This is a genomic window from Kribbella sp. NPDC002412 (assembly GCF_053592935.1).
The window spans coordinates 54,690-100,793 of sequence record NZ_JBSFBL010000032.1; the positions used below are offsets into that span (position 1 = coordinate 54,690).

A 46,104-nucleotide genomic window follows, 5' to 3' on the forward strand; every position below is an offset into this window, starting at 1 on the left:
CCTTGATTGGGACTACCTCGGAATGATCGTGCAGCCAGTGGTGATCACGTCCGGGGCGCTGTTTCGCTGCTGGCTCGGCGATGAAGACGTCCTGCAGTTGAGCGAGATTCAACGGGGCGAGGTAGCCATCCGACCTGGGACTGAACCCGACCTCGTGAGATGCCTCGTCGTGACTGAGTCGGGATTGTCGGAGCTGATCAACGATGCGCGGCGGACGATGGACCTCTATATCGACTAGGGGCGAGCGTCCAGCGGCGCAAGGCGTCAACTTTGATCGCTAAGTGAAACCAGCCTGCGCTCAGTGACAACGACGGCGTCACTCGAAGCCGAGGATAGCTGATCCAGAATGTATCGCGGCCGATGCTCGCCCGTCGCCTCGTCGAGAGTTCGGAATTCTGAAATCACGACATCATAGATCTCATTCATTTCTGCATGGTCGAACTGACGCGAGGCGCGATCAGTCACGAATCCCGTGTAGGTATTTCCGGTCTCCTCATCTCTCAAGCCGAATTGCTTGGCATCTACATCGGCACGATAGAGTCTCATTCTTCCGCGAATTTCGAACTGATCGTCGGCTATAAGATTATTGAGGATCGTATTGAGAGTCCCCAGCCGGTCGGCGCTCAGTTGACGCTCAGTGTAGGGCAGAACGGCACTCGCGCTACTCACAGCTATATCGCCACCAGTGCTCGCCAGAGTTCTAACAAAGTTCCGGAAGCTTCTAGCGCCACGCGGTCGCAAACGGACGAGATCCTCGAACAGCGGCTCACGCTCCAACCCGGTGTCTAGTAGCTTGAGAAGCTGTTCAGCGATTCGCGAGAATGCTGATCCGCCAAAAAGGTCATCACCGACAGTCGGCGCTAGTTCGACGACGAAGCTGGCTGCAGACAGGGCGACAACATTAGTGTCAGTCTCAGTCGCGACCTCAACAGGTATTCGACCAGCCTGCGGAGGGTTATCAGTCAGTAGCGACAGACCTATGTTCTCGATAACGGATTGTGTCGCGATTAGTAGTTCGCCGATCTTTTTCGTCGGAGCTTCGGTGCGCAGGTAGTCAGGGAGTCTGACGTGGACACGGAGCCTCCCCCTGCTTTCCTGAATCGCCAAACGTCGAAGGCTATCGCCGTCTAGCGCAGGTTTAACGGTAGGCGTGGAAATTCCTAGGCGGTAATCTTCGTCAGGCAACCATTCGTCGCGCAGTTCGGATGCGTTCCATGTTTCGATGCGGTCACCCGAATCTGCCTGATGGGGCAGAGTTGCGATGTAAACGACACCTTCAGAACGAGTGAAGGCTTCTCGCAGTGTGATGGCGCCGCTCTTTACCATTCTTAGGCGGGCCGCCGAGATTGGAGTGTAGATCCATAGATCCTCGGTCGGGCGCGCTTCAGCCCATGCGGCGATATACTGGTGATCAGCCAATGTTTTCGCCGAAAAGACTCGCGGGCCGTCGTAGTAGACGAAGGTCTCGTCGAGCTCAAGGTCACCAAGAATGGTGTTCACCGGAAGCCAAGTCATGTGACAGTCCGGAATCTAGTCCAGACAGCGTGGGGTATGCGCAGCCACCACGTGTGATGGGAGTCCCCAGCGTTTGGCGCCGGTGTCGCCATCATGACCCCAGTCCCGTCTGTGTTACCTAGCGCGATTTCCTTCGACCGTAGCGGACCGATCGAGCTCCTCAGCCGCTTGATGTCGTCTAGGTTGCTGCAGACACTAAGGCCCGACGCCCTGCAATCATCCTGCCAGTAGCGTCGCATCCGGCCCAGGTTGGCCAGCTCGACGTGACTCAAGAAGTCGTCAGGGCTCGGGGGATTCGAGCCGACCAGCCGATACATGTCGCCCTCCGCCGCCGCGGCTTCCGCCGGTGGGCATGCGTCTGGAAAATGTGGCGGCCACTCTGTCACGACTCTCGTCCCCCTCATGGATCGACTATCGCATCGGGCATCGACAATAATGCCGATACGGCGACCGTCTGTGACGAGCTAATCGTAAGCGGTGGCTGTTTCGTTACAACGCGCGAGCGCCGCTGAGCAGGACACACACAGCTGACGCCGGCCGCCCGGCTCGCTCAGTGGCTACGAAGCGCGAGCGCGATGAGGAATTGCATCGAAATCCGGTCCCCTGGGGCTTCATTCCTCCGTGGTCGTCAGCAAGGAGATCCAAGAGTCGCCGGCCGGGTACGTGAGGCCTAGCCCGCAGCTGCGGATGAACGCGATCACGTTTTCACTGGGCCGCGTCGGCAGAAGGAGGCATCCCTTCGCACCCGGGATGAAGCGGAGGTAATCCAAGAGCTGGCCAACCCCCAGGCGGACGGTACTGCGATCGGCGCCGCTCTTGGCCTCATAGAGGACGTTGGTGTTTCTGCAATAGCTGTCAGTCACGAGTGTGCCGGACTCACCGGGGATCGGTATCCGTATTCGTTCCACCTCGTGGCCGGCCTCGCGGAGCGACTCTTCGAAGCGATTGACTAGTAGTGCTTCTTGCCGTCGAGCGACGGCACCCGTTCGAGGGGCAGTCTCGTATTCGACGACTGTGTTGTTCTCGGAGTCAACGAAGATGATGCCGCGTTCCGCGCTGCTGTCTCCCGGCTGCTGGGTGGGACGTGATGCCGCCGGCCGGACGGGTCCCGAAGTCGCCGAATCGTGCTCGTCAGGTGTGATGCTGAGGAGTCTGAAAACGATGACTTTCCGCGGGTCGCCGTTCCTATCTGGTGCGGTCTCGATCCGGAACGGATTCGCGGCGTCCAGGCGAAAGGCTCCGACGTACCGTTGAACCTTGCCGCCCGGCCTGTCTCGTCCGTCGACCGTCTCGAAGAAGCGAATGATCCGGCCCGTCTCGGGCTGCTGCTGGATCGCCTTGTTGCCGAAGGCGAACGTTTGGTCGCCCTGCTGACCTTGTCCCGTGTAGTAGTAGACCTCAGGTTCAGTCTCGTCCCAGCCGTCGAAGTTGTAGCCGTTCAGGATGCTGACAGTTGGGTCGCTGTAGATCAGGATGTTGTCTGACTTGGTCGGGGTCAGGATGCCGCCCTGGGGGCCTCCCCCGTAGACGGCGTCCACCTCTGTCCGGGTTGTCTCCGCACCGATCGGCAGGGACCACTTGGGACCAGTGGGCACGGTGACGACGAACCCGAGCGCGGTCAGCCGTGCGACGACAGTCGCGGCTCCACCACTGAACTGCCTCGCCTTCAGCGGGACGCCGGTTTGGTAACCGTGTGCTGCTCCGACGATCGCTTTCGAGTCGTACAGGCGGCGATCGTGCAGCACGAAGTAGCCGCTCGCGTGGCGGAAGCCGTACTTGATCAGGAACGCCTCTCGGCCGATCGCGTCGAACTCAGACAGTGCGCTGAGGACGGCCTGTCGGTCTGTGAGGTCAGCAAGCGCCATAGCCGGACGGTAGCCCATCCCGCCGACAGCCTCGCAACGCCAGTTTCCGGCGCAGCAGATCCACATCAGTGGGGGGTGATCGGGCAGGCCTGAGTGAAGCCATCGACAGGGCCCGCAGCGACATGAAACGGCGGAGCGGCCCACGTCATGTAGGCGTGGGCCGCTCCGCGCTGTCTCAGGCGATCTTCCGCGGGCGCCCGGGACCGGTCTTAGTCCGGGCCAGGCCGATGGCGAGCGCCGCGGCCCGTTCACCGAGGGGCGCCAGCGCCGGGTCCTGCTTCGCCAGGTGACGGAGGACCTTCTCGATGGCCGGTTCGTAGTTGGACCGGGTCGCACCGCCGGTGCCGGCCTTCCACTCCCCGGACTTCACGTCGTAAGAGGTCGCTGCGAGGGTCCCCTCGAAGAACTCGTGGACGTAGATCTCCTCGCCGGCGTCGTTCGTCGCCTTCCGAAGCGACTTCCGGTCCCACGGGAGCTTGGCAAGGCCATCCACGACGGCCCGCGAGCTGAGCCCCTGAGCGCGTCCGGCGGCGATGACATTCGCGATGACGTGGAGTCCGGCGGCAGACGAGTGAACGTACTGCTTCTTGAAGTCGGCGGCGGTGAGCGTGCCAGTGCTCATCTGCTTCCAGCCCGGCATGCGCTTGTAGGCGTAGTCCAGGGTGGAGATGATTTCCTGTCCGACGCGGTCGATGGCGGCGTCCTCGGTCAGCCCTTCAGCGATAGCCCGGGCGTCGACGATCTCCTTCAGGTGGTTCTCCCGCTGTTCCGGCGAGCGGTCGCGAACCCCGACGCCGGCCATGGAGGCCGCGGCCGACCGCACCGCGGCCGCGGGGTAGAGGTCCTCGAAGGTGCGTCCCTTCTTCAACGCCATCTTCTTCGAGGCGGTGGTCGACAGGTAGGACACGCGGTCCGACAGCAGGCTGGAGTTGCGGGTGACGTACAGGCCGAGGCGGTTCTGTACCGTGCTGCGGTCCATGACGGCGATGAGGTTCGGGGAGATCGGCTTGGTCGACCCCATCCGCACGAAGATGGTGCCCAGTACGTCGGCGTCGTCCTCGAGCAGGACGGTCATCTCGATCGAGGTCTTCTCCAGGTAGCCGCGGATCTCAGCCTCCGGGCCTTCGGTGGCGTCCTTCACCTGGGGCCACAGACTGGTCGCCATCGCGATCCGGTGCTGGCCGTCCTCGATGATCGGGTTCGGCGAATTCTCGTCGACCGTGATCATGACGAGCGACACGTATTCGGAGATCTCGCGCACCACCTCGATCTTGCAACCCTCCTTGTCGAGGGCGACGGTCAGGGTGCCCAGGTAGGGCCGATCCGTACTCTTGATCCCCGCGAAGATCTTCCTCCAGTGCGACTCGATGATGTCCCGGTTGCCGGGGAGGTCCGTGTTGTCGAGGTCGTAGTCGTGGCGGTTCAGCAGCCGGTTGAACGTGAACCGCTCCGCGATCTCAGCGAACGGCACCGGGAAAGTGATCTTCTGCATCACACCGGCGTACGAGAGGAAGCCCAGCTTCCTGAACTTGATCCCGGCCGGGATGTCGAGCTCCCGCAGCTCGTCCACGTCCGACTTTGAGGCGCTGACGATGTCCGTCATGGCGTTACCCTTCAAGTAGTGCGAACAACATGTTCGCGCGATGCGGCCCGGCGAGTGCTTTTCCACGAGTCTCACGCCGGGCCGCGCTGTCTCTATGAAGGTAGCACGGCAAATATTCGGGAGAAAATAGGCCTGGCCTATTTTCTCCCACCGGCGTGTCGCCGGCGCAGCGCGGCCCACCGTGGTGCGGGGATGCGCGCGGCGCATCCCCCTGCCCTATACGGAGGTCCTGGACTGGCGGCCCGCGCGGAACTGGTGCGGAAGAATCGGCCATGCGAACCTTCCACGCAGATCAGAGCGTGAGGCTCTGCCCTCTGTAAATCTGTCGGCGTATGCCTACGCAGGTTCGAACCCTGCACCCGCCACGAAGTCGATAGGCGACCTGTGTCCGCGGAGAGCGCGGACCTGGTCGCCTTCGTCGTGTTGTGCGGCTGCGCTTCGCTTGCCGCCAGCGGGGGCTCCGCCACCCGCACCCCCAGGGCCTTCGCTCCGCTCGGCCCGCGGTGGCTGGGTTGGGTGGGCTACTGCCGGTGCGCCTTCGCTTCGCTCGGCTGCGGTGGCTGGGGTGGGGTGGACTGCTGCCGGTGCGCCTTCGCTTCGCTCGGCTGCGGTGGCTGGGGTTGGGTGGACTGCTGCCGGTGGGCCTTCGCTTCGCTCGGCTGCGGTGGCTGGGGTGGGATTGCAGGCGCGGGGGGCCTTCGCTTCGCTCGGCTGTCCGGCGCCTGTCGTTCCTATGCCTTGCCACGTAGTAGGACGGTGCCCGGCTCGGAGTCGAACCCACACTCGAAGAGGCTGCAGGCGGCCGCGGTTGTGAAGCTGGCCGCCTTACCCCCGGCGAACCTGTTGCCGTCCGACACGACGTCCACAGTCCACGGCTGCGCCGTGCCGTCGCACACGAGGTTGGAGACGCCGCTGCCACGAACGGTGAACCGCCCGGCCCGCTGCGTAAGGTCGACCTGCACGAACGCGAAGGTTGCACCGGCGCAGGACGCGGTACCGCTCACCACCGCCGATCCCGTCTGGCTGTTGAAGCTTCCGACCGGGTTCACGCTGATGATGTCGATCGCGGGTCGTGGCGGGAGCACGTCGATCGTGAGATTGAGCGTCCCACCGTTTCCTGTGCCGTCGAGCTGCGAGTCGAAGATCAGCAGTGTGTACGTCGTACCGGCCGTCGCCGTCCATGTCAGCACGCCGGGCGCACAGGCCAGCAGAGTCCAATTCCCCGGACTGCCGGTCGCCAGGATCGTGCCGACCGAGTACGTGGACGGGTTCACATCGACCGCAAGATCGCCGTCCGCGGTCGCGGTGAACTCGTACCAGACGCTGGCATCGGTCTCGGGCAGGAAGCAGCCTGCACGGATGTCGGTGTCGTCGCTGTCGGTGGTCGCCTCGGTGGTGTCGAGGCTGTCAGTGAACGGGATGGCTCCGACCACGGTGCGGCCGCCGTAGGTATCGTTGCCCGGCGGAGCCGCGAGCGCGCTGCCCGCGGATGTGATCAGAGTGCCAAGCACGAGCGCGGCGACAGCCGCGCTCCGAAAATGCTTCATGTCTCCCCCTGAAGGATGCTCGCGGACGCAAGCCGGCGCCCGCAGCTGGACGCTGTCCCAGGCGGCCGTCGCCCGGCAGACCCCGCTCCCTCCCCGGCCCGGAGCGGCGCCGGCATCGTCACCCAGCAGGCCTCCGTCCACCGGGGCACCCCTCTACCGGCAATGATGCACCGCGAAACCGAATCTGGTCCGCTCGGTACGACGGAGATCGCCTTCCCTGTGCCGGGCGCAGCTCTGCTCCGTGGGGCGGGGCGGTGTCGAGAGGCCGGACGACCGCTCACCGGGTGACAGCGGTCTCCTGCTCTACGCGGGAGAGTTTTTCCGGGTTGCGGATGATGTAGAGGCCGGTGATTAGGCCTTCGTCGATTCGGAGGGCTACTACGTCGTCGATTTCGCCGTTGATGCGGATGATGAGGCCGGGGTAGCCGTTGATCTGGACGGGTTCGACGGTCACGTCGGCGGGGAGGTTGGGGAGGCCGGCGGAGAGGAGGCGGGCTACCTTGTCGGCGCCGACGACCGGGTGCGGGACGGCCTGCTTCACGCCGCCGCCGTCGCCCAGGAGTACGACGTCCGGCGCCAGCAGGTCGAGGAGGCTCTGGAGGTCGCCGGTCTCGATCGCCCGCTGGAAGGCTTGGAGGGCGTCGCGGGACTGGGCCTGGGTGACGGAGCCGCGGGGACGGCGGGCGGCGACGTGGGAGCGGGCCCGGTGGGCGATCTGGCGTACGGCGTCCTGCGTCTTGTCGACCGCTTCGGCGATCTCGTCGTACTCGAGGGCGAACACCTCGCGCAGCAGGAAGACGGCGCGCTCGGTCGGGGTGAGGGTCTCCAGGACGAGGAGCATCGCCATCGAGACGCTGTCAGCAAGCTCGACGTCCTCGGCCACGTCGGGGGCGGTCAGGAGGGGTTCGGGCAGCCACGGGCCGACGTACGACTCCTTGCGACGGCCCAGCGTGCGCAGGCGGGTCAGCGCCTGTCGGGTGGTGATCCGGACCAGGTACGCGCGCTGGTTCCGCACGGTGTCCAGGTCGACGTCCACCCAGCGCAGCCAGGTCTCCTGCAGCACGTCCTCCGCGTCGGCGGCCGAGCCCAGGAGCTCGTAGGCGACGGTGAACAGCAGGTTGCGGTGGGTGACGAAGGCCTCCGTGGCGGGATCCATCCGCTCGCTCATAGGTCCATCCTCTCTGTCACCCACGGGACGCCGGACCGGCCTGTTCTGTGACATCCGGTCGCGGTGGCTCATGTCACAGTCACAGCATCCGGTCTGCCGGCATCTCGTGGTCGAAACATCCACGAGACGAGGACGACGACATGAGATTCAACCTGATGGACAACGCCTTCGCGATGAAGCTCGGCAAGCGGTTAGCCGGCGTCAGCCTCCTGCTCGAGCAGTCGACGCTGCCGAAGTCCACGCAGGAGCTGGTCAGCCTGCGGGCCAGCCAGATCAACGGCTGCGGCTTCTGCGCCGACATGCACACCAAGGAGGCGACGGCCGCCGGCGAGACCGCCGTACGGCTGAACCTGGTCGCCACCTGGCGCGAGTCGACGGTGTTCACCGACGCCGAGCGGGCAGCGCTGGCGCTGGCGGAGGAGGGCACCCGGATGGCGGACGCGGCCCCGGGCGTGTCCGACGAGACCTGGGACGAGGTCCGCAAGCACTACGACGACGACCAGCTCGCTGCGCTCGTCACGCTGGTCGGCCTGATCAACGCGGCCAACCGGATGCAGGTGATCGTGAAGAACCCGGGCGGCTCGTACCAGGCCGGCATGCTGGCCGCGCTGACCGGAAGCTGACCGGCAGCTGACCGCACCCGCCTGCCCGGCCTGCCGGAATACCGGTGGGCCGGGCTGTGGTTTGCTCTGATGACCGGAGAAGGCCGAGAGGAGCAGGTGCGTTGAAACCGACCGAGTTCGTGAAGGTGAACACTCAGTTCTGGGGGGATCACCTCAAGAGTGTGAGTGACCACCTGCCGACCAGCCACGGCGCCGAACTGCCGGGCCAGCTGCTCTACCCACGCATCATGCTGCTCACCGAGACCCCGGACTGGAACATCCTCGAGCTGGTCGGTGTCAGCCGCGAGTACCGCTCCTTGGAGGTGCGCCGGCAGAAGGCGAACAGCGTCGAGGAGTACTTCGGCCTCGCCGACGGCACCCCGGTCCTGACGCTCCCCGGCGAGAACATCGTCAAGGACGCGACCGTCGCCACCGAGACCGGCCGCCGCGAGCTGGTCGACTGGTTCCCGGGCGTGGAGAAGATCCTCGGCACCGAGTACGTCGGCCCCGGCGACCAGCTGCTGAAGTTCGCGCCCGGCAACTACTCCACCTTCGACCGGGTCCTGTTCGTGCACTCGGCCGGTACGGCGACCCGCGCGCACTGGACGTTCTTCGCGCTGGCGATCCACCGCTCCGAGCCGGCCGGCAAGTACCTGGACTTCCTGCGCAACTTCGCCGCCGCCGCGGCCCACCTGGACCCGGTCGGCACCGTGAGCGCGCCGAAGGGCGACGAGGGCCTGAAGAGCGAGGCGTTCACCAGCACCTACCTCGCCCACGGCCTGCCGAACGCGACCGCGGAGGAGTTCCTGGCCGAGCACGAGAACATCCTGCTCGCCGCCTTCGACGCGACCCGCCTGATCGCCCGGCCGTCCCTCGAGAGCCCGGACGGTGTCGTCACCCCCGACTTCATCCTGGAGCGGTCCGACGGGACCCACATCGTCGGCGACCTCGGCCTGCCGCTCCGCGAGCCCGGCAAGAAGCACCGCCGCGCGGCCACGATCAGCGAGAGCGCCGCCCAGCTCGCGAAGTACGCCGACTACTTCAAGACTCCCGAGAACCGGACCTTCGTCCAGACGAAGTACGGCGTCGAGGTCGACGAGCCCCGCAAGCTCCTGATCACCGGGTCCCACCAGCCGGTCACGGCCGCCGACCTCGCGGAAGCAGCCGCCGAAATCATCGACTACGACACCATCCTGCGTCTGTACCTGGCCGCGAAGTCCTGAACCCGTGTCCTAGACCGGCAGGATGCAGACCGGCTTCGGCCAGGTGACCGGGGCGCCGTCTTCGATCAGGGTGCCGTCGGTGGCGTCGATGACGAAGGTGGCGATCGTGTCTGAGCGTTCGTTGGCTGCGTGGAGGCGGGTCCCGTCGTTGCTGAAGGCAAGGTGACGGGGCCAGTCTCCGCCGGAGCCGATGGTTTGGACGAGCTCGACGGAGAGGCCGTCGGCGGTGATGGCGAAGACCGCGACGGTGTTGTCGCCGCGGTTGGAGCCGTAGAGGTTGCGGCCGTCGGCGGAGATCAGCAGCTCGGCCGGGAAGTTCTCGCCCGGTGAGTCGGCCGGCCGGGTGGACGCGGTCTGGACGTTCTGCAGCTTGCCGTCGGTGTAGCTGCAGACGGTCAGCGTCGAGTCGAGCTCGTTGATCACGTACGCCGCGCCCGCGGTCGGGTGGAACACCAGGTGCCGCGGTCCCGCGCCCGGGTGGATGTGCAGCCGGTCGACCTCCTCCAGTCGCCCGTCCTCGGTCAGCGTGGAGGTGTAGACGGTGTCCGACCCCAGGTCGACATCGAAGGTGTAGGTCCCGGACGGGTCGAACGCGATCTGGTGTGCGTGCGGCCCCTCCTGGCGGTCCTTGTTCGGCCCGGTGCCCTCGCGCTGCAGCACCTGCGTGGCCTCGCCGAGCGAGCCGTCCGCCGCGATCGGGTGGATCGCGACCGAGCCGGAGGTGTAGTTCGCCGACAGCAGGTACCGGCCGGACGGGTCGATGTCCAGGTGGCACGGGTGGTCGCCGCCGGTCGGCTGGTCGTTCAGCAGCTCCAGCGCGCCGTCCGGCTGGATCGCGAACGCGCTGACCCGGCCGTTCTCGGTCTCGTTCGTGACGTAGAGGAACCGTCCGTCCGCGGACCTGACCAGGAAGGACGGATCGGTGGTCGTCGCCACCAGCCCGATCCCGTCCAGCGGGCCGAGCCCGATACCTTCGCCGCCACCCGGCTGACTCGTGTAGCTCCCGACATAGATCCGCTCAGAAGTCATGGCCCTACCCTGCCAGGTCGCGGTATCGGCGGCATCCCGTGTCCAAATCCTCAACGCAGCCTTAAACCGTGAGGCGCGCCTGCAGTGACTGCTGTGCGTCGAGTACTTCCATCCGCTTAGCCTAAGCGGATGGACACGGAGGCGTTCTTACGGCGGATCGGCATCAGCGAGTACGGCGGACCGCCCACGCTGGACGGGTTGTCGCGGCTGCACGAGGCCTTCGTGGACACCGTTCCGTACGAGACAGTGCAGTACCAGTTCGGCGAGGGCGGACCGCTGGAGCCGGAGGACGCCGCAAAGCGGATCATCGCGCGCGAGACGGGTGGCTACTGCTTTCAGCTCAACGGCACGTTCGCCCTGCTGCTGACCGAGCTCGGCTACCGGGTGGAGATGCACCGCGGCGGCGTGGAGACCCCGAACCGCCCCGGTGACGTCGATGCGAGCCACATGGTGCTCACCGTCACCGGCCTGGCCGAGGACCCGGAGCGGACTTGGCTGGCCGACGCCGGGCTCGGCGCCGGACTGGTGACGCCGCTGCCGCTCGAGGTGGGCAGCAGCGCCTACCAGGAACCGTTCCCGCTGCGGTTGCGCGCCTCCGAGAAGGTCGACGGCTGGCGGCTGGACCACGACCCGCGCAGCGGACTGATCGGCATGGACTTCGAGTCGGCCACGGTTGGGCTGGACGCCTTCGCTGCTCAGCACGCCAAGCTGTCGGCCGAGCCCGACTCCCCGTTCGTCCGGCTGGCGTCCGCCTTCCGCCGGAAACCGACCAGTGCCGTCGTCATGCGGTCGGTCGGTCTGACCGAGACGTTCGCCGACCGGGTGGACTCGACGATCATCGAGAGCCCGGCCGACTACTTCGCCGTACTGGCCGACGTGTTCTATCTGCCGCTTCCGCACTACGACGCGGGCCGCCGCGACCAGCTCTGGCGCCGGGTCTGGGCGCAGTACCAGGACTTCCTCGCCGCGCAGCAGTCAGGTGGCCAGGGCGAACAGGGTGCTGGGGAGGACTGAGAGGACGGCGGCGGTCGCCGCGCACAGCGAGATCATCGCGACGGCCGGCGACTCGATGTCGACCGAGAACGGGTCCTCGGCGGGCAGCCGGAAGAGCTCGGCGACCCAGCGGAGGTAGACGGCCAGGCCGATCATCACGTTGACCGCCATCACGATCGCGAGCCAGCCGAGGTGCGCGTCGATGACGGCCTGGAACGCGGCGAACTTGGTGAACAACCCGGCCAGGCCCGGCGGCAGACCGGCCAGCACGACCAGGAAGAAGATCAGCGCGACCGCGAGCCCCGGCTCGGAACGCACCATGCCGCGGTAGTCCGACAACAGCCCGCCCGGCCGGTGCCGCTGCACCACGGCGACCGATCCGAACGCGCCGAGCGTCACCACGACGTACGCCGCCAAGTACCCGACGACAGCCTGGGCGTCGCCGACCGCCAGCGGCGCGAGCAGGAAGCCGACCTGACCGATCGACGACCACGCCAGTAGCCGCACCGCCTCGACCTGGCGCAGCGCGGCCAGGTTGCCGACCGTCATCGTCACGGCGGCCAGTACGGCGACCACCGCCCGCAGATCCGATCCGTCCGGCGCGACCCCGGACGTCACCAGCACGAGCAGACCGGCGACACCGGCCGACTTCGACACCACCGCGAGGAACGCGGTCACCTCGACCGGCGCACCGACGTACGTGTCCGGAAGCCAGCCGTGGAACGGCACCGCGGCGATCTTGAACGCGAACCCGACGATCACGAACAGCCCGGCCGCGAAGGCGACCCGCTGCAGGTCCGGGTCGAGCCCGGACAACCGGTTCGCGATCGTGGTCACGTACAGCGAGCCGGTCACGCCGTACAGGTAGGAGATGCCGAACAGCATCACCGCGGTCGACAGCACCGACACCAGGAACGCCTTCAGCGCGCCTTCGGACCCGCGGCGGTCCCGGCGCAGCGCGACCATCGCGAAGCTCGGCAGCGACACGACCTCGAGGGCGATCACGACGGTGGCGAGATCACGCGCCCCGGCGAGGACGGTGGCGCCGGAGAGCGCGCTGAGCAGCAGGAAGTGGTACTCCCCGATCGGGATGTCCGCCGCCAGCAGCCGGTACGTCGACAGTCCGACGACCCCGAGTCCGCCGATCAGCAGCACCGCCCACAATCCCGCGGTCATCGGCTCGAACACCAGGCTGCACTCGGCCGGGCCCTCGACCGCCGACCGGCAGAACGCCGGCTTGAAGTCGTCTCGCTGCGCCCACACGAAGACCAGCCCGAACAGGATGACCGCCCCGGTCAGCAGCGTGACGAGCGTGTGCCGCAGCTGCGCCGACGCACTACGCCAGAACGCGTCGATCAGCAGCACGGCGACTGCACCGACCGCCAGGGCCAGCGGAACAGCGATCGCCTGCCAGTCGGTCCACGTAAGAGTCACAGGCTCCCCCATTGGTGCAGAAGGAGGCCGGGCCAGACGCCGAGCAGGACGGTCAGGACGATCAGCGGCGACCAGGCGATCAGTTCGATTCGGCTCAGGTCGACCGCGAACGCCGTGGCCGGGTGCTCGGCGGGGTCACCCTGGCAGAGGTTGCGGACCAGCCGGAGGAAGTACGCCGCGGTCAGCACGGTCCCGAGTCCGGCGATCACCATGAACACCAGGTAGGTTGCCCGCGGCAACACGTCGGCCGGGTCGTAGGCGCCGAGCAGGACGAGCATCTCGCCCCAGAACCCGGCCAGCCCGGGCAACCCGAGCGAGGCCAGGCAGGCGAACGTCAGCAGCGCACCGATCCGCGGCAGCCGGGCGTACAGCGCCCGTCCGATCGCCCGCAGGTCGCTGGTGTCGTGCCGGTCCTTGATCGCGCCGGCCAGGAAGAACAGCAGGCCGGTGATGATCCCGTGCGCGATGTTCGCGAACAGCGCCCCGCGCAGACCGGCCGGCGACAGCGTCGCGATCCCCAGCCCGATGAAACCCATGTGGCCGACGCTCGAGTACGCGATCAGCCGCTTCACGTCGGTCTGGGCCAGACACGCCAGCGACCCCGCGACGATCGCCACGGTCGAGAACCCGGCCAGGTACGGCGCGATCGTCACGGTCGCATCCGGCAGCACCGGGACCAGGATCCGGATCATGCCGTACGTGCCGAGCTTCAGCAGCACCCCGGCGAGCAGGACCGATCCGACCGTCGGAGCCTTCGCGTGCGCGTCCGGCAACCAGATGTGCAGCGGCCAGAGCGGCACCTTGACCGCCAGGCCGACCGCGATCAGCACGGCCGCGGCCAGCGGGACACCATGCCCGCCGAGCACCGGCGAGTTGGTCAGCCGGACGATGTCGAACGTCCCGGCCTGCCGGTAGACGAGCAGGAACCCGAGCAGCATCAGCGCCGAACCGAGCACGGTCATCAGCACGAACGTCGTCGCGGCCCGCTTGCGCCCGGCGCGGTCGTGCTCGTCACCCCAGATGTCGATGACCAGCCACATCGGGATCAGCACGATCTCGAAGCAGATGAAGAACAGCACCAGGTCCATCGCGGAGAAGGTGCCGATCACACCGGCCTCGATCACCAGCAGCAGCGCGATCAGCGACCGGGTCCGGCCGATCCGTGGCGTGATCCGCAACGAGTACAGGCAGCACAGGAAGGTCAGCAGCGCAGTCAGCACGATCAGCGGCATCGAGATCGAGTCCACCGCGACGTGGAAGCGCACCCCGAGCGCGGGAATCCACGGCACGTCGGTGACCGCCTGCAGCGGTCGGCCGTCATCGCCGAGCATCTCGTCCTGCAATGGCGTGTACGCGAACCAGCCTTCGGTCCGCGGCCAGAGCAGCAGCGACCCAACCAGCACGAGTCCGGAGATCACCGATCCATAGAGAGCGGCCAGCCGATCCCCGACCGCGGCCGGAACCGCCCACACCGCAAGGGCTGCGAGCAACGGCAGCGCCAGGATCCCCAGCAAGATCGCGTTCACGAGCCGATCACCCCAGCAAGCACAGCCAACGCAACGACACCGACGACAGCGGCCGTCAGGTAGGTCTGCACGTTTCCCGTCTGCAACAGCCGGAAGCCCTGCGACATCAGCGTCCCCGTTCGTCCGGTCGCCCGGACGTAGGCACCGATCACGTCCCGATCCCCCGCCACGGTCAGCCGCGCCAGCCACCGCGCCGGTACGGCGAACAGCCGGTGGTACAGCGGGTCGACACCGAACTCACGCTCCAGCACCACAGGCCGCGGATCCGCACCGCGGGACCACAGCGAGTACGCCGGGAGCCCGCCGAGCACGACCAGCGCTGTCGTCACCAGCGCGACGATCCAGTTCAGGTGGACGCCGTCGACGTACCCGAGAACGACCGAGGCGACCGCGAGCAGCACGAGCGGCGCCAGCATGATCCAGGGCGCGTCACGGAGCTTGGAGGTGTCGGGCTCCTCGAGATCGGCCATCGGGTCGTCGTCCTCGAAGGCGCCGAGCGCGCCGGCCAGCGCGGGCGTCCGGAAGAACACCCACAGCCACAACCGCACGCAGTAGAACGCGGTCAACGCCGCGGTCACGCACACCGAGACCAGCACGACCCATCCAACGACCGAACCGTCCTGCGCGTGATGCCAGGCCGCCTCGACCACCGCGTCCTTCGAGAAGAACCCGGCGAACCCGGGTACGCCGGCCAGCGCGGCGAGACCGACCGTCATCGTGGCGAACGTGACCGGCAGCGCCTTCCGCAGCCGGCCCTTCCTCGTGTAGCGACGCAGTACGACGAACGCCGCGCTGCCGACCTGGTGGAGCAGGACGCCGGCGCAGAGGAACAGCAGGCCCTTGAACGCGGCGTGGGTGACCAGGTGGAACAGCGCTGCGTGCCGGCCGTCCGCCGTACCCAAGGAGAGTGCGGAGAACATGATCGCCAGCTGGCTCACGGTCGACCAGGCGAGCACGCGCTTCACCTCGACCGCGGCCATCGCGCACAGCGCGGCGAACAGCATGGTCACCGAGGCGACGATCGCCAGCACGGTCATCGTGGTCTCGGAGGCCGAGAACAGGTCGTACAGGCGGGCGATCAGGAAGACGCCGGCGGCAACCATCGTCGCGGCGTGGATCAGCGCGCTGACCGGGCTCGGGCCGGGCATCGCGTCCGGAAGCCAGGTCTGCAACGGCACCTGGGCCGACTTGCCGACCACGCCGACCAGGAGCAGCAGCGTCCCGGTGGTCAGCACGTTCGGCGACAGCTGCCCGGGGTCGAGCTCGGAGATCCGGAACGTGCCGGCGCCGACACCGAGGACGAAGATGCCGAACAGGAAACCGACGTCGCCGAGCCGGGTCATCAGGAACGCCTTGACCGCGCCGGAGCGGGCGTCCCGGCGCTCCCAGTAGTGACCGATCAGCAGGTACGAGCAGGCGCCCATCACCTCCCACCCGATCAGCAGCAGGAACAGGCTGTCGGCGACGACGACCGTCACCATCGCCGCGGTGAACAGGGTGACGAGGGCGTGGTACGACGCCGGACGCTCGTGCAGGTAGCCGAGCGAGTACACCTGGACGCAGGACGCGATCACTCCGACGACCGCGAGCAGGAGCACGGTCAGGTCGTCGGTGCGTACGGCGAAGCCGATGGTGAGGTCGCCGATCGACGAGTTCAGGAAGCCGGTCTGGTCGGGGGCGGCGCCGTACAGCAGGCCGGCCATCAACACGACGAGCAGTGAGAATCCGACGCCGACCACGCGCCACAGGGTCGCGATCACGAGGCCGCGCCCTTCTCCTGCTCGACCAGATCCTCCTGCTCGGCCAGGTTGTCCCGCTCGACCAGGTCGCGGGCCGCGTCGGCGTCGACATGGCCGTGGCCGCGGAACAGCAGCAGCACGATCGCCAGGCCGAGCCCGATCTCGGCCGCGGCCAGCGTGATCACGAAGACCGCGAGCGTCTGGCCGGTCGCGAGACCGTCGAGCCGCCAGGCGTCGAACGCGACCAGGTTGAGGTTGACCGCGTTCAGCATCAGCTCGAACGACATCAGCAGGGTGATCGCGTTCCGCCGGGCGAGGACGCCGTACACACCGATGCAGAACAGCAGCACCGCCAGCAGCAGCGGAAGAACCAACGGCACGTCAGTCCTCCTTCTTGCGCTGGGACAGGGCGATCGCGCCGATCAACGCGGCCAGCAGGAGTACGGACAGCACTTCGAACGGAAGCACCCAGGTTTTGAACACCGCCGTACCGACGGCCTCGGCGGAGCCGTCCGGCACCGGGCCGATCTCCTCGTTGCCAAAGGCAATCACCACGCCGGTGCCGAGGAGCAGCGCCAGCACGCCGGCCACCACGGCGGCGAACGGGCTGCGGCTGGTGGTCAGGCTGGGCAGCGGGTTCGTCGGCGCCTTGGTCAGCATCAGCGCGAACAGGACGAGTACGACGATCGCCCCGACGTACACCAGGATCTGCACCAGCGCGACGAACTCGGCCCGCAGTGCGCCGAAGCAGCCCGCGATCGCGCCGAGGGCGACGACCAGCCAGAGCGCGGCGTGCACGATCCGGCGGGAGGTGACGACGATGACCGAGGCGATGAGGGCGACTGCGCCGGCAACACAGAAAAGTGCGGTCGTCACGCCTCACCCTCCGGGGCGGGCGTGACGGTCGGGCCGGGGTCGATCGGCTGCGGCGCCGGGACGGTCCACATCCAGTCGCGGAGCCGGTCCTTCTCGTGCGTCAGGTTCCGGATGTCGGTCTCGGCGTACTCGAACTCGGGCGACCAGAACAGCGCGTCGAACGGGCAGGCCTCGATGCAGATCCCGCAGTACATGCACAGGCTGAAGTCGATCGCGAACCGGTCCAGCACGTTCCGGCTGCGCTCCCGGGCCTGCTCACCGACCGACGGCGCGGTCTCGGTGTGCGAGTCGATGTAGATGCACCAGCTCGGGCACTCCCGGGCGCACAGCATGCAGGACGTGCAGTTCTCCTCCAGCAGCGCGATCACGCCCCGGGTCCGCGGCGGCAGCTCCGGCTGCACATCGGGGTACTGCTCGGTGACGGAACGGCGGGCCAGTGTCTTGGCAGTGACCTTCAGCCCCTCGATCAACCCCTTGCCAGGTACACCCACGCCTCCTCCTCCCGTCAGTAGAGACCCTGCTAGCAGGACACTAGTCGGTTCCGGCCCGATCCGGTGCGACCGAGGTCAGAGTTCCCGCTCCAGGCGAGCGGCAACCTGCCGGTACCGGCTGACCGGTACCAGGTGAACGCCGCTGAAGGCACCGGAGTCACGGATCTTCAGGACCAGCTCACACGCGTGGTCGACACCGGCATCCCGGTCCCGCTCGACCGCCTCGATCAGGGCGGCCGGGATGCTGAGCTGCTGCAGGGCCGCCAGGTTGTGGGCCATCTTGGTGCTCGCGAGCACCATGACTCCGGCGTACACGGGGATGTTCAGGTCGACGCTGTCCCGCCACCGCAGCAGCTCGTCCAGGTCGTAACTGACCTGCACGTAGAGGAAGTCAGCCTCGGCCTTCCACCGCGGCACCGGCCTCAGCCGGGTCGCGGCGCCGACCTGGAACGGGTTGCAGCCCGGGTACGACGTGTCCCGCGCCTGCTCGATCATCGTCCGGACGGTCAGCTGGCTGGTCCGGGCGCCCTCGGCCGGGTCGTCCCCGTGCACGAAGAGGAACTGCTCCACGCCGTACGCCGCCGCCGTCAGCAGATCCCGCCGGAAACCGAGCAGATTCCGGTCCCGCGAGTTCAGGCAGGCGATCCCCCGCGACCCCATCGCCTGCACCTCGTTCGCCACCGCCACACTCGACACCGTGGCGCGCCCGATGTGGTTGTCCGGGATCAGGAACGCGTCCGCGATCGGACTCATCACCCCGATCTGATGCCGAACCCGCTTCAAATCCGGCCGCGTAGGCGGCTCCACCTCACAAACCAACTCGAACATCACCCGACCCTACTGAACCCCCGCGCCCGGAAGGTGATGTCTCACCCACGCGTCCCAGTCGCCGACCCGTGCGAGTGGCTCCGAACTGGGGGCTTGGACAGGAACTGGCGGGGGAGAACCTGTTATTTCCTGTGCAAGCCCACGAGAAGCTGCTCAGACAGACCCCAGTACCTAGAGCTCGGTCAGGCGGGCTTCGAGGAAGGCTTGTTCGGCTTGGTTTGTGGTGAGGGATAGGGCTGCTTGGTAGGCGGTGCGGGCCTCGGCGGGGCGGTTCAGGCGGACCAGGAGGTCGGCTCGGATGGCGTGGAAGAGGTAGTAGGCGCCTAGGTCGAGGTCTTCGATCGCGGTGAGGGCTTCGGCGGGACCGTGGACTTCGGCGAGGGCTACGGCTCGGTTGAGGGCAACGACCGGGGTGGGGTCGAGGGTTAGGAGGTGGTCGTAGAGCTGGAGGATCTGCGGCCAGTCGGTGTCCGCGGCGGCCGGAGCGTCGGTGTGTACGGCGTTGATCGCGGCCTGCAGCTGGTACGGACCAGGCTGGTTGCGGCGTAGGCAGCGCCGTACCAGCTCGTGGCCTTCAGCGATCAACGACCGGTCCCACAGCCGGCGGTCCTGGTCGGACAGGCGAATGAGAGAGCCGTCGGCGGCGACTCGGGCGGGGCGGCGGGAAGCTTGCAGGAGCATCAGGGCGAGCAGGCCGACGGCCTCCGGTTCGTCGGGCATGAGCTCGACCAGGAGGCGGCCGAGGCGGATCGCCTCGGTGCACAGGTCGTCGCGGACGAGGGTTTCGCCGGACGAGGCGGCGTACCCCTCGTTGAAGATCAGGTAGACGACGGCCAGGACGCCGCGGACGCGTTCGGGGAGGTCGGCCTCGTACGGGACGCGGTACGGGATGCCGGCCGCGCGGATCTTCGCCTTGGCCCGGACCAGGCGCTGCGCCATCGTCGGCTCCGGCACCAGGAAAGCGTGGGCGATCTCGGCCGTGGTCAGGCCGCCGAGCATCCGCAGAGTGAGGGCGACCCTGACGTTGAGGGCGAGCGCCGGGTGGCAGCAGGTGAAGATCAGCCGGAGGCGGTCGTCGTGCACAGCGCCCTCCTCCACGAACTCGGCCTCGGCATGCAGCAGCGCCGCCTGGGCGTGCTTGTCCTCCCGCACCGACTCACGCCGCAGCCGGTCGATCGCGCGGTTGCGGGCGGTGGTGATGATCCACCCGGCCGGACTCGGCGGTACGCCGTTCGCCGGCCACTTCTCCACCGCCGCCGCGAACGCGTCCTGGACCGCGTCCTCCGCGATCTCCAGGTCGCCGAACACGCGCGTGAGTACGGCGACCGCCCGCCCGTGCTCGGCCCGGAACACCCCCGCGATGTCGACCGTCACGTCACGAACGGCCGAACCTCGACGGACAAGTTCTTCAGCACCTTCGCCAGCCGCCGCCCCCAGGTCAGCGCGGCATCCAGGTCCTCGACCTCGATCACCGTGAACCCGCCCAGATGTTCCTTCCCCTCGGTGAACGGCCCATCGGTCACCAGCACCTCGTCCCCCGACGCCTTCAGCACCGTCGCGGTCTCCGGCGGATGCAACCCGGCCGCGAACACCCACACGCCCGCTGCCTGCATCTCCTCGTTCAACGCACCCAACTCACGCATCACCGGCTCGAGAAACTCCGGCTCCGGCGCCGGCCCGTCCGGCTGATAAATGCTGAGCAAGTACTGGTTCATACCCACCTCCGACGAGAGTCCTTGCACTCCCTACACGAACACCCCCACCCCACATCGACAGGCAACAACACAGTAGTTACCAACCACCAACCCCGGTAGCAGCTCCACGCCTGCGCGGACCTCCCCCCGCCGGCCCGTCCCCCTTGAGCTGCACTCCGCCGGCTCCCCGATCCACAGCCGCCCAGAGCAGGCAGCCGAAGACAGCCACCGCGCAGCGGCGTCCCTTCCCCGCCCCAACCCGACGACAGCTGTCCGCCCATCACAGCAACCGGTGCCACGGTCCGCGGCACCGCGGCAGGCGGGCCGACAGGTCAGCCACCGCGCAGCGGGTGCTTTGCTCGCGCCTGCTCAGCGCGTACGCGGGCCGGCCGGAGGACGGCCGCCAGCCCGGCGAGCATCGCCCGTCCACAGCTGACCGACGACCACAGCAACCGGTGCCACGGTTCGCGCTGCCGCCGCAGGCGGCCGATAGACAGCCGCCGCGCAGCGGTGTCCTTTGGTCACCCCGCATCAACAGGCAGTCGCACGGTGATTTCCAGGCCACCGCCTTGCCGAGGTTTCGCTTCGACGGTTCCGTTGTGGGCTTCGGCGACGGAGCGGACGATCGAGAGACCGAGGCCGGCGCCTTTGCCGCCGACCAGGCGCTCGGTGCCCAGGCGGTAGAAGGGCTTGAAGAGGGACTCGACCTCGTACGGCGGGATGTCAGGGCCGGTGTTGGTGACGGTGATCTGGGCGTGGTCGCCGACCGTCTTGCTGACGACGCGGACCCAGTGGCCGGCCGACTCGGACCGCCACGCCATCACATTCGGCGATTTCTCGCCGTCACCCGCCTGGCCGTCCGGCGGCGCCTCGGTTGTGATGGCCTGGCGGTCCGTGTTGTGCCGAATGCCGTTCTCGACGAGGTTGTGCACCAGCCGCTCCAGCAGCAGGGCGTCGCCGCGGGTGGGAGCGTCGCCGGGGCCGCGGATCAGCTCGACGCCGGAAGCCGACGCCTCGGCGGAGAGTTGGCCGGCGACGTGGGTGACGATGTCGCCGAGGTTGACCGGGTAGACCGTGGTGAGCTGTTTCTCGGAGTCGGCCAGGATCAGCAGCCCGTCGATGAGTTGTTCGTGCCGGGCGTTGATCGTGAGCAGGCTCTCGCCGAGCTCCTTCACGTCCGCGGATGCGGTACGGCGGTGCATCGCCACCTCGACCAGGGCACGCCCGAGGGTGAGCGGCGTACGCAGCTCGTGCGACGCGTTGGCGACGAACCGGCGCTGGCCGTCGAAGGAGTGGTCCAGCCGCTCGACCATGGTGTCGAAGGCGTCGGCCAGGTTCTTCACCTCGTCGTCAGGCCCGCTCAGCGCGATCCGCTCGTGCAGGGCTGCCGGTGACGCGGCGATGCGCCGTGCGGTGTCGGTGACGCGGTGCAGGGGCGCCAGCACGCGTCCGGCGACCAGCCAGCCGAAGCCTGCGGCCAGTCCGCCGACCACGACCAGCGCGATGCTCCCCTGGGTGAGCAGGGACTTGGTCGCGGCTCGCCGTACCTGTTCCCGCTGCTCCTGGATGACCTGCTCGGCGGCTGGACCGGTCAGGGTGTCGCCGTCCTTGTTCAGCACGAAGAGCTGGTTGGGGGGTTTGGGCGTCGCTCCAGGACCGCTGCTGTGATACGTCCCCTGCACCAGCACCCGGTAGCCCCCGGTGAGGTTGTTGCTGAACAGCAGGTACGTCACCCCGAGCAGCAGCACCCCAGCGACCAGAAACAGGCCGCCGTAAATCAGGGTCAGCCGCCCGCGCAGCGTCAGCCGCTTCACGGGATGCGGTAGCCGACGCCGGTGACGGTCTCCACCAGCCCCGGCTCCCCCAGCTTCCGCCGTAGCTTCAGGATGGTCAGCCGGACCGCCCCGGTGAACGGATCCACGTGCTCGTCCCATGCCTTCTCCAGCAGTTGTTCGGCCGAGACGGTCGCGCCGTCGGCTCGCAGCAGTTCCGCCAGTACGGCGAACTCCTTCTTGGACAGTGGTACGTACCGACCGTCCCGGAACACCTCGTGCCGCGCCGGATCCAACGTCACTCCGGCACGACGCAGTACGGGCGGATCAGCCGGCCGGCTCCGCCGCCCCAGCGCGAGCACCCGAGCCGCCAGCTCGGCAAACGCGAACGGCTTGGTCAGGTAGTCGTCCGCACCCAGCGCAAGCCCGAAGACCCGGTCGGTGACCGCGGCTGCGGCGGTCAGCATCAGCACCCGCGTGGCCGACCCGGACTCCACCAGCCGCCGGCACACCTCGTCGCCGTGAACGACCGGAATGTCGCGGTCCAGCACGAGTACGTCGTACTCGTTCACCGCCAGCCGTTCCAGCGCGGAGCCGCCGTCGCCGGCCACGTCGACGGCATGTGAGTCGTCCCGCAACCACTCCGCGATCGCTGCCGCCAGCAACGGTTCGTCCTCGACCACCAGCACACGCACGCCTTCCATGATCCCCGACGCGCGTGTTTCCTCCGTGTTATCGGGCTCGGAAACGGCAGCGAAACGGCTCGCGGCGAAGGCTGGGCGGCCAGAACCGATCCCAAGGAGATGTGTGATGCGCAAGACCACTCTGGCCGCGGCCGCGCTGGCGGCCGTCGTCCTGCTGACCGGCTGCGGCTCGGAGGAGCCCGACAACCAGGTGGCGTCCGGCAGCGGGGCCCAGGCGCAGGCGACCGCGCCGAGCAACACGCCGAGCCTGAGCCGGGACGAGATGGCGATCAAGTTCACCCAGTGCCTGCGCGAGCAGGGCCTGAACGTGCCGGACCCCGAGCCGGGCAAGGGCCCGATGCTGAAGTTCGACCGGAACTCCGGCGTCACGCAGGAGAAGGTCCAGCAGGCGATGGAGGCGTGCAAGGAGTTCAACCCGCAGGGCCAGGCCGGACCCAACCCGCAGCAGGAGGAGAACGGCCGCAAGTACGCCGTTTGCATGCGGGAGAACGGCGTGGAGAAGTTCCCGGACCCGAAGCCGGGCCAGCGCGGCATCATGATCGGCCCGGGCGTCGCCGACGACCCCGACTTCCAGAAGGCGCAGGACGCCTGCCAGAGCATCCTGGCGGGTAACTGATGCGCCGAGCACTGACCGCTGTGGTCGTCCTGGCTGCCGGAGGGGCAGCGAGCGCCTTCCTGGTGAACCGCGGCGACACCAGCCAGGCAGCGGACCAAGCTGCCGTCGCACTCCCCGTCAACACCACCAAGGTCACCCAGCAGACCCTGAAGGACACCGAGGAAGCCGACGGCGAGCTCGGCTTCGGTACGACGTCCGCCGCGGTCAACCGCACCGCCGGCACGATCACCGCCGTACCGGACAGTGGGCAGGAGCTGAAACGCGGCGAGACCGTCTACAGCGTGGACAACAAGCCCACGACGCTCCTGTACGGCGCACTGCCGGCCTACCGGCGACTGCTGGACGGCAGCGAAGGACAGGACGTCCTGCAGCTCGAGCAGAACCTCAGTGCGATGGGCTACACCGGCTTCACTGTCGACGACGAGTACACCGACGCCACGGCCGAGGCTGTCGAGGAGTGGCAGGAGGACCTCGGCCTGGACGAGTCCGGGATCGTCGAGCTGGGCAGTGTGCTGTTCGCGCCGGGCCACATCCGGGTGGACAGCGTGGCGGTCCAGGAGGGCGCGCCGCTCGGCCCGAACCAGAACGTCCTCACCTACACCGGCACCACGAAGGCCGTCACGGTCCAGCTGGACGCCGCGGACCAGCGGCTCGCGAAGCCGAAGTCGAAGGTCGACGTCACGCTGCCCGACGGCAAGGTCGTACCGGGCCGGGTGGAGAAGGTGTCGACGGTGATCATCCCGGCCGAGAGCCAGGACAAGGACCCGGAGACCAAGGTCGAGGTGATCGTTGCCGTCGACAACCAGAAGGCGGTGGCCGCCTGGGCGCTGGCGTCGGTCGACGTCACGTTCACCGCGTCCGAGCGCAAGAACGTGCTGACCGTCCCGGTGGCCGCCCTGGTCGCGCTGCGGGAAGGCGGCTTCGGCGTCGAGGTCAGCGACGGTACGGCGTCCGGCTACGTGCCGGTCAAGACCGGCCTGTTCGCGAACGGGCAGGTCGAGATCAGCGGCGCCGGGATCAAGGCCGGCACCGTGGTGGGGATCCCGAAGTGATCGAGCTGACCGAGGTGACCAAGGTGTACCCGGGTGGCGTCGCGGCCCTCGGCGGGGTCAGCCTGCGGATCGGCCGCGGCGAACTGGTCGCGATCGTCGGGCCGTCCGGCTCGGGCAAGTCGACGATGCTCAACGTCCTCGGCACGCTGGACCGGCCGACCTCGGGCACCGTCCGGATCGACCGGTACGACGTCGCCCGCCTGTCCGACTCGGGTCTGTCCGCGCTGCGGGCGACCCGGATCGGCTTCGTCTTCCAGCAGTTCCACCTGGCCTCCGGCGTCCGTGCGCTGGACAACGTGGCCGACGGGCTCCTCTACTCCGGACTCCGCCCGTCGGTACGGCGGAAGCGCGCGGCCGCGGCCTTGGAGCGGGTCGGCCTCGGCCACCGGATGGACCACGAACCGCACGAGCTCTCCGGCGGCGAGCGGCAACGCGTCGCCGTGGCCCGGGCGGTCGCGGGCGAACCCGCCGTACTGCTGGCCGACGAGCCGACCGGAGCGCTGGACTCGGCCTCCGGCGCCGGTGTGATGCAGTTGCTGCGCGATCTGCACGCGAGCGGTACGACGGTCGTCATCATCACGCACGACCGGGACATCGCGGCATCGCTCCCCCGCCAGGTCCGGATGCGGGACGGCCGGATCATCGAGGAGGTGCACGTATGAGCGGCGAGCTGAAACCGGCGAAGCTCTGGCCTAGGGATGTCGTCCGGGTCGGGGCGGTCGGGTTGCGCACCCGGCCGATGCGGGCCTTCCTGTCCGCGCTGGGGATCGCGATCGGGATCGCCGCGATGGTCGCGGTGGTCGGCATCTCGTCCTCGTCGCGGGCCGAGCTGGACAACCAGCTCGATGCCCTCGGCACCAACCTGCTGACCGTGGCGCCGGGCACCCGGCTGACCGGCGAACAGGCGCAGCTGCCGCTGACCGCGGAGGCGATGGTCGGCCGGATCCGCCCGGTCCGGGCGCAGTCGGCGGTCGGCCGGGTGGACGACGTGCCGGTGTACCGCAGCGACAAGATCCCGGACGTCGAGACCAACGGGATCATCGCGTACGCCGCCCGGACCAACCTGCTCGACACGATCAGCGCGACCGTGCGGAGCGGCAAATGGCTCGACGCGGCGACCGGCCGCTACCCGGCGACCGTGCTCGGGGCGAGCGCCGCCGAACGGCTGGGCATCACCAAGGCGAGCCCGGACACCCAGGTGCTGATCGGCAACAAGTGGTTCACCGTGCTCGGCATCCTCGAGCCGGCCGCGCTGGCTCCCGAGCTGGACAGTGCCGCGCTGATGGGCTGGCCGGCCGCGGACACCACGCTCGACTTCGACGGGCATCCGACGACCATCTACACCCGGTCGGACGACGCGCAGGTGGAGTCGGTGCGGTCGGTGCTCGGGGCAACGGCCAACCCGGAGGCGCCGAACGAGGTCGAGGTGTCGCGGCCGTCGGACGCGCTCGCCGCCAAGCAGGCCGCGGGTGAGGCGTTCACCGGGCTGCTGCTCGGCCTCGGCGCGGTCGCGCTGCTCGTCGGCGGGGTCGGGGTCGCGAACATCATGGTGATCTCGGTGCTGGAACGCCGGGCGGAGATCGGGTTGCGGCGCTCGCTCGGCGCGACCCGCGGTCAGATCCGGACCCAGTTCCTGACCGAGTCGCTGCTGCTGTCCGCACTCGGCGGCGTCGGCGGGGCGCTGCTCGGATCCGCGGTCAGTGCGGGCTACGCGTCGTACCAGAACTGGCTCACGGTGATTCCGCTGTGGGCGCTGGCCGGCGGCATCGCGGCCACGCTGGTGATCGGCGGGCTGGCCGGCCTCTACCCCGCGGTCCGCGCCTCCCGGCTCTCGCCGACCGAAGCGCTGGCGACCCCTTAGAAGATGGTGACCCCGATGCCGGTGAGCGCGAGCTGGAGCAGCGCCACCGGCACGAGGCCCTGCCAGGCCAGCTTCTGCAGCTGGTCGGCGCGCAGCCGCGGGAACGAGACCCGCACCCAGATCACCACCACCGACACGAACGCGATCTTCAGGATCGACCAGATCCAGCCGATCGAGTCCGGGCCCGGCCCGCTCCAGCCGCCGAGGAACAGCACCGTGGTCAGGCCGGCCAGGATGACGATGCCGGCGTACTCGGCGAGCAGGAACATCGCGAACCGCAGGCCGGTGTACTCGGTGTACGGCCCGAAGATCACCTCGGAGTCGGCGACCGGCATGTCGAACGGCGGCCGCTGGAGCTCGGCCAGGCCGGCGATGAAGAACACGACCAGGCCGGGCAGCTGCCAGAGCAGCCACCACGGGTTCCACGCCTCCGCGATGCCGGTCAGGCTCAGCGAACCCGCCGCCACCGCGACGCTCGCCGCGGAGAGCACGAACGGCAGCTCGTAGCTCATCAGCTGGGCGGCGACCCGGAGCCCGCCGAGCAGGCTGTACTTGTTGCCGCTGCCCCAGCCCGCCATCAGCGAGCCGAGGACGCCGATGCTCATCACGGCCAGCACGAAGAACAGCCCGGAGTCGAGGTCCGCGCCGACGATGCCGGGCGCCAGCGGGATGGCGGCGATCGCGGCCAGGTACGGCAGGATCGCGACGATCGGGGCCCACTCGAACACCCGCCGGTCGGCGGCCGCCGGGACCACGCTCTCCTTCTGCACGAACTTCACGCCGTCCGCGACCAGCTGCGCCCAGCCGTGGAAGGCGCCCGCGTACATCGGGCCGAGCCGCGACTGCATGTGGGCCATCACCTTGTGCTCGGCCTGACCGACCAGCAAGGGCGCCACCAGGAAGGCGACGATGACGCCGACCACCCGCACCACGAACTCGACCATGACGGCACCCTACCGACTCCGGCTTGACCTCAACCAACGTTCAGGTCGAAGGCTGTGGACATGGAGATTCAGAAGACCACCGTCCTCGTCACCGGAGCGACCGGGCGGGTCGGCCGCCACGTCGTCGCCGGACTGCGCGCAGCCGGCGTCCACGTCCGGGCCTTGGTCCGTACGCCGGAAGCCGCCAACCTCCCGCCGGACGTCGAGCTCGTCCAAGGCGACATCTACGACCCATCAGCAGTACGGCGTGCCGCGACCGGCGCGGACGCCGCCTTCCTCCTGTGGCCGTCGTACAGCGCCGACGGAGCGGAGCCGATCGTCGCCGAGCTCCCGCCGCGTGTGGCGTTCCTGTCGTCCTTGAACGCGGCCGCCGGTGGGATGTGGGGCGATGTCGAGGGGCTGCTGCGCAAGGCGGGCAAGGACTGGACGTTCGTCCGGCCGGGCGGGTTCGCGGTCAACGCGCAAACATGGGCGGACGAGTTCCGAAGCGGCGACGTCGTCCGGCTACCGTCCCCGCAGGCCGGCCGTTCCCTGATCCACGAGCGTGACATCGCCGCGGTCGCCGTACTTAGTCTGCTGAGCGACCATCACATCGGGCAGACGTATGAAGTGACCGGCCCCGAGGTCCTCACGCAGACCGAGCAGGTGCAGACCATCGCGCAAGCCATCGGCAAGAACATGCGGGTCGAGGAGCTCACAGCCACAGACGCCCGCCAAGCCATGCTCAACCAAGGCGCCGACCCGGCCCTCGCCGACTCCGCCGTCACCTACTGGGCTTCACTCGTCGCCAACCCCGAGCCCGTGACGCCCACAGTCGCCCAGCTCACCGGCCGGCCCGCGCTCACCTTCGCGGAGTGGACCGAGGAGCACGCGGCCGAGTTCCGAGCTTGATGTCATCAGATATCGAGTAGGAGGTGACGCCATGAGTGACGTTCTCATTCGCGATGTCCCGGACGAAGTGCTCTCGGTTGTCGACCACCGAGCCGCCGGCCTGGGACTGTCCAGGAGCGAGTATCTGCGCCGGCTGCTCAGCCAGGAGGCCGGGCGCTCGGAGGTCGCCGTGACGGCTGCCGATCTGGAGCGATTCTCGAACCTGGCCCGCGATCTGGACGACCCTGACGTCATGGACCAGGCCTGGTCATGACGCCGACCGTCGACTCCCGGCGCTGGCTGATCGACAAGTCGGCCCTGGTGCGCCTGAGCACGGCTCCCGATCGGGAGGAATGGGCGAACCGCATCAACCGCGGCCTCGTGCACATCACCACCATGACCTTGCTCGAGGTGGGCTTCTCGGCCCGATCCGCGGACGAACACCGGCATCTCCTGCAGCAGCCGCCCGTCGCCGCAATGCCGGTAGAGAATGCATCCCCGGCGATCGAGCGCCGCGCCATCGTCGTGCAGTCGCAACTCGCATCTGCCGGCCAGCATCGAGCGCCTTCAGTGGCAGACCTGCTGATCGTCGCGACGGCGGAGCAGACCGGCTTGGTCCTACTTCATGTGGACAAGGAATTCGAACTCATCGCCGACCTCACCGGACAGCCGACTGAGCGACTCGCTCAGGCCTGACTCAGCGGCAATTGAAACCAGCCGCGCCAACTCCGCCGGGGTTGGATCACGACTCGGGCTCGGCCGCGGGTGGCTGCTCGGTTGCCGGCGGCGGGGCTTCGGTTTGTTTGCGGGGGCGGCGGTCGGCGGCGGCTCGGCGTGGGCGGGCCGGGGTGGACGCGGCCTGGGCCGGGGCCAGCGGGTCCGGGTCGGGTGAGCCGGGTGGTCGTGGACCCCAGGTCTCGGGGTCGGGCACACCGGGCGGCAAGGTGCGGCGGCGGCTCGGGGCGCCGTGTGAGGGAGCGTGGTCGGACTCGCCGGGCTCCTTCGCGCCGGGCCAGGGCTTGGCGACGCGAGAGGCGAGCACGAACTCCTTGCGCAGCGGGTTGCCCTCGAAGCCGTCCGGCAGCAGCAGCGGGATCAGGTTCGGGTGGTCGGTGAACGTGATGCCGAACATCTCGTGCGTCTCACGCTCGTGCCAGTTGGCCCCGGCGTACAGGCCGGACAAGGACGCGAGGGTCGGCTGGTCCCGCGGGACGAGCGTCCGGACCAGAACGTGCTCGACGTGCGACCCGCCCCAGAAGTCGGCCAGGTGCGACACCACCCGGAACCCGTCGGTGAGCTCGTCGTTCGCGGTCAGGAAGTCGAAGAACGTCAGGCCGACCGCGTCCCGCAGCACCTCGTGCGCCGCCACCCACGACTCCGCCGGCACGTCGATCGCCGTCGGGCCGAAGCTCTCGGCCTGGGTCGCGGCGATCCCGGCGCCGGTCAGCGTGTCGAGGGCGTCGGCGCTCAAGGCGTCACCAGGCCGCGGGTCAGCGCCGCCGCGGACGGCTCGTCGTACCGGCTCGGCAGGTTCTCGCCGGCGATCTTCTCCTGGAGCTTGAGGATGCCCTGCAGCAGCGCCTCCGGCCGCGGCGGGCAGCCGGGCACGTACACGTCGACCGGGATGATCTGGTCGACGCCCTTGGTCACGCAGTAGGAGTCCCAGTACGGGCCGCCGGAGTTCGAGCAGGAGCCGAACGAGATCACGTACTTCGGCTCCGGCATCTGGTCGTAGAGCCGCTTGATGGCCGGCGCCATCTTGTCCGTGACGGTGCCGGACACCACCATCAGGTCGGCCTGCCGCGGCCCGGGCGCGAACGGGATCACGCCGAGCCGGATGAAGTCGTGCCGGCCCATCGACGCGGCGATGAACTCGATCGCGCAGCAGGCGAGGCCGAAGTTGAACACCCAGAGCGAGTACTTGCGGCCCCAGTTCAGCAGGTACCGGACCGGCTCGGGGGCGAGCTTGGCCAGCGCGCCAACGTCCGGCCGCACGATCGGCAACGGCAGGTCGGTCTGGGCCATGCCGACAGCCTAGTGCGCCGCGGCGAGGATCGCCCGCAAACCCCGTTGACCGGTCGGTGAGCGCGGTCCTACCGTGATTGAACAGGACTGAACAGGTTCGTTCGGGTTGGAGACGGCATGGCCGATCAGCTTGAGGTGCGGGGACCGGAGTCGCGGGCGCTCGCGGTGGAGAGCAACGGGCTGAACGTGATCGCGGACGAGGAGCGGAAGGGCCGGCCCAGCCAGCTGTTCTGGCCGTGGTTCGGGGCGAACGTGTCGGTGCTCGGGCTGAGCTACGGCGCCTTCGCGCTCGGCTTCGGCATCTCGTTCTGGCAGGCGCTGGTGGCCGGCGTGGTCGGCATCGTGTTCTCGTTCCTGCTCTGCGGGCTGGTCTCGCTGGCCGGCAAACGCGGTTCGGCGCCGACGATGGCGCTCAGCCGGGCCGCGTTCGGTGTCCGGGGCAACAAACTGCCGTCGTTGGTGTCGTGGGTGCTGACCGTCGGCTGGGAGACCGTGCTGACCATCCTCGCGACGCTGGCCACCGCGACCGTGTTCGAGCGCCTCGGCTGGGGCGGCGGCACCGTGACGAAGGTGGTCGCGCTGGTCGTGGTCGGCGTGCTGATCGTCGCCTGCGGGGTGCTCGGCTTCGACCTGATCATGCGGGCGCAGGCCGTGATCACCGTCGTCACCGGTGTCCTCACGATCGTCTACATCCTGCTGGTCGCCGACCAGATCAGCTGGAGCACGGTGTCCGGGCTGCCGAGCGGGTCGAGCCAGCAGCTGATCGGCGCGCTGGTGTTCCTGATGACCGGCTTCGGCCTCGGCTGGGTGAACCTGGCCGCCGACTACTCCCGGTACCTGCCGCGCGACTCGTCCGGCGCCGCTGTGGTCGGCTGGACCACGTTCGGAGCCTCGATCGCGCCGGTGATCCTGTTCGGCTTCGGTCTGCTGCTGGCCGGCTCGTCGACGGACCTGAGCGACGCGATCGCCGCCGACCCGATCGGCGCGCTCGCGGAGGCGTTGCCGACCTGGTTCCTGGTGCCGTTCGTGATCGTCGCCGTACTCGGCCTGGTCGGCGGCGCCGTCCTCGACATCTACTCGTCCGGCCTGGCCCTGCTGTCCGTCGGCCTGCCCGCACCCCGGTACGTCGCCGCGCTCATCGACGGCGTGGTGATGATCGCCGGCACCGTCTACGTGGTCTTCTACGGCGACGAGTTCCTGGCCGAGTTCCAGGGCTTCCTGATCACGCTCGGCGTCCCGGTCGCGGCCTGGTGCGGCATCATGCTCGCCGACATCGCGTCCCGCCGCCGCGACTACGACGACGCCGACCTGTTCGACCCCCGCGGCCGGTACGGCGACGTGCGCTGGCTGCCCGTGATCACCATGGTCGTTGCCACCGGCATCGGCTGGGGCCTGGTCACGAACACGCTGGCGTCCTGGCTGACCTGGCAGGGGTACCTGCTCGAGCCGTTCGGCCTGGGCGGCAAGGAAGGCGACTGGGCGTTCGCGAACCTGGGTGTGCTGTTCGCCCTGGTCGCCGGCTTCGTCGTGCAGCTGGCCGGCGGGAGGTCCGCCGTACGCAAGCAGGAGAGGATGGATTGATGGCGCCGGTGCTCGCGCTGATCGACCTGCAGAAGATCTTCGCGGCCCCGGACTCGGGGTGGGCCGCGCCGGACTTCCAGCGGGTGCTGAAACCCACCAAGCGGCTGATCGAGATCCTGTCGCCGCAGGTGATCTTCACCCGGTTCGTCGCTCCCGAGAAACCAGTCGGTTCCTGGGCGACGTACTACGAGCTCTACCCGTTCGCGCTGCAGCCGCCCGATGCGGACGACTACCAGCTCGTCGACGAGTTCAAGGGGGCGCCGACGCTGGACAAGACCACCTTCGGCGCGTGGGGGCCCGAGCTGGCCGAGCGGGTCGGCGCGGGCGGTCACCTGGTCCTGGCCGGGGTGACCACCGACTGCTGCGTGCTGACCACGGCGCTGGCCGCGGTGGACGCCGGGGTGTACGTCCAGGTGGTCGAGGACGCGTGTGCCGGCGCCGACGAGGTGAGCCACCGGAACGCGATCGACATCATGCGGCTGTACTCGCCGATGCTGGAGATCGTCACCGTCGACCAAGTCCGCGCCCTGAACCAATGAGCCGCCGATGGCCGGGATCTCGCTGAAGCACGAACGCGTCGCCGCCGTTTTGGCCCGGGAGATCCGGTCCGGCCTGGTACGGCGGGGTGCGCAACTGCCCGGTGAGGTCGAGCTGGCCCGGCGCTTCGCGGTCAGCCGGAACACGGTCCGCTCGGCGCTCGCCGTACTGGCCGAGGACGGGCTGATCACCACCCGGATCGGCAAGGGGTCGTTCGTGCTGTTCGACGGGCGGCCGCTGGACGGCCGGCTCGGGTGGACGCACGCGCTGGCCGAGCAGGGCGTCGAGACCCGGCTGCGGACGCTGAAGATCGCGCTCGAGCCGGACCCGGAGCTGGCCGGCCGGCTCGGACTGCCGTCGCCGTACGTGATCGTGATCGAGCGGCTGCGGCAGCTCGTGGACGGCGCGGCGATCTCGATCGAACGCAGCCGGCTCCCCGCGCTGGAGTCCCTGCGCGAACTGCCCGAACACGGGCTCGAGAACGACTCGATCGCAGCCACGCTGCACAGCGCCGGGTTGCACCTCGACCACTGTGAGCAACGCCTCCGCGGCCGCCCGCTGGACCCCGTGGAAGCCGAGCTTCTGCGTCGCCCGGTGGGGACTTGGTTCCTGCACTCCGAGCGGACCAGCTGGACCGCGGACGACCGGTTCGCCGAGTACGCCGACAGCCTGCTGGACCCCGAACACTTCGAACTGAGTCTGAGCTTCGGCATCTAAGGCGTCCGGGCCTGCGGCACTAGGGAGTTGTGCCGATGTGGCGGCCTACCTCACGGGAGCACTGTCGTGCCATCGACAAGCTCCCGGAGGACATCATGTTCCTGTATTCCCCCGACTCGGTGCAGGCCGAGATCAAGTACCGCCAGGACCGCGTGAAGCGCGACTTCCAGCGCCCGATCTGGTTCCGGCGCAAGCCCAAGCAGCAGGCTCCCGAGCCCTGCGCGCCGGAGCTCCGCGCCCGCCCCGCGATGTAGCCGGAATCCGGCGCCCTAGGCACCTACTAGGCACCCCTAGGACCTCCTAAGGCCCCTCAGGTCTCCCGGATAGGGAGGAGTTCCGATGTGCCGGACCACCTCAGACGAGCAGATTGAAGGCATCGGCAAGGAGCCGATCGAAAACCAGGAGGAACAGATGTTCACGAACGACTCGGTCAAGGCAGAGGTCGACTACCGCAAGGAGCGCCTGAGCCGCGACTTCCGCAAGACCCGGACCACCCGCACCCGCCGGCACCTGTTCGGCAAGAAGGCTTGAGGGGAGGCACACCATGTCCATGTTCATGACACCGGAATCAGTCCAGGCGGAGACCGCCTACCGGCAGGAGCGGATCACCCGCGAGTTCCGCCGGAGCACCCGCCGGGAGCGCACCGAGCAGACGCAGCGGCCGGAGCCGCGGCACGCTCGCCGGGCCCTCCGACCCACAACTGCGGCATGACCGCCGAGACCGCCGTCTCTGACTCGAAAGCACTGGTCAGGGACGGCGTTTTCGTTGCTGGTGGCGACCAGCGGAAGGGATGCCGTCGATTTGTGTCGGCTCCAGGGGCGAAGATGGACGACGTGCCCTGGACTTCGACACCTCTCGTCGGCCGCTCTGCCGAGATGGCCGCCCTGCTCAGCGCCGTCGACGACGCCAAGACGCGTCGCGCCGGCGCCGTCCTGCTGTCCGGTGACGCCGGCGTCGGCAAGACCCGGCTGCTGGACGAGGTGGCCACCGGCGCGCACGAGCGCGGTTTCGGCGTCCTGGTCGGGCACTGCACCGACTTCGGCGACGCCGGCCTGCCGTACCTGCCGTTCACGGAGATCTTCGGCCGGCTGGCCGGCGACCGGCCGGACCTGGTCGAGAGCGTGCTCACCAACTTCCCGGCGATCGGCCGGCTGCTGCCAACGCACCGGCTGATCGGCGCCCAGCCGGTGCCGCAGGAGGGCCAGCTGGACCGGGCCGCCCTGTTCGACGCCGTCCTCGGCGCGTTCACCGCGCTGTCCACCAGCGAGCCGCTGCTGGTGATCATCGAGGACGCGCACTGGGCCGACGACTCGACCCGGGACCTGATCGGTTTCCTGATCACCCGGCTGACCGCGCAACGGCTGACGCTCGTCGTCTCGTACCGCAGTGACGACCTGCACCGGCGGCACCCGCTGCGCCGCCCGATCGCCGAGTGGTCCCGCAACCCCCGTGTCCGCCGGGTCAGCCTGCTCCCCCTGGACGCCGACGAGTCCCGCACCCTGCTGAACTCCCTGCTCACCGAACCGCTGCCGGAGACCGAGGTCCGCCGCATCCTCGACCGCGCCGGCGGGAACGCGTTCTTCACCGAGGAGCTGGTCGCCGCGGCCTCGATGGGTGACGGCGAGGCGGTGCCGCCGGACCTGGCCGACCTGCTGCTCGTCCGGCTCGACCCGCTGTCGGACGACGCCCGCCAAGTGGCCCGGGTGATCGCCGTGGCCGGTCGGCGCGTCCCGCACGATCTGCTGACCGCAGTCGCTGGGCTGCCCGAGCGGGAGCTCGACATCGCGCTGCGTGAGCTCATCGACGCGCACATCATCGACGTACCGGCCAACGACCGCTACTACTTCCGCCACGCACTGCTTGCGGAGGCCGTGTACGACGACCTGCTGCCAGGCGAGCGAGTCCGGCAGCACGCGGCGTACGTGCAGGCGCTGAAGGACCAGACCGTCTCCGGGACGGCGGCCGAGCTTGCCGGGCACGCCACGCGGTCGCACAACCTGGCCGAGGCGTTCGACGCGCGGGTCCGGGCCGGCGAGGAGGCGATCTCGGTCGCCGCGCCGCAGGAAGGGCTGAAGCACTACGAGCTGGCCCTGGAGCTGTTCCCGAACCGGGCGCCCGAGAGCACCATCGACAAGATCTGGCTGATCGTGCAGACCGCGACCGCCGCGACCCTGTCCTCGCAGCACCTGCGGGCCGTGAAGCTGCTCCGCAAGGCGCTCGCCGAGCTGCCCGCGGACGCGCCGAGGCTGCAGCGGGCCCAGCTGCTGCTGCCGCTGGCCGACATCGCGCTGATCATCGACCAGGACCAAGAGGCGAACGAGGCGATCTCGCAGGCGCTCAAGCTGGTCAACGACGAGCCGGCCAGCGTGTTCAAGGCACAGGTCGCTTCGCTCTATGCCCGGGTCTCCGACGCGTTGGGCCGGCCGATGGAGGCCGAGCGCTGGGCGTTGCGGGCGCTGGAGATCGCCCGCGAGGCCGGGCAGGAGTCCGCGATGGGCGACGCCGGGATCACCCTGGCCGTGCTGCGCCGGCGGGCCGGCGACCCGATCGGCGCCGTACGTCAACTGGAGGAGGCCGCCGTCCGGGCGCAGTTGGCGGGCGACGCGGCGGCGGAGATCCGGAGCCGGTTCCTGCTCGGTTCGACGCACTACGACCAGGGCGACCTGCAGGCCGCCAAGGCTGCCCTCGTGTTTGCGACCCAGCGGGCCCGCGAGCTGGGCAGGCAGTGGGCTGCGTACGGCTTCGACGCGCGGCGGATGCTCGGGCTGACCCAGTTCGTCCTGGGTGAGTGGGACGAGGCGGCCGCGACGGCGCGGACGGACTCGATGACGCCGAACGCCTCCGCGGCGGCGCTGCGCGCGGTGGAGTTCGCCGTACGGAGTGGTCGTGGTGACAGCTCGGTGGCCGAGGAGCTGGAGCGGCTGCGGAAGTGGTGGGAGCTCGACGTGATGCTGCCCATCATCGGCCTGCAGCCGGCGGTGGACGCCTACCTCCAGCTGGACCAGCCGGCGGACGCGGAGAAGCTGATCTCCGACGTGTCCACGCTGTGTTCCGACGTGTTCCAGATGGAATGGTTCATGGCGCGGATCCGGTTCTCGGCGCTCTGGCTGCAGGTGCTGTGTCACCGGGCCGTGGGTGAGCCGACCGCGGCGAAGGACCTGGTGGAGAAGGGTGCGGAGTTGCTCGCGGCCGGCCACGCGACGGCTGAGAAAGGCTTGCCGCCCGGTCGGTTGATGGGTGTCGAGGGTCTGGCCTGGCTGGCGCGGCTGGAGGCGGAGTGGGAGCGGCTGCGGTGGCTGGCCGGGATCGATCCGCCGACACCGGAGGAGCACGTGTCCGTCTGGGAGCGGACGGTGGACGCGTTCGGGTACGGCTACACCTTCGAGCAGGCGTGGTCACGGGTGCGGTTGTCGGCTGCGCTCCGGGCGGCCGGTCGGGTCGCGGAGGCGAACGAGCAGGCAGCGCTGGCCGCCGACGTCGGGCGTGAGCTGGCGTCGAAGCCGCTGCTCGACGAGATCGGCGGGGTGGAGTCCGGTGGCGGGGCGAGCAGCCTGACGTCGCGGGAGACCGAGGTGCTGGCGCTGCTGGCCGAGGGGCGGACCAACCGGCAGTTGGCGCGGGAGCTGTACATCAGCGAGAAGACGGTCAGCGTGCACGTCTCCAACATCCTGGCCAAGCTCGGCGTCCGTTCCCGGACCGAGGCCGCGGCGGTCGCCCGCCGCGACGGCTTGCTGGACTGATCGTTGCGGCGGCCACGGGTCGCGGACCGATCACCGGGTCGCTCACGTTCGGCGCTGTGCGTGTCCGCCGAACGTGAGCGATCGGTGTTTGGGCGGAACCCGGGTGTGGGGCCCGGGCGCCTGGGTTCTGGGGTCAGCCGTGGCCGCGGCGTGGACTCGCTTCCGGCTCGGTCCGGTGGGCCCGGGACGTGGCTCGCGCTCTGGCGCGGGCGATCTCGTCACCGGAGACGCCGGATCGGCTACTCTCCGTCGGACTGTCCGGCCGGGTGATGTCGTCGAACACGTGCTGCGCGTGCCGCATCCTGGTCACGGCCAGTATCACGACCCCGGCCGCGATCAGCGCGATCACCACCCAGAGTTGCCACGACATAGCCTCACCGCCCTGTACTCACCCCGTTCCCCCGCGTAATCACCATAGCTGCGATCTCAGCGATTGGCGACCGCCTGTACGCATTCCGTTATAGCGGGCGGCCCGACCGTGACTTTCGTTGCCGAACGCAATCACAAAGGGTGATCGGGCAACGACCTCGGCGCCCGGCCGGAAACTACGGTCAGTCACCACGCGGCGTGAGCCGACCGCCCCGGAAGAGATACGCCGCGCGGCCGTCGACCGGTTCCCGGAACGCGATCACGTCGTGGACTCCGTGCTCCGGTTCGGCCGCGATCAGCCGGGACTCGTCGAGCGCCACGAACCGGGTCCGCCGCGGCTCCGGCAGCAACACCTTCGCCTCGTCGCTCGCGGCCTCGTCCAGCACCCAGAGCTTGCCGTCCGCCACGGAGACCGTGACGCGCAGCAGGACCCCGTCGTACCGCCCGGTGACAAGGTCCGGCGAGATCTCGGCCGGCTCCGACGGCGGGACCGGCCGTTTCGGGAGCTCGACGCCGGCTGTCTCACGCAGGACGTGGCCGACCAGCTCGTCGTACAGGGCCGGGGTGTCGCCGCCGTTGGTGAGCAGCGCGACCGCGACGCCCTTGTCCGGGACCAGCCGGAAGTACGCGGACTGGCCGAGCGTGCCGCCGTCGTGGCCGTAGAGCGAGCCGTCGAAGATCATCCAGCCGAGGCCCCACTGCTCGGCCGTCGCCCCGGTCCGCGGTACGTCGACCTGTGGCTCCCACAGGCTGTCGATGGCAGCCCGATCGAGCAGCGTCGCGTCCAGGTACGCCCGCCCGAACGCGATCAGGTCGCGGGCGGACATCGCGAGCAACGCCCCGGCCGGCGCCATCGCGTGCACCAGACTCCACTGCGGCGCCGCCTGCAACGGCGTACCCGGCGTCGGCGAGATGTGCCCGAGCGCGGCCCGGTACAGCAGCGCCTCGTCCGGGATCGTCGCCACGTGCTTCAGCTCCAGCGGTACGGCGATGTGCTCCCGCAGCAGCTCGTGGTACGGCTTGCCGCGCAGCACCTCCACGATCCGGCCGAGGATGACGAACCCGGCGTTGTTGTAGGAGAACCCGGCCCCGAGCGGGACCTCCTGGGCCAGCCTCGGTACGACGTCGCGCACGTACAGCTCGACGCCGTCGTCACCACGGGACGTCGGCGTGAAGGCGTCACCGGAGAACCCGCCGGTGTGGGTCAGCAGGTGCCGCGGGGTGACCGCGGCGGACGCGACCTCGTCGGCCAGCTTGAACTCCGGCAGGTAGTCGCGCACCGGCCGGTCCAGCTCGACTTTGCCCTCGGCAACCAGCTGCATGATCAGCGTGGTCGTCCACAGCTTGGTGATCGAGCCGACCTGGAAGATGGCGTCGGTGGTCGCCTCGACCCCGGTGTTCTGGCTGAGCACCCCGGCCGCCGCCTCGCTCACCACCCCGTCGGCCAGGACCGCGATCGACGCGGCCGGCACGTCGTACTTGCCGATCAGGCGGGCGAGATTCTCGTCGAGCCAGGTCTGCACGAGCTCACTCCTTCGAGAGGACGCGGATCAGGTTGGCGCCGAGCACCTTGCGGATGGTGGTCTCCGGCATGCCGCGGCGGAGCAGGGCCTCGGTGACCAGCGGCATCCCGGCCGGTCCTTCCAGGCCGGGCACGTACACCTCGGCGTCCAGGCCCTGGACGACCAGCGGGCGGTCGCAGGCCGGGATCTTCTCCGCGAACACCTCGGCCACGAAGTCGCTGCCCAGCCCGACGTGGTCCTCGCCGGCGACGTCGACGACGTACTCGAGGTGGTCGGCCAGGTGCTCGACGGTCGGCTTCTCGGCGTCGGTCAGGAAGCCGGCGAAGAAGTTCACGCAGACGACCCCGCCGGTCGCGGCGATCCCGCGGAGCTGCTCGTCGGTCAGGTTGCGGTGGTGCTCGCGCAGGGCGAACGCGCTGGAGTGCGAGGCGACGACCGGCTTGGTCGCCAGCTCTAGGATGTGCTCCACGCCGCCGCGGCCGACGTGCGAAACGTCGATCAGTACGCCGAGCTCCTCGAGCAGGCCGACCGCCTCGACGCCGGCGTGGGTCAGCCGGCTGCCGGCCGCGTCCTCACCCGACCCGTCGCCGAGCGCGCTGCGGCCGAAGTGGGTGAACGAGACCATCCGCACGCCGAGCCGGTGCAGGGTCTGCAGCAGCTCGAGGTCGTTGTCGATCTGCGGGCAGCCTTCGAGGGCGAGGACCAACGCGATCCTGCCGTCCCGGTCGGCGATGTCGGCAGGCGTCGTACACAGGACGACCTCGTCGGCGTTGGCCTCGGCGACGCGGTGCGCGGCCTCGATCATCCGCAGCGTCTCGCGCAGCGCACCCTCCGGCCGGAACTCGTCGTCGATGAACACCGGCAGCACCTGGACGTCGATCCCGCCCTCACGCAACTGGGGGATCCACCGCTCCCGGAAGTACTCCGCCCAGACCGCCTTCGGTCTCCGCGCCACCAGCATCAACAGGTCGTTGTGCGCATCCGCCACCACCGCATCCCGGTGCAGGTCTGTCATCGATCCCCCTTCGGTCGGCGGGGTCCAGAGTAGCCTCGGGGCGATGAGAGTTCTGAGCGCTGAGGATGTCCGTCGTCTGGTTCCGATGAGTACGGCGATCGACGCCGTGCGGGACGCGTTCCAGGAGCTGGCGGCGGGGAACTTCGTGCTGCCGGCCCGGCAGATCTTCGGGGACGGGGCGGTCCTGGTGATGTCGGCGTACCACTCGCCGACCGGGACCGCGGTGGTGAAGAAGATCGGCATCGCGCTCGACCAGGTGCCGGCGATCCGCGCCACGCTGATCTGGACCGGCGGCGGCGACCAACTCGTGGCCGACGGCACCTCGATCACGACCTTGCGGACCGGCGCGGTCGTCGGAGTCGCCACCGACCTGCTCGCCCCGGCCGACGCGTCCAGGCTCACGCTGATCGGGACGGGCGCTCAGGCTCCCGACCAGGTCCGCGCGGTTCTCGCCGTACGACGCATCGCCGCAGTGACCGTCACCGGACGCTCGGCGGATCGCGCAGCGGACTTGAGTACGGCGCTGGCCGACGAGTTCCCGGACGTGAAGTTCACGCCCAGCACGTCGATCGACGACGCGCTCGCCGACGCGGACGTCGTCTGCTGCGCCACCTCGTCGTCCACCCCGCTGTTCGCCGCCGACGCACTGCCCGAACGCGTGCACGTGAACGCGATCGGCGCCTTCCGCCCGACCATGCGCGAGCTTCCTCGCGACCTGCTCGCCGACGCCTCGATCGTGATGGTCGACCAACGTGAAGCCGCCCTGGAGGAGTCCGGCGAGATCATCGACGCCATCGACTCCGGCGCCGTCACCGACCTCGTCGAGCTGGGCCCTGCACTGTCACAGCCCCTCAACTCCACCGGCCGCACGGTCTTCAAGTCCGTCGGCATCGGCCCGCAGGACTGGGCCATCGCGGCTGCGCTGGCGCGGGCTTAGGTGGGTAGCGGACCGCCAGGCCATCACAACCGCCCCCGCACGCCCGGCGCGAGCGTGACCGGCGAGCGGTCGCGTCAGTTGTGATGGGCCGGCGGTCCGCTCAGGTCCAGCGCAGGACGCCCTTGCGGTAGGCGTACAGCAGGCCGACGGCGACGAAGGCGAGGAAGATGAACATCTCGACCAGGGTCGCGAAGCCGAGCGTGGCGAAGACGGTCGCCCACGGGAACAGGTAGATCGCGTCGACGGCGAAGATCACGTAGAGGTACGCGAACAGGTAGTACCGGATGTGGACCTGGGCCCAGCCCTCGCCGACCGGGTCGACGCCGGACTCGTACGTCTTGAGCTTGCCCTCGGTCGGGTAGGTGACGGTGAGCGCCTTGTTCAGCGCGAACGCGCCGATCAGCCCGGCGAGGCCGAGGACGACGACCGCCGCGATGACGCCATAGCTCTCCGACACAGCCTCAGCTTAGTTCGTGCACAGCATGATCGAGTCGACCGCGACGTACGGGCCGTAGCCGGACTGCACGTCGGCGACCTGCAGCCGCAGCCGGGTGACGCCGAGGATCTTGTAGTTGAGCCAGGTCTCGGTCTCCTGCTTCTGCAGCACCGAGGTCATCGCCTTGGTCCCGTTGTGCAGCGACGTCCGCACAGTCCCGTCGGTCAGGTTGCCCAGCCAGTTGCGCACGTAGCTGCAGCCGGTCGAGTTGACGTCACCCCAGACGTACCCGCCCTTGTCGGCCATCAGGTCCGCCTCGGCCCGGCGCGGCCCTTCCTTCGGCGGGATGACGTTGAACTGCGGCGTGCGGGCGCCGCCCGCCGCGAGCAGGCCCTTCTTGAAGATCCCGCGCCAGACGTAGTGCTTGAAGCTGATCATCGGCGAGATCGCCGTCGGGTACGGCGCCTGCGGGCCGACCGCGATCCGGTAGGTCCGCACCGATCCCGGCTGCACGGTCTTGATCGTCACGCTGGTCCCGGCCGAGTACCCGTGCGCGACCTCCTGCCAACGCCGCTGGGACGGGATCCACTGGTGCAGCGGGATCCGCGTGCCTGCCTTCGGCGCCGGCGACAGCGTGCCGATCACCGTGATCACGCCCTTGGTCGCGTCGGTGGTCCGGATGCTGTAGATCTTCGCCGTCCGCGTCGACGCCTTGACCGAAGCCGGTGCGGCTGCCGCTGTCGCCGTACTGCCCAGACTCAGCGCGCTGTCCGCGGGCGCCACCGGAGCGGCACAACCGGTCAGCGCGAGGGCCAACAGTCCGACAACGATTCGCGCAGGGCGACAGCCCATGGGGAACTCCAACTCGGCTGGATCACAACTTGATGACGACACCCTGCCGGTTCTCACTCCGGATCGCAAGCGAGCCGCTGCGGAGTGTGATACTGGAGGGTTTCGCCGTACCTGACGAAACCCGCCCGGTAACACCGTGTCCCAGGCTGTGGACCACCGGGGCTTCGACATGGTTCTGTTCTAAGGGCGAACTAATATTGGGGTTATCGCCCTGACTGGGGGGATCGACCTGTCGTCCACGAAGCGGCCGGCCGACCCAAGCTTCGACTTGGAGATGAACAGAACAGTGACCATCGAGGTCAAGCAGCTCGACCGCGTGGTGATCCGCTTCGCCGGCGACTCCGGCGACGGGATGCAGCTCACGGGGGACCGGTTCACAGCGGAAACGGCATCGTTCGGCAATGACCTGTCGACGTTGCCCAACTTCCCAGCAGAGATCCGGGCACCAGCCGGAACGCTGCCGGGCGTGTCGTCGTTCCAGCTCCACTTCGCCGACCACGACATCCTGACGCCCGGTGATGCGCCCGATGTGCTGATCGCGATGAACCCGGCCGCACTCAAGGCGAACCTGCGCGACGTGCCGCGGGGCGCCACCCTGATCATCGACACCGCCGACTTCACCGCCCGCAACCTGAAGCGGATCGGGTACGACGAGAACCCGCTGGAGACCGGCGAGCTCGAGGCGTACCACGTGGTCCCGCTGAACCTGACCGGCATGACCGTCGAGTCGGTGAAGGAGTTCGGGCTGACCCGCAAGGACGCGTCCCGGGCGAAGAACATGTACGCCCTCGGCCTGGTGTCCTGGCTGTTCCAGCGACCGGTCGAGTCGACGATCACGTTCCTGGAGACCAAGTTCGCCTCCAAGCCGGACATCCGCGACGCCAACATCGCGGCGTTCCGGGCCGGCTACAACTTCGGCGAGACCGCCGAGGAGTTCTCGGTCCGGTACGAGGTGAAGCCGGCCAGCATGGCCACCGGCACCTACCGGAACATCTCCGGCAACCTGGCGCTGGCGTACGGCCTGGTGGCGGGCGCCCAGCGGGCCGGCCTGCCGCTGGTCCTCGGCGCGTACCCGATCACCCCGGCCTCCGACGTGCTGCACGAGCTGTCCAAGCTCAAGCGGTTCAACGTCACCACGATCCAGGCTGAGGACGAGATCGCCGGTGTCGGCGCCGCGCTCGGCGCCTCCTTCGGCGGTGCCCTCGGTGTGACCACGTCGTCCGGCCCGGGCATCAGCCTGAAGTCGGAGACGATCGGCCTCGGCGTGATGCTCGAGCTGCCGCTGGTGGTCTGCGACATCCAGCGCGCCGGCCCCTCGACCGGCATGCCGACCAAGACCGAGCAGGCCGACCTGCTGCAGACCATGTTCGGCCGCAACGGCGAGGCTCCGCTGCCGGTGCTCGCGGCCCAGTCCCCCGCGGATTGCTTCACCATCGCGGTCGAGGCGACCCGGATCGCGGTCACCTACCGGACGCCGGTGATCGTGCTGTCCGACGGCTACCTGGCCAACGGCTCCGAGCCGTGGCAGATCCCGGTGATCGAGGACCTGCCGACGATCGACCCGAACTTCACGCTCGAGCCGAACGCCACCAACGACAAGGGTGAGCCCACGTACCTCCCCTACCTGCGTGACCCGGAGACCCTGGCCCGCGCCTGGGCCATTCCGGGTACGGCGGGACTGGACCACCGCATCGGTGGTCTGGAGAAGGAGGACAAGACCGGCAACATCTCCTACGACCCGGCCAACCACGACCTGATGATCCGCACCCGGCAGGCGAAGGTGGACGGCATCGCCCGCTCCATCGACCCCGTCGAGGTCGACGACCCGGACGGCGACGCGAAGGTGCTGGTCCTCGGTTGGGGCAGCACCTACGGCCCGATCGGCGCGGGCTGCCGCCGGGTCCGCAAGGTCGGCGGCAAGGTCGCGCAGGCACACCTGCGGCACCTGAACCCGTTCCCGTCGAACCTGGGCGAGGTGCTGAAGTCCTACGACAAGGTGCTCGTGCCGGAGATGAACCTCGGCCAGCTGGCGATGCTGCTGCGCGCCAAGTACCTGGTCGACGTGGTCTCGTACGCGCAGGTCCGGGGCATGCCGCTCGGCGCCGCCGAACTGGCCGAGGTGATCGGAAACCTGGTCGAGGAGACCGAGGGCATCGACGACGACGCCCGCCACCTGGGTGAGGCCGCGGCCGCCCTGAAGCACGGTGAGGCACTGGCCGACTCCAACGGCCACCTCAAGACGGAGGGAGCACGATGAGCACGGTCGAGCTCGGCATGCCGAGCCTGCCGAACGGTCTGCACGGCGTCCCCGCCGCGACCGAGCCGCAGAACCGCAAGGAGTACGTGTCGGACCAGGAGGTCCGCTGGTGCCCCGGTTGCGGTGACTACGCCGTACTGGCCGCTTTCCAGGGGTTCCTGCCGGAGCTCGGGATCAAGCGGGAGAACGTGGCGATGGTGTCCGGCATCGGTTGCTCGTCGCGGTTCCCGTACTACCTGTCGACGTACGGCATGCACTCCATCCACGGCCGCGCGCCGGCGATCGCGACCGGTCTCGCGACCGCGCGGCCGGACCTGAGCGTGTGGGTGGTGACCGGTGACGGCGACGCGCTGTCGATCGGCGGCAACCACCTGATCCACACGCTCCGGCGGAACGTGAACCTGAAGATCCTGCTGTTCAACAACCGGATCTACGGCCTCACCAAGGGCCAGTACTCGCCGACGTCGGAGCCCGGCAAGGTGACCAAGTCGACCCCGATGGGCTCTGTGGACAACCCGTTCAACCCGGTCTCGCTGGCTCTCGGCGCGGAGGCGACGTTCGTGGCGCGCACGATCGACTCCGACCGCAAGCACCTGACCTCGGTACTGCGCGAAGCCGCGGAGCACCGGGGGACGGCGTTCGTGGAGATCTACCAGAACTGCCCGATCTTCAACGACAACGCGTTCGAGGCGTTCAAGGACCCGGAGACCCGCGACGACGCGATCATCCCGCTCGTCCACGGCGAACCCATCCGCTTCGGCAAGGACGGCCGCCTCGGCGTCGTCCGCGACGGCTTCGCCTCCCTCGCCGTACGCGAGGTCGCCGACCTGCCCGGCGGCGAGGCCGACCTGGTCGTCCACGACGCCCACACCGACGACCCGGCGTACGCCTTCGCCCTCTCGCGCCTGACGGACGCCGGCGTCCTGCACCGCGCGCCGATCGGCGTCTTCCGCAAGGTCGACCGGCCCGCGTACGACGACCTGGTCCGCCAGCAAATCACCACCGCCCAAGAAGCCCAAGGCACCGGCGACCTCCAAGCCCTGGTAACCGGCTCCGACACCTGGACCGTCGCCTAGTCCTTCCCGCGTGGGCTCTCGCCCGCTCGTCGGCCACCTCACGTGGTCGAGGGGCGGGCGTTCCTATCTCAGGAGGAAGTCTCGGACGGTCTCGCGGAACTCGTCTGGGGCTTCGAGCCATGGGTAGTGGGCCACCTCGGGGAGGACGGTTCGTTCTGCGTTGGGTAGCACCTTGAGGAGGGTGTCGGTGACGAATGGAGGGCGGAGGTCTTCGGCGCCGTGCATCAGGAGGGTTGGGACTGTGATGCGACTGTAGGAGGTGGCGCGGTTGGGGATGGCGTGGAGGTCGGCCAGGAGGGCTTCGGCGGCGTGGGGGTTGGGGGTGAAGCGGGGGGTGTTCAGGTGGCGGGCGTTGGACATGGCTGTGGGGCGGTGGTGGAAGTTGGTGGCTATGCGGGCCAGCCAGGGGTCGTCGGAGGGTTCGGCGGCTAGGCGTTCGGCTACTTGTTGGCGGTAGCTCGGGGGTGGGCCGTCGAGGCCGGTGCTGGAGACCAGGATCAGGTGGGTCAGGTGGTGTTGGTGGGTTACGGCGTATTCGAGGGCCAACGACGCGCCCCAGGAGTGGCCGAGGATCATGACCTGCTCGTGGCCGGTGTTGTGGCGGATCGTTTCCAGGTCGGCTACGAAGCGGGTCAGGGTGTACGGGCCGCGGGGGTCGGAGCGGCCGGCGCCTCGTTGGTCCCAGCGGTGGAGGGTGAAGCCGGGGAGGGACAGGTCGCCGAAGGTGTCCCACCAGCCGGGGCCGCCGTGGACGAGGACGATCGGTGGGCCGTCACCGCGGGCCTCCGTCCATAGCCGGCACCCGTCGTCAGTCGTCGAGTGAGGCATAGACGGCGGCTCGGAGTTCGCGGCGGATGGGGTAGCTGGACGAAGGGCGTAGTTGGGTCAGAAAGATGACGACCAAGTCGTCCGCGGGTGAGACGAAGAAGGCGGTCGAGGCGGCGCCGCGCCCGTCCGGCAGATGGTTCGTGGTCATGAACCGCAGCGTCCGCGGACCGATGCCCCGGGACACCGTCGAGCGAACCAGGTCTGCCACCCGCTGCCTCCTGTAACGATTACTTCAGAGAAGATCATATCTGAAATGAC

Annotated in this window: 47 protein-coding genes and 1 pseudogene (1 of these 48 cut by a window edge); 21 read left to right on the forward strand and 27 right to left on the reverse strand. The window is 68.8% G+C overall.

Annotated features, from left to right (window positions below):
• A protein-coding gene (locus ACWCOV_RS24680; RefSeq protein ID WP_449831653.1) for a hypothetical protein crosses the window boundary here: on the forward strand, nucleotides 1-238 show its 3' end. It extends 611 nt beyond the left edge of the window; 238 of the gene's 849 nt are visible here — the last part of the coding sequence; the start codon falls outside the window, past its left edge; its stop codon occupies nucleotides 236-238.
• Nucleotides 239-264: 26 nt separating this feature from the next.
• Here the strand turns inward: ACWCOV_RS24680 and ACWCOV_RS24685 are convergent, their stop codons facing one another.
• The 5 genes from ACWCOV_RS24685 to ACWCOV_RS24705 all read right to left on the reverse strand — a co-directional run bounded on the left by ACWCOV_RS24685 (nucleotide 265) and on the right by ACWCOV_RS24705 (nucleotide 7,698).
• Nucleotides 265-1,500 (reverse strand): DUF6575 domain-containing protein, encoded by a 1,236-nt coding sequence (locus tag ACWCOV_RS24685; RefSeq protein WP_449831654.1) that lies wholly within the window; start codon nucleotides 1,498-1,500, stop codon nucleotides 265-267.
• A 626-nt stretch (nucleotides 1,501-2,126) separates the two neighbouring features.
• The gene (locus ACWCOV_RS24690; protein WP_449831655.1) at nucleotides 2,127-3,380 is read right to left on the reverse strand and encodes a hypothetical protein; all 1,254 of its coding nucleotides are present in this window, start codon (nucleotides 3,378-3,380) and stop codon (nucleotides 2,127-2,129) included.
• A gap of 175 nt (nucleotides 3,381-3,555) precedes the next feature.
• Nucleotides 3,556-4,983, reverse strand: coding sequence for a DNA sulfur modification protein DndB (locus ACWCOV_RS24695; protein WP_449831656.1), 1,428 nt, complete (start codon nucleotides 4,981-4,983; stop codon nucleotides 3,556-3,558).
• 731 nt (nucleotides 4,984-5,714) lie between these two features.
• On the reverse strand, nucleotides 5,715-6,530 hold the full coding sequence (locus tag ACWCOV_RS24700; protein WP_449831657.1) for a hypothetical protein: 816 nt from the start codon (nucleotides 6,528-6,530) through the stop codon (nucleotides 5,715-5,717).
• A 277-nt stretch (nucleotides 6,531-6,807) separates the two neighbouring features.
• Nucleotides 6,808-7,698, reverse strand: coding sequence for an RNA polymerase sigma-70 factor (locus tag ACWCOV_RS24705; protein ID WP_449831658.1), 891 nt, complete (start codon nucleotides 7,696-7,698; stop codon nucleotides 6,808-6,810).
• 140 nt (nucleotides 7,699-7,838) lie between these two features.
• On the opposite strand from ACWCOV_RS24705, the gene ACWCOV_RS24710 reads away from it, so the two are divergent.
• Together ACWCOV_RS24710 and ACWCOV_RS24715 are read left to right on the forward strand one after the other, a co-directional pair.
• Complete coding sequence (locus ACWCOV_RS24710; protein ID WP_449831659.1) at nucleotides 7,839-8,321, forward strand: carboxymuconolactone decarboxylase family protein; 483 nt, start codon at nucleotides 7,839-7,841, stop codon at nucleotides 8,319-8,321.
• A 101-nt stretch (nucleotides 8,322-8,422) separates the two neighbouring features.
• Nucleotides 8,423-9,523, forward strand: coding sequence for a hypothetical protein (locus ACWCOV_RS24715; protein ID WP_449831660.1), 1,101 nt, complete (start codon nucleotides 8,423-8,425; stop codon nucleotides 9,521-9,523).
• Nucleotides 9,524-9,532: 9 nt separating this feature from the next.
• On the opposite strand, the gene ACWCOV_RS24720 is transcribed toward ACWCOV_RS24715, so the two are convergent.
• Complete coding sequence (locus tag ACWCOV_RS24720) at nucleotides 9,533-10,552, reverse strand: lactonase family protein (RefSeq protein ID WP_449831661.1); 1,020 nt, start codon at nucleotides 10,550-10,552, stop codon at nucleotides 9,533-9,535.
• 129 nt (nucleotides 10,553-10,681) lie between these two features.
• Here ACWCOV_RS24720 and ACWCOV_RS24725 point away from each other — a divergent pair, with 129 nt between their 5' ends.
• Nucleotides 10,682-11,566: an arylamine N-acetyltransferase family protein gene (locus ACWCOV_RS24725; protein WP_449831662.1), complete on the forward strand. Its 885-nt coding sequence runs from the start codon at nucleotides 10,682-10,684 to the stop codon at nucleotides 11,564-11,566.
• Here the strand turns inward: ACWCOV_RS24725 and ACWCOV_RS24730 are convergent.
• The 11 genes and pseudogenes from ACWCOV_RS24730 to ACWCOV_RS24780 all read right to left on the reverse strand — a co-directional run bounded on the left by ACWCOV_RS24730 (nucleotide 11,528) and on the right by ACWCOV_RS24780 (nucleotide 22,600).
• Nucleotides 11,528-12,979, reverse strand: coding sequence for an NADH-quinone oxidoreductase subunit N (locus tag ACWCOV_RS24730; protein WP_449831663.1), 1,452 nt, complete (start codon nucleotides 12,977-12,979; stop codon nucleotides 11,528-11,530). The genes ACWCOV_RS24725 and ACWCOV_RS24730 overlap by 39 nt on opposite strands.
• Entirely contained in the window at nucleotides 12,976-14,505 is a 1,530-nt protein-coding gene (locus tag ACWCOV_RS24735; RefSeq protein WP_449831664.1) for a complex I subunit 4 family protein, read from the reverse strand. Before ACWCOV_RS24735 ends, ACWCOV_RS24730 begins: the two co-directional genes overlap by 4 nt.
• Complete coding sequence (locus ACWCOV_RS24740; protein ID WP_449831665.1) at nucleotides 14,502-16,265, reverse strand: NADH-quinone oxidoreductase subunit 5 family protein; 1,764 nt, start codon at nucleotides 16,263-16,265, stop codon at nucleotides 14,502-14,504. Before ACWCOV_RS24740 ends, ACWCOV_RS24735 begins: the two co-directional genes overlap by 4 nt.
• Nucleotides 16,262-16,624, reverse strand: a complete 363-nt coding sequence (nuoK, locus tag ACWCOV_RS24745) for an NADH-quinone oxidoreductase subunit NuoK (protein ID WP_449831666.1) — start codon at nucleotides 16,622-16,624, stop codon at nucleotides 16,262-16,264. The genes ACWCOV_RS24740 and nuoK overlap by 4 nt, the downstream gene beginning before the upstream one ends.
• 1 nt (nucleotide 16,625) lies before the next feature.
• Nucleotides 16,626-17,120: an NADH-quinone oxidoreductase subunit J family protein gene (locus tag ACWCOV_RS24750; protein WP_449831667.1), complete on the reverse strand. Its 495-nt coding sequence runs from the start codon at nucleotides 17,118-17,120 to the stop codon at nucleotides 16,626-16,628.
• Between the two features lie 140 nt (nucleotides 17,121-17,260).
• Nucleotides 17,261-17,452, reverse strand: a pseudogene (locus tag ACWCOV_RS24755) (4Fe-4S binding protein); the annotation flags it as partial.
• 234 nt (nucleotides 17,453-17,686) lie between these two features.
• The gene (locus ACWCOV_RS24760; protein ID WP_449831668.1) at nucleotides 17,687-18,364 is read right to left on the reverse strand and encodes a methylenetetrahydrofolate reductase; all 678 of its coding nucleotides are present in this window, start codon (nucleotides 18,362-18,364) and stop codon (nucleotides 17,687-17,689) included.
• A 246-nt stretch (nucleotides 18,365-18,610) separates the two neighbouring features.
• On the reverse strand, nucleotides 18,611-19,813 hold the full coding sequence (locus ACWCOV_RS24765; RefSeq protein WP_449831669.1) for an RNA polymerase sigma factor: 1,203 nt from the start codon (nucleotides 19,811-19,813) through the stop codon (nucleotides 18,611-18,613).
• Nucleotides 19,810-20,154, reverse strand: a complete 345-nt coding sequence (locus ACWCOV_RS24770) for a YciI family protein (protein WP_449831670.1) — start codon at nucleotides 20,152-20,154, stop codon at nucleotides 19,810-19,812. Before ACWCOV_RS24770 ends, ACWCOV_RS24765 begins: the two co-directional genes overlap by 4 nt.
• A gap of 500 nt (nucleotides 20,155-20,654) precedes the next feature.
• Nucleotides 20,655-21,947: a sensor histidine kinase gene (locus ACWCOV_RS24775; protein ID WP_449831671.1), complete on the reverse strand. Its 1,293-nt coding sequence runs from the start codon at nucleotides 21,945-21,947 to the stop codon at nucleotides 20,655-20,657.
• Nucleotides 21,944-22,600 carry a response regulator transcription factor gene (locus ACWCOV_RS24780; protein ID WP_449831672.1) on the reverse strand — a complete coding sequence of 219 codons (657 nt, stop codon included), beginning with the start codon at nucleotides 22,598-22,600 and terminating at the stop codon, nucleotides 21,944-21,946. The genes ACWCOV_RS24775 and ACWCOV_RS24780 overlap by 4 nt, the downstream gene beginning before the upstream one ends.
• A gap of 115 nt (nucleotides 22,601-22,715) precedes the next feature.
• On the opposite strand from ACWCOV_RS24780, the gene ACWCOV_RS24785 reads away from it, so the two are divergent.
• The 4 genes from ACWCOV_RS24785 to ACWCOV_RS24800 are packed head-to-tail and all read left to right on the forward strand — an operon-like array spanning nucleotide 22,716 to nucleotide 26,138.
• On the forward strand, nucleotides 22,716-23,225 hold the full coding sequence (locus ACWCOV_RS24785) for a hypothetical protein (protein ID WP_449831673.1): 510 nt from the start codon (nucleotides 22,716-22,718) through the stop codon (nucleotides 23,223-23,225).
• Nucleotides 23,225-24,277, forward strand: a complete 1,053-nt coding sequence (locus tag ACWCOV_RS24790) for a peptidoglycan-binding protein (protein ID WP_449831674.1) — start codon at nucleotides 23,225-23,227, stop codon at nucleotides 24,275-24,277. The genes ACWCOV_RS24785 and ACWCOV_RS24790 overlap by 1 nt, the downstream gene beginning before the upstream one ends.
• On the forward strand, nucleotides 24,274-24,939 hold the full coding sequence (locus ACWCOV_RS24795) for an ABC transporter ATP-binding protein (RefSeq protein WP_449831675.1): 666 nt from the start codon (nucleotides 24,274-24,276) through the stop codon (nucleotides 24,937-24,939). The genes ACWCOV_RS24790 and ACWCOV_RS24795 overlap by 4 nt, the downstream gene beginning before the upstream one ends.
• The gene (locus tag ACWCOV_RS24800; RefSeq protein WP_449831676.1) at nucleotides 24,936-26,138 is read left to right on the forward strand and encodes an ABC transporter permease; all 1,203 of its coding nucleotides are present in this window, start codon (nucleotides 24,936-24,938) and stop codon (nucleotides 26,136-26,138) included. The genes ACWCOV_RS24795 and ACWCOV_RS24800 overlap by 4 nt, the downstream gene beginning before the upstream one ends.
• Here ACWCOV_RS24800 and ACWCOV_RS24805 read toward each other — a convergent pair.
• On the reverse strand, nucleotides 26,135-27,082 hold the full coding sequence (locus tag ACWCOV_RS24805; protein WP_396387134.1) for a complex I subunit 1/NuoH family protein: 948 nt from the start codon (nucleotides 27,080-27,082) through the stop codon (nucleotides 26,135-26,137). The two genes, ACWCOV_RS24800 and ACWCOV_RS24805, sit on opposite strands and share 4 nt — an antisense overlap.
• 60 nt (nucleotides 27,083-27,142) lie before the next feature.
• Here ACWCOV_RS24805 and ACWCOV_RS24810 point away from each other — a divergent pair, with 60 nt between their 5' ends.
• From ACWCOV_RS24810 to ACWCOV_RS24820, 3 genes are read left to right on the forward strand one after another with little or no spacing between them, the layout of a single operon-like run.
• Nucleotides 27,143-27,973, forward strand: a complete 831-nt coding sequence (locus ACWCOV_RS24810) for an SDR family oxidoreductase (protein WP_449831677.1) — start codon at nucleotides 27,143-27,145, stop codon at nucleotides 27,971-27,973.
• Nucleotides 27,974-28,004: 31 nt separating this feature from the next.
• The gene (vapB, locus tag ACWCOV_RS24815) at nucleotides 28,005-28,226 is read left to right on the forward strand and encodes a type II toxin-antitoxin system VapB family antitoxin (RefSeq protein WP_449831678.1); all 222 of its coding nucleotides are present in this window, start codon (nucleotides 28,005-28,007) and stop codon (nucleotides 28,224-28,226) included.
• Nucleotides 28,223-28,648, forward strand: coding sequence for a PIN domain-containing protein (locus tag ACWCOV_RS24820; protein ID WP_449831679.1), 426 nt, complete (start codon nucleotides 28,223-28,225; stop codon nucleotides 28,646-28,648). The genes vapB and ACWCOV_RS24820 overlap by 4 nt, the downstream gene beginning before the upstream one ends.
• 46 nt (nucleotides 28,649-28,694) lie before the next feature.
• Here the strand turns inward: ACWCOV_RS24820 and ACWCOV_RS24825 are convergent, their stop codons facing one another.
• Together ACWCOV_RS24825 and ACWCOV_RS24830 are read right to left on the reverse strand one after the other, a co-directional pair.
• Complete coding sequence (locus tag ACWCOV_RS24825) at nucleotides 28,695-29,423, reverse strand: NADH-quinone oxidoreductase subunit C (protein ID WP_449831680.1); 729 nt, start codon at nucleotides 29,421-29,423, stop codon at nucleotides 28,695-28,697.
• A complete protein-coding gene (locus ACWCOV_RS24830) occupies nucleotides 29,420-29,977 on the reverse strand; it encodes an NADH-quinone oxidoreductase subunit B (protein WP_449831681.1) in 558 nt (185 codons plus the stop codon). The genes ACWCOV_RS24825 and ACWCOV_RS24830 overlap by 4 nt, the downstream gene beginning before the upstream one ends.
• 117 nt (nucleotides 29,978-30,094) lie before the next feature.
• Here ACWCOV_RS24830 and ACWCOV_RS24835 point away from each other — a divergent pair, with 117 nt between their 5' ends.
• The 7 genes from ACWCOV_RS24835 (at nucleotide 30,095) to ACWCOV_RS24865 (ending at nucleotide 36,553) form a co-directional block, all read left to right on the forward strand.
• Entirely contained in the window at nucleotides 30,095-31,558 is a 1,464-nt protein-coding gene (locus ACWCOV_RS24835) for a purine-cytosine permease family protein (RefSeq protein ID WP_449831682.1), read from the forward strand.
• Nucleotides 31,558-32,097, forward strand: coding sequence for a cysteine hydrolase family protein (locus ACWCOV_RS24840; protein ID WP_449831683.1), 540 nt, complete (start codon nucleotides 31,558-31,560; stop codon nucleotides 32,095-32,097). The genes ACWCOV_RS24835 and ACWCOV_RS24840 overlap by 1 nt, the downstream gene beginning before the upstream one ends.
• A 7-nt stretch (nucleotides 32,098-32,104) precedes the next feature.
• Nucleotides 32,105-32,812 (forward strand): GntR family transcriptional regulator, encoded by a 708-nt coding sequence (locus ACWCOV_RS24845; protein WP_449831684.1) that lies wholly within the window; start codon nucleotides 32,105-32,107, stop codon nucleotides 32,810-32,812.
• A gap of 95 nt (nucleotides 32,813-32,907) precedes the next feature.
• Nucleotides 32,908-33,066, forward strand: coding sequence for a hypothetical protein (locus ACWCOV_RS24850; RefSeq protein WP_449831685.1), 159 nt, complete (start codon nucleotides 32,908-32,910; stop codon nucleotides 33,064-33,066).
• A gap of 85 nt (nucleotides 33,067-33,151) precedes the next feature.
• Nucleotides 33,152-33,343 carry a hypothetical protein gene (locus tag ACWCOV_RS24855; RefSeq protein ID WP_449831686.1) on the forward strand — a complete coding sequence of 64 codons (192 nt, stop codon included), beginning with the start codon at nucleotides 33,152-33,154 and terminating at the stop codon, nucleotides 33,341-33,343.
• 13 nt (nucleotides 33,344-33,356) lie between these two features.
• A complete protein-coding gene (locus ACWCOV_RS24860; protein WP_449831687.1) occupies nucleotides 33,357-33,524 on the forward strand; it encodes a hypothetical protein in 168 nt (55 codons plus the stop codon).
• A gap of 113 nt (nucleotides 33,525-33,637) precedes the next feature.
• Nucleotides 33,638-36,553 carry a helix-turn-helix transcriptional regulator gene (locus ACWCOV_RS24865; RefSeq protein WP_449831688.1) on the forward strand — a complete coding sequence of 972 codons (2,916 nt, stop codon included), beginning with the start codon at nucleotides 33,638-33,640 and terminating at the stop codon, nucleotides 36,551-36,553.
• 133 nt (nucleotides 36,554-36,686) lie between these two features.
• Here the strand turns inward: ACWCOV_RS24865 and ACWCOV_RS24870 are convergent, their stop codons facing one another.
• From ACWCOV_RS24870 to ACWCOV_RS24880, 3 genes are all read right to left on the reverse strand, one after another.
• Nucleotides 36,687-36,923 (reverse strand): hypothetical protein, encoded by a 237-nt coding sequence (locus tag ACWCOV_RS24870; RefSeq protein ID WP_449831689.1) that lies wholly within the window; start codon nucleotides 36,921-36,923, stop codon nucleotides 36,687-36,689.
• 181 nt (nucleotides 36,924-37,104) lie between these two features.
• Nucleotides 37,105-38,445 (reverse strand): serine hydrolase domain-containing protein, encoded by a 1,341-nt coding sequence (locus ACWCOV_RS24875; RefSeq protein ID WP_449831690.1) that lies wholly within the window; start codon nucleotides 38,443-38,445, stop codon nucleotides 37,105-37,107.
• A gap of 4 nt (nucleotides 38,446-38,449) precedes the next feature.
• Nucleotides 38,450-39,460, reverse strand: coding sequence for a dipeptidase (locus ACWCOV_RS24880; RefSeq protein ID WP_449831691.1), 1,011 nt, complete (start codon nucleotides 39,458-39,460; stop codon nucleotides 38,450-38,452).
• A gap of 43 nt (nucleotides 39,461-39,503) precedes the next feature.
• On the opposite strand from ACWCOV_RS24880, the gene ACWCOV_RS24885 reads away from it, so the two are divergent.
• Nucleotides 39,504-40,397, forward strand: a complete 894-nt coding sequence (locus ACWCOV_RS24885; protein WP_449831692.1) for an ornithine cyclodeaminase family protein — start codon at nucleotides 39,504-39,506, stop codon at nucleotides 40,395-40,397.
• Between the two features lie 100 nt (nucleotides 40,398-40,497).
• On the opposite strand, the gene ACWCOV_RS24890 is transcribed toward ACWCOV_RS24885, so the two are convergent.
• Both ACWCOV_RS24890 and ACWCOV_RS24895 read right to left on the reverse strand, forming a co-directional pair.
• Entirely contained in the window at nucleotides 40,498-40,854 is a 357-nt protein-coding gene (locus ACWCOV_RS24890; RefSeq protein WP_396353466.1) for an NADH-quinone oxidoreductase subunit A, read from the reverse strand.
• Between the two features lie 9 nt (nucleotides 40,855-40,863).
• Nucleotides 40,864-41,685 carry a hypothetical protein gene (locus ACWCOV_RS24895; protein WP_449831693.1) on the reverse strand — a complete coding sequence of 274 codons (822 nt, stop codon included), beginning with the start codon at nucleotides 41,683-41,685 and terminating at the stop codon, nucleotides 40,864-40,866.
• A 274-nt stretch (nucleotides 41,686-41,959) separates the two neighbouring features.
• Between ACWCOV_RS24895 and ACWCOV_RS24900 the strand changes: the two genes are divergently transcribed.
• Together ACWCOV_RS24900 and ACWCOV_RS24905 are read left to right on the forward strand one after the other, a co-directional pair.
• Nucleotides 41,960-43,942: a 2-oxoacid:acceptor oxidoreductase subunit alpha gene (locus ACWCOV_RS24900; RefSeq protein WP_449831694.1), complete on the forward strand. Its 1,983-nt coding sequence runs from the start codon at nucleotides 41,960-41,962 to the stop codon at nucleotides 43,940-43,942.
• Nucleotides 43,939-45,018 carry a 2-oxoacid:ferredoxin oxidoreductase subunit beta gene (locus ACWCOV_RS24905; protein WP_449831695.1) on the forward strand — a complete coding sequence of 360 codons (1,080 nt, stop codon included), beginning with the start codon at nucleotides 43,939-43,941 and terminating at the stop codon, nucleotides 45,016-45,018. The genes ACWCOV_RS24900 and ACWCOV_RS24905 overlap by 4 nt, the downstream gene beginning before the upstream one ends.
• Nucleotides 45,019-45,081: 63 nt before the next feature.
• Here ACWCOV_RS24905 and ACWCOV_RS24910 read toward each other — a convergent pair whose 3' ends face one another.
• Both ACWCOV_RS24910 and ACWCOV_RS24915 read right to left on the reverse strand, forming a co-directional pair.
• Nucleotides 45,082-45,846 carry an alpha/beta fold hydrolase gene (locus ACWCOV_RS24910; RefSeq protein ID WP_449831696.1) on the reverse strand — a complete coding sequence of 255 codons (765 nt, stop codon included), beginning with the start codon at nucleotides 45,844-45,846 and terminating at the stop codon, nucleotides 45,082-45,084.
• Nucleotides 45,827-46,054, reverse strand: a complete 228-nt coding sequence (locus tag ACWCOV_RS24915) for a hypothetical protein (protein WP_449831697.1) — start codon at nucleotides 46,052-46,054, stop codon at nucleotides 45,827-45,829. The genes ACWCOV_RS24910 and ACWCOV_RS24915 overlap by 20 nt, the downstream gene beginning before the upstream one ends.
• Between the last annotated feature and the right edge of the window lie 50 nt (nucleotides 46,055-46,104).

What these genes read in the sequence shown, in the direction of transcription:
- ACWCOV_RS24905 (WP_449831695.1), top strand. Translation starts at nt 43,939, where the DNA reads ATGAGCACGGTCGAGCTCGGCATGCCGAGCCTGCCGAACGGTCTGCAC.
- ACWCOV_RS24840 (WP_449831683.1), top strand. Translation starts at nt 31,558, where the DNA reads ATGGCGCCGGTGCTCGCGCTGATCGACCTGCAGAAGATCTTCGCGGCC.
- ACWCOV_RS24910 (WP_449831696.1), bottom strand. Translation starts at nt 45,846, where the DNA reads ATGCCTCACTCGACGACTGACGACGGGTGCCGGCTATGGACGGAGGCC.
- ACWCOV_RS24725 (WP_449831662.1), top strand. Translation starts at nt 10,682, where the DNA reads ATGGACACGGAGGCGTTCTTACGGCGGATCGGCATCAGCGAGTACGGC.
- ACWCOV_RS24895 (WP_449831693.1), bottom strand. Translation starts at nt 41,685, where the DNA reads ATGGGCTGTCGCCCTGCGCGAATCGTTGTCGGACTGTTGGCCCTCGCG.
- ACWCOV_RS24710 (WP_449831659.1), top strand. Translation starts at nt 7,839, where the DNA reads ATGAGATTCAACCTGATGGACAACGCCTTCGCGATGAAGCTCGGCAAG.
- ACWCOV_RS24800 (WP_449831676.1), top strand. Translation starts at nt 24,936, where the DNA reads ATGAGCGGCGAGCTGAAACCGGCGAAGCTCTGGCCTAGGGATGTCGTC.
- ACWCOV_RS24855 (WP_449831686.1), top strand. Translation starts at nt 33,152, where the DNA reads ATGTGCCGGACCACCTCAGACGAGCAGATTGAAGGCATCGGCAAGGAG.
- ACWCOV_RS24690 (WP_449831655.1), bottom strand. Translation starts at nt 3,380, where the DNA reads ATGGCGCTTGCTGACCTCACAGACCGACAGGCCGTCCTCAGCGCACTG.
- ACWCOV_RS24885 (WP_449831692.1), top strand. Translation starts at nt 39,504, where the DNA reads ATGAGAGTTCTGAGCGCTGAGGATGTCCGTCGTCTGGTTCCGATGAGT.
- ACWCOV_RS24880 (WP_449831691.1), bottom strand. Translation starts at nt 39,460, where the DNA reads ATGACAGACCTGCACCGGGATGCGGTGGTGGCGGATGCGCACAACGAC.
- ACWCOV_RS24785 (WP_449831673.1), top strand. Translation starts at nt 22,716, where the DNA reads ATGCGCAAGACCACTCTGGCCGCGGCCGCGCTGGCGGCCGTCGTCCTG.
- ACWCOV_RS24770 (WP_449831670.1), bottom strand. Translation starts at nt 20,154, where the DNA reads ATGAACCAGTACTTGCTCAGCATTTATCAGCCGGACGGGCCGGCGCCG.
- ACWCOV_RS24810 (WP_449831677.1), top strand. Translation starts at nt 27,143, where the DNA reads ATGGAGATTCAGAAGACCACCGTCCTCGTCACCGGAGCGACCGGGCGG.
- ACWCOV_RS24850 (WP_449831685.1), top strand. Translation starts at nt 32,908, where the DNA reads ATGTTCCTGTATTCCCCCGACTCGGTGCAGGCCGAGATCAAGTACCGC.
- ACWCOV_RS24835 (WP_449831682.1), top strand. Translation starts at nt 30,095, where the DNA reads ATGGCCGATCAGCTTGAGGTGCGGGGACCGGAGTCGCGGGCGCTCGCG.
- ACWCOV_RS24805 (WP_396387134.1), bottom strand. Translation starts at nt 27,082, where the DNA reads ATGGTCGAGTTCGTGGTGCGGGTGGTCGGCGTCATCGTCGCCTTCCTG.
- ACWCOV_RS24820 (WP_449831679.1), top strand. Translation starts at nt 28,223, where the DNA reads ATGACGCCGACCGTCGACTCCCGGCGCTGGCTGATCGACAAGTCGGCC.
- ACWCOV_RS24845 (WP_449831684.1), top strand. Translation starts at nt 32,105, where the DNA reads ATGGCCGGGATCTCGCTGAAGCACGAACGCGTCGCCGCCGTTTTGGCC.
- ACWCOV_RS24860 (WP_449831687.1), top strand. Translation starts at nt 33,357, where the DNA reads ATGTCCATGTTCATGACACCGGAATCAGTCCAGGCGGAGACCGCCTAC.
- ACWCOV_RS24870 (WP_449831689.1), bottom strand. Translation starts at nt 36,923, where the DNA reads ATGTCGTGGCAACTCTGGGTGGTGATCGCGCTGATCGCGGCCGGGGTC.
- ACWCOV_RS24760 (WP_449831668.1), bottom strand. Translation starts at nt 18,364, where the DNA reads ATGAGTCCGATCGCGGACGCGTTCCTGATCCCGGACAACCACATCGGG.
- ACWCOV_RS24830 (WP_449831681.1), bottom strand. Translation starts at nt 29,977, where the DNA reads ATGGCCCAGACCGACCTGCCGTTGCCGATCGTGCGGCCGGACGTTGGC.
- ACWCOV_RS24790 (WP_449831674.1), top strand. Translation starts at nt 23,225, where the DNA reads ATGCGCCGAGCACTGACCGCTGTGGTCGTCCTGGCTGCCGGAGGGGCA.
- ACWCOV_RS24865 (WP_449831688.1), top strand. Translation starts at nt 33,638, where the DNA reads ATGGACGACGTGCCCTGGACTTCGACACCTCTCGTCGGCCGCTCTGCC.
- ACWCOV_RS24700 (WP_449831657.1), bottom strand. Translation starts at nt 6,530, where the DNA reads ATGAAGCATTTTCGGAGCGCGGCTGTCGCCGCGCTCGTGCTTGGCACT.
- ACWCOV_RS24705 (WP_449831658.1), bottom strand. Translation starts at nt 7,698, where the DNA reads ATGAGCGAGCGGATGGATCCCGCCACGGAGGCCTTCGTCACCCACCGC.
- ACWCOV_RS24900 (WP_449831694.1), top strand. Translation starts at nt 41,960, where the DNA reads ATGAACAGAACAGTGACCATCGAGGTCAAGCAGCTCGACCGCGTGGTG.
- vapB (WP_449831678.1), top strand. Translation starts at nt 28,005, where the DNA reads ATGAGTGACGTTCTCATTCGCGATGTCCCGGACGAAGTGCTCTCGGTT.
- ACWCOV_RS24695 (WP_449831656.1), bottom strand. Translation starts at nt 4,983, where the DNA reads ATGACGGACATCGTCAGCGCCTCAAAGTCGGACGTGGACGAGCTGCGG.
- ACWCOV_RS24720 (WP_449831661.1), bottom strand. Translation starts at nt 10,552, where the DNA reads ATGACTTCTGAGCGGATCTATGTCGGGAGCTACACGAGTCAGCCGGGT.